The organism is Fibrobacter sp. UBA7003, from assembly GCA_002449765.1.
Classification (GTDB): Bacteria; Fibrobacterota; Fibrobacteria; order Fibrobacterales; family Fibrobacteraceae; genus Fibrobacter.
This window is the reverse complement of sequence record DJXN01000002.1, coordinates 57,672-115,342: the sequence shown is the minus strand read 5'-3', so window position 1 is coordinate 115,342 and position 57,671 is coordinate 57,672. Positions and strand designations below refer to the sequence as shown.

Below are 57,671 nucleotides of genomic sequence, written 5' to 3'. Positions count from 1 at the left end.
ACGATACGTATTCTGGAAATGCGGATCGGAACCTTGCCCGCTGTATCATGAAATAAGGGCGGATTTTTGGTGTAAAACCTTTTTGCAATTGCCAAAAAAACGGCTTTTTGGCCGTTTTTTGCGTTTTTGAGCAAAAATGAATCTGCAGTTGTGTCTACAGTTATCACAAAATGTAGACTTTTAATTGTAATTATTTTTCTTAAAAAACTAAAAATTTAAAAAATTTACAAAGTTTTGTAGACTTTTTATTTTCAAATGAATTATATTTAGGAAAGGGAAAACGGCGCGTTGTCCGTGGGCAACGGATTCATGCGCCCGAAAGCCTGTTTGTGATGCGTTTTGTATAGTTTATGTGTATGGGTGCTTTGCTTTATTTTGTTTAGAATATATATTAGGAACGGTGGGATGTGGTGTCCGGGCTGTTCCGTCTCTTAAAACTTGGAGAAAAGTATGGTGATTGGTTTCAGAACTACGGCCCTGCTTGCTTGTGCGGCAACTGTTTTCGGGCTTGCACAACCTTCCTTCGCGGCGACCCGCCAGATGGAAAAGCTTTCGCGTGGCCTTGCGGTTGCGAATACGGGTAAGGGAATGCTCGTGAGCTGGCGCCTTTTGGGTACAGATGACCCCGCGACGGAATTCAACCTCTACCGCGATGGCGAGAAGATCGCTTCCGTCGGTAAGACGGGTGGCACGAACTACCTGGACGCCGCCGGAAAGACGACTTCCAAGTATACGGTTGCCGCCGTGGTGAACGGTAAGGAAGGCAAGGCGGAAGGTGCGCTTATAGTCCTGGACCAGAACAGCAAGGGGTTTCCGTACAAGACCATCAAGGGACTCAATGTTCCCAAGGACCAGACGATGCCGGATGGTTCCACATGCAGCTACAGCCCCAACGACATGAGCGTGGGCGACCTGGATGGCGATGGCGAACTGGATTTGGTTCTCAAATGGGATCCGAACAATTCCAAGGACAATTCCCAGTCGGGTTACACGGGTACCGTGTTTATTGACGGCTTGAAGATGGACGGGACCCTCCTGTGGCGTATCGACCTGGGCAAGAATATCCGTGCCGGCGCCCATTACACGCAGTTCATGGTCTACGACCTGGATGGTGACGGTATTGCCGAAATCGTGATGAAAACCTCCGACGGCACTGTCGACGGCAAGGGCAAGGTCATTGGCGACGGTTCCAAGGATTACCGCTCCTCTTCGGGAACGATCATGACCGGTAACGAGTTCCTGACGGTGTTCAAGGGAAATACCGGCGAGGCCATCCATACGATTAACTATTGGCCTGCCCGCGGAAAGATTTCGGGTGATAACTATGGAAACCGCGATAACCGTATGCTGGCGGCGATTGCCTACCTGGACGGGGTTCACCCGAGTGTCATTATGAGCCGCGGTTACTATACCGAATTCTTTGTGGCCGCCTATGACTTTGACGGCAAGGAACTCAAGACCCGCTGGCAGCACAGTTCCGACAAGAAGGGGCAGGGACTTTACGGCGAAGGCAACCACAACCTTTCCGTTGGCGACCTGGATGGCGACGGCTTTGACGAAATCGTTATGGGGGCTGCTGCACTCAATCATGACGGAACGCTCCGATACCGTACTGGTTTTGGCCATGGCGATGCGATGCATCTTTCTGATATGGATCCTGACCATCCGGGTTTGGAAGTCTATGATGTTCACGAAGAAACCACCAACAAGTACAGCGAAGAGTTCCGGGACAAGGAAGGCAATGTGGTGTGGGGAACGTTGCAAAGTACATTGAAATGTAAGGATAAAAACGGAAACGAACATGTCGGTTGCGATAACGGTCGTGGCATGGCGGCCGATGTCGATTCCACGAATCGCGGTTTTGAAATGTGGTCGGGAACCAGCGGAGGAATCCGAACGGTAACTGGAACGACGCTTTCGGCTACGGCTCCTTCGGTCAATTTCCGCATTTACTTTGACGGTGACTTACAGGATGAATTGCTGGATGCTACAGGCAGTGGCGGCAGCGGAGGAAAGATTGAAAAGTGGAATTCCAGCAAGAAAACCGTCGATCGCTACTTCAGCTTCTATGAAGTGAATAGCTCGACTCTGAACAACTACACCAAGGCGAATCCCTGCATTGTGGCCGATTTGTTCGGCGACTGGCGCGAAGAATTCATTGCGCGTTCCAGCACGGATCCTTCGACGATCACGATTTTCCAGACTCCCGTGACGACTCCGCACAGGCTCTACACGCTGATGCATGACCCGCAATACCGCGTGAGTGTCGCCTGGCAGAACGTTGCCTATAACCAGCCGCCCCACGCGAGCTATTACCTGCCCGACATGGTGAAGAACTTGAAGAAACCCGACATTTACATGCTTGGTACCGAAGGTGTCGCGGGCCTCGCTCCTTCTATTTCGAAGGTGGGCGATGGGCTTGAAAATCAGGGAATCCTGCTGGGAAATGCAATCGAGAGCTTTGGCTACAAGTTTATCGGCTGCGACGGCGTGAAGGTGACCGGGCTTCCGAAGGGCGTGACTGCGAAGGTGGATGGTTCGACCGTGACCATTTCAGGAACCCCGACCGAAGCGGGCGTATTTGCCTACACCGTCGTGACCGAAGGTGGCGAAGGCGATGCCGCATCTGCGAAGGGCGTGCTCTCTGTTGCCGCTCCGGGAAATGCTGAAGAAGTTGCAACGAAGAAGGAGGCCTCCAAGGTTGATGCTTCTACGCCCGATGCGGGAATCGGCTGGTCCGAGACGACCAATACGGGCTTTGTCGAGAAGGGATACTTCAACTTTGACAACTCTACTGCAAGCTACGGAACATGGAACCTGTATTCCGAACATGCCGCTTCAACTACCATCAGTATCCGCTTTGCAAACGGTGGCAGTGCCGCACGCGATATGGAACTTGTGGTGAACGGAGTCAAGGTAGGGACAGTCTCTATGGATGCGACCGGCGGCTGGACGACTTGGCTTACGACCGATGTGAAGATCGACTTGGTGAAGGGCCTCAATACGATTACGCTCAAGTCGACGACTGCTGACGGCGGCGCGAATGTGGATGTGTTCTACTTCGATATCGAAGGCGTGAGCGCCTATGCGGGCCAGGTCGACGAGCAGACCACGATAAAGCCTGTTGCTACATCTGTGCATGGCGTGGTGTTCAACCCCTCGACGGGCGTGCTCTTTACCCCGAAGGCGGGCTTTGCCGAAGTGTACCTGTACGACATGTCGGGCAACATGCGCCTGGCCGTGACGACAAGTGTTTCCGCTGGCGCGAATGGTGTCTCGCTGAATAGCGAACTGCTCCCGAAGGGCTTGTACGTGGTGAAGGTGAAACTCGACGGCAAGCTTGTCGCCGCAACGAGGATGGTAAAGTAATGGGCGCGTTCTCTAAAATCTGGCAGTCTGCCGTAATCGCCTCGATGCTTGCCGCTCCTGCGGTGCTTGCGAAAGTGACCATCTACATGTGTGGCGACTCCACCATGCAGGACTGGAACGAAGGCTACTATCCCAAGCAGGGGCAGGGCCAGGATTTCCATTTCTGGTTCGACCCGACCAAGGCGGCGGTGGTGAACCGTGGCCAGGGCGGCATGTCGCTTGGTGGCGGCGGTAAGGCCAAGGATGGCAGCACTGCTGTCGGTTATTATGACATGTTCTTCAAGAAGGGCTGTTCTGCCGGTAACTGCATTGCCGAAAAGTTGCAGGCGGGCGATTACGTCGTAATCCAGTTCGGAATCAATGACGTGAACTACAGTACCGAGGATTTCTTCGCTTCCAACATGAAGAAGATGGTGAGCGATGTCCGCGCGAAGGGTGCATACCCGATTATCATGAGCCCGATTCGCCGCCTGTATTACGATTCCCCGACGCAGATTCATAACAGCTACCGCGGTTATCCGGCGCTCAACAAGAGCCTCGCCGAAGAACTCAACGTGCCGTTTATCGACATGAGCGAGATGGTCGCGAACTACATGATTTCGGTGGGCGAGCAGTATGCGGCTCAGTTCATTTTCAACTATGCAACCAAGGCTGAATACAGCAACCTGGGCAGTGACCAGACGGATCAGGTGCATTTGCAGATGAACGGTGCAAACGTTTTCGGGCGTATCATTACCGAACAGATGCGTGCGCATACGGACCCGATTGTGAAAAAGCTCGGCGACTACATGGCGCCCATGTACCAGGTCGATGTCAAGGTGAGCCCCGAGGGTGCTGCCGATGCGACGTCTCTCGGTGCGTATTACCCGCAGGGAATGACAGTGATGCTCAAGACCATGCCGAAGAGCGGAAAGAAGTTCCTCGGCTGGTACGACGGTAACGGCAACAAGGTGGGTGCCCCGAGCCGCTCCAATGTGAAGTCTCCCTACATCCATACGTTCGTGATGGGCTCTGCCGCAACGCAATATACTGCGGTTTATGAGGGCGGTACGGCGCAGAAGTATACCGGTGACGGCAAGGCTTTGACGGCGTTCCCGACGACGACACCGAAGAGCCTTGACGATGTGACCTTTGTTCCGTTTACTCCGATTGAAGGTACCGAGCAGATTGATGTCGAGGTCGACAAGAACATCAAGAAGTTCTTCGATGCCTATAGCCCCGATACGGGCGTCGGCTACAAGGAAAACAACTGGACCGGCTTTATGGGCGATGGCTTCTTCAATCTCGAAAACTCGCAGACGTCTTTCGCTTCTTACAAGGTCAAGTTCCCGGCGGCGGGTTACGTGACTCTTGCCGTGCGCTACGCCAATGGCGGAAATACGGACCGCATGTTCAATGCCTATCTGGACCACGACTACCTCGTGAGTGCGCCGCCTACGGGTGCCTGGGACAAGTGGGATACGGCCTACGTGGTGATGGATGCCCCGCAGGGTGAAACGGAACTCAAGATTATGTCGCTTACGAGCGACGGAGCTCCGAACATTGATGCCTTCGGTTTCAGCCTTGCAGGCGTGTGCCGCGTGAGCGAGGGCTGCCCCGAAGTTCAGGATTCGACTAAGGATACGACTGATACGTCGATGACGGTTCTGCGCGGCGTGGCCGCAAATGCGGGAGTACAACTCCGTGGCAGCATGCTCTCTCTGGTGCGTGATGCCGACGTGAGCGTGTTCGACATGCGTGGCCGCCTGGTAATGCGCAAGACCGCTTCTGCGGGCGAAATGAATTTGTCTGAAACGGTGCGCACGGCGGGTCTTTACCGCGTCGTTGTCCGCTCGGGTAGCGAAAAGTTTGTCGCCACGTGGGCGAAGGTGAGGTAGATATGAAGGGAGTGTTTAAATTCCTCATCGCCGCTGCCGTGTTCGCGGGTGTCGCCGTGAGCGATTCTACGAGCTTTAAGGTCCACGTGATTGGCGACTCTACGGTCTGTAACTACAAGGACAATGCCTACCCGCAAACGGGCTGGGGGCAGATCCTGGGGAGTTTCTTTGACGGTTCCCGCGTTCAGGTGGTGAACTACGCTATCGGCGGTCGCAGTTCCAAGACGTTCGTGCAGGAAGGCCGCCTAGACGAGGTCAAGAAGAATCTCCAGAAGGGCGATATCATGATGGTCCAGTTCGGGCATAACGACCGCTATTTTGGAAGTAAAGCTCGCGAGGTCCCCTTTGATTCGCTTGGCTACTGGCTACAGCAGTATGCCGATGTGGCTAAAGGTGCGGGCGTTACCCTGGTATATGTGACCCCGATGAACATGAACATGGGGGCGAATGGCCGCAATATCTTTACTGAATACAACGTTGTTGGCAAGATGGAAGAACTCGCCAAGAAAAACGGCGCTATCTATGTGAACCTGAATGCCAAATCCTACAACGCCTACAGCAAGAGCTGGGACCCGGCGTATGTTTCCCGCTACCAGTTCAAGATGTTCCTGAAGGGAGAATACCCGAATTACCCGGATGGTGTCACTAACGATGGAACGACGCACTTCCAGGAGTCGGGCTCCATTGCTCACTGCCAGTGGATTGCCGAGGAACTTGAAAGCGCCCTGAAAAATGAATCGTACATCTCTGCCGACAACAGGGCGAACCTGACGCAGCTCGTGTCTGCCCTCAAGCCGCGTTATGCCTTTACGGTCAAGGCGAATATTTCGAACAGCAAGGGCCTCATTACGCATAACCAGCAACTCCCTGGCGGCGCTCCGCTTACTTTGCATGTGAGCCCCGGTAGCTTTGGCAAGAAGTTCGTTGGCTGGTACGATGACGACTGCAATAAGCTTTCTGCCGATTCGAACTACTACGGGAAAAAGACCCTCTACCGCGCTGCGACCTATACGGCTGTCTTTGATGGTGGGCCCGCTTGCCAGCCGACTTCGCACGGCGAAGAAAATTCTCTCGATAGCCCGACCTCTTCCAGCTCCGCTGGGCCTGAATCGTCGAGTTCGTTTGACCCGAAAATTTGTTTTGACGGTGTTGCCGACGAAGCCTGGCCTTCTCCGATTGACATGGCTAACCCCGAAGTGGGTGATGGCTGGACCGAGGCGAACCACGAAGGCTATACGGGCCAGGGATTCTTCAACTTTGACAATTCCGCCTACAGCACGGCTACTTACAATGTGACATCGGACCAGTCCGCATCGAACGCGCGTGTGATGATTCGCTACTCGTTCGTCGGAAATTCTGATCGAGACATGAAGGTGACTGTCGATAACGGTGAGTACGATGTGACATTCAAGTCTACCGGAAGCTGGGACAAGTGGGATACCGCTTACGTCGAGGACGTGTGGGTGGATGCGCTTGACTTTAAGGTGAAACTTGCCTCTGCCTCGGCAGATGGCGGACCGAATATCGACATGATTGCCTTCGACATCAAGGGCGTGTACCGCACCGGATGCAGCCCTGCGAAGGTGAAGGGCGATGTAGAATCGTCTTCGAGTGGAACGGATGCGATTGTGAAACGTCCGACGGATGTTCCTGCGGTTCGCGATGGCCATCGCTTCAATGCCCTCGGGCGCGCGGTTCCCGGCGAAAAAACGCATTCGAAACTTCCGAAGGGACGCTACTTCTCCAGATAGCTTTTTTGGGGTGATTCATTCCGCGGGGGTGTGGGATAAATCACTACAAAGAAATTTTTTTTTTGAAGTGTAGACTTTTTAAATATTCGAAATGTAGACGCTTTTGTTATATTTAAGGTGAAATGATCAATCTATTTGAGTATTTGAATTATCGCGAGTTTTTGCGCGACGCCTACGAGGAACGCCATGCGGGTGACTGGCGCTTTAGCCACCGTTATATTGCCGACAAGGCTGGTTTCGATGCGTCGATGTTCAACAAGATTTTACAGGGCAAGCGCAATTTGACCGCACGCCTCGTTTCTGTTTTTGCCGATATCTTCTGCTCCGATGCGCGAGAGAAATCTTATTTTGCCGACATGGTCGCCTTCAACCAGGCGAAAAACCATTCCGAAAGCAGGCAATACCTCGAAAAGCTTGTCGCCACCAAGGAATGCAAGGTGGAGAACGTGGCGAAAGACCAGTTCGAATACTTTGACCACTGGTACCATGCGGTCGTCCGTGAACTTGTGACTTTTTACCCCTATGTGGGCGACGATGCTGCGCTTGGTCTCATGGTGCGTCCGCCGATTACGGGCTCTCAGGTGCGTTCTTCCATCGCGCTTCTCGAACGCCTCTCGATGATTAAGAAGAATCCGGAGACCGGGTTCTACGAACAGACGCAGGGCCTGATTTCGAGCGGCTCGGAATCTTACAGTACGGCGGTGAATTCGTATATTCAGCAGAACCTGAACGTGGCGCAAGATGCGATGGACCGCTTTGGCCGTGGCGAACGCAATCTTTCGACGCTCGCTTTTGCCTGCGACGAGTCGACATATAGCGAACTGGTAGAAATGGTCCGTCGCTTCCGTCGCGAAGTCTTGGCGAAGGTTGGCCAGTGCGAAAAGCCGAATCGGGTCTTCCAGCTCGGGATGCAGCTGTTCCCGCTTTCGGACCCGTATCCGCCTCCCAAGCGCAGGGGTCGCAAGCGCCGTATAGCGGGGCTCGATGCCGCTGCGGGTGAAAATGCAAAAGGGGTCGTGAAAGACGGTGATGTGGAGGGTTCGGATGAGGCTTAGTTTATCTAAAGTTTGCAAAGCGCTCTCGGCCGGACTCTCGGCCTTGCTGGGCGCGGGTCTGGTTTCGGCCTGTAGCAACGACGGGAAGGTTGCGGGCGGAACCGAGGCGGAATCTACATTCGCCCTGCAGGTGCAGCTTGCCGACGGGTCTCCTGCCCCTAAAGCGCGGATTCGCATGCTCCCCGGCGATTTCCTGAGCGATGGCGAAATTTCTGCCGAGTGGATGGAATCCGATGCGGACGGCTTCGTGGAAATGGCTGCGGAACCGGGGGCCTACGCGGTTGAAGTCAGGAACGTGCGCGATTCCAGGGCTTCGGGCGCTGTGCTCAAATTTACGCTCGATTCGAACGATTCCAGAATCGATACGGTCCGGCTCGGAGAACTTTCGAGTATCGAAGGCTTCGTTTTCCTTGGCTCGGAAGCTCCTGTGATTCGCGTGGTGGGTCTCGACCGCTTCGTTGTTCCCGACAGCAGTGGACACTTTGTCATCGACTCGCTTCCGGCGGGAATTTTCGACATCCATGTAGCCGATGCCGCCGAAAAGAATTCTGCAACGCTCAGCTTTGTTCCGGGCGATACCTTGTATGTGGATTGCACGGATCCCGAATCCGAAATAAAGGTGTTCAAGAACCGTGAGCCGGTAGCGAGCAAGTATCCCGGGAAGGACTGGAGCGAACACGATGCGCTGCTTGCCCAGATGGAGGGCTATGCTGTCGGTACTCTGGGTGCTGCGGGCATTACCGATACCCTGGGGAACATCTCTAAGGCGGAAGGCGAAATCTGCATCGTCACCACGACGGAAGACTACCTGATTGTCGAGGACACGACGGAGGTGGATTCTGCGGGCAATGCGAAGACTTCTGCCGTAATCGCTCCGGGTTCGCTTCGCGACTGTGCCTATCGCGAAGGCCCCACGTGGATTCTTTTCGAGAAGAGCGGTACATACAACTTGCAGTCTCCGCTCCGCCTCAAGAACGACAAGACGTTCGACGGCCGCGGACGCGATGTGCGCTTTGCGGGCATGGGAATCCTTACCGAAACATCGAGCAACCTGATTTTCGAAAACATCACGTTTACGGCTCCCGCGATAACCGTGCTCGATACCAGCTCGCGCAGGGCGCTCTCGATTCACAACCGCTCGCATCACGTGTGGGTGGACCACTGCACCTTCGAGGAATACCCGCTGGTGGAACTCGACGTGAAGCGCGGCTCGCACAACGTGACCATATCCTGGTCGCGCTTCGAAAATGCGCAGACGGGCGTGCTCTTTGGACTTTCGGGCGATATCATCAAGGATACCGCGCAGAGCCTGACCGTGCATCACAGCTACTTTGCGGGCCTGAGCAGAGATGGTGTTCTCTCGCATGGCGGCGTGCTCCATGCCTACAGCAACTTCTTCGATGGTGTCGAGTTGTCTGGCGTGGTCTGTTCTGATTCTGCACGCTGCCTTGTCGAATCCAACGTTTTCAATAACGAGATGGCCGTGACGCTTTACCGCTGGTATAACGAAGACGGCTCTCCGGTAGATTCGACGGTCGGCTTTGTCGCGATGAAGGATAACCTGTTCACGGCGGGCGGCAAGCCCGTTGATGGCGATGCTCTCGGCTACAAGCCCGATTACGATTACAACGTCGATTTCGCCGATGCGGATAATGCGTGGATTGTCCGGACCGATAGCGGCGCCCAATAATTTGTTATAATTGCGCATAGGATGCTCAAAAAAAGGATTTGCCATGAAAAAGGGAATTCTAGCTTTTCTTGCGCTTGCTTTTGCATTTTCCGTTTCGTATGCGGGAGAACGCTACAGGGACCGCATGTTCGATGTCTCGTTCGAGAAGGATGTCGTCTACGCATCCGATGTCCCGCACCTTAACAAGGCGACTTCCATCACGCGCTTGATGATCGCGATGAAGGGGGCCGAAAGTGCGATTTATCTTTACGAAAATGAAACGGATATGGCTCCTGTCGAATTGCACATGGACGTCTATTCTCCCAAGGACGATTCCGAGAACAAGCGGGCCGCTGTCCTTGTGATGCATGGCGGAGCTTTTGCGGCGGGAAACAAGGCCGATATGGACCAGCAGTCTGTTACCTATTGCGATTCGCTTGCGGCTCGCGGCTTTGTGGCTATTTCGGTGCAGTATCGCCTGGGCATTGCCACGAAAATCGAAAACAAGGTCCTTTCCATCGACAGTCTCGATTTTTCGAGGTCGGTCTATCGCGGAATCCAGGACGTGCGTGCGGCGGTGCGCTATGTGCGTTCCAATGCCGATAAACTTGGAATCGACAAGGACCGCATCTATCTCCTGGGCAACAGCGCGGGGGCAATTTTGGCCCTTGAAAATATCTACATGGACAAGGCTTCCGAAATTCCGCCTGTTGCGCATGACTCTCCTGACCTGGGGGGCCTTAATCCTTTTGGTGTGGCGGGTGAGGAATCCGAGGCGAACGCCGTTATTGCTTTGTGGGGCGCTGTCCATGACCCCTCTATCATCGGGAATACCGAAACCCCCGTGTTGCTCGTTCACGGTACCGCCGATAGCACGGTGCTTTTCAAGACGGGGCGGCCGCTAAGGAATATCGCCGCGACTTTGGGTGTGAACATGGTGCAGATGTCGCTGGCCGGAATAGATTCCTTTGAAATTCAGACTCCTACCTTGTATGGAAGCTTTGTTATCGATTCCGTTCTCAAGGCAAAGAAAGTTGATCACGAGACATACTTTGTCGACGACATGCCGCACGAATTTTACGACGAGGACGACTACGATACGAAAGTGAAAGAAAAAGTGTTCGGCTTTCTTTATGGACTCACGCAGAAGCCTTCGACGGTGCGCGTGGTTGGAGTGTTGGCTTCGCAGGTGTCGAAGCTCCGTATGGGCGAGGGCAACCGCAGTTTCGTATACACGGGTTCCCGCAACGTCCAGTATGCGGTCACGGATTTGCGAGGCCGCATCGTGATGGACGGCTTTGCTTCGGCTGGCGAGGTGGTTGATTTGAACCGCCTCGACCGAGGCGTGTACGTGCTCCGCGTGAAGGGCGAACGTCCGCTGCGTTTCGGCCTCGTTAAGTAAATCTGATGGGGCTATGCCCCGGCGTCTTCCAAGCGTTTTACATGGCAATAAGCCAATTCCTTGGTCTTTTGTACTTTCGCTTCGCTCAAGTACCAAATGCTAGGCTCGGTCATGACCAAGTACACTTGGTCGCGACTCTCGCCTTACGCATTTGTCATCACGCACCAGCGGCTTCGAGTCTCGCTACGTGGCAGTATGCAAGCTCTTTGGTTTTTTCATCACGTAAATGCAGGCTGGAGCCTTCGCAGTAGCGCCAGTACTTGCAGGTCTTGCAGTCGCCAATTTTTGCCCAGCTGCGGTCGCGCATTACCTGGTAGCGGTTCTGCCACACGTCCCAGAGGTCGTCCTTGTAGATGTTGCCCTGGATGTAGTCGCCGCGCAGGCTCGGGCAAGCCGAGATGCTGCCGTCGCAAAGCACTGAAGAAACGTTCACGCCGGCTCGGCAGAAGAACGGGTAGTTGCGGGCATCTTTTTCGTAGCTGCCGAGGAACCCTTCGCAGCCGTAGTTCACGTTGATGACGTTCAGCTTCTTCACTTCACGGATAAAATCGAACACCTGGCGGAATTCCTGGTTCGTGAGCTGGAACAGCGGATTGTCCTTCGCGCGGCCCTTCGGGAACACCGTCGCGATACGCCAACGCTTCACGCCGATTTTCAGGAGGATGTCGAGAATCTTCGGGAGTTCCTTCAAGTTCTGGCGGTTTACGCAGGTCATCACGTCGAAGGTGAGGCCTTGCGTGTGGGCGGCCATGTCGATGGCACGGAGCGCGTTGTCGAAACTCGTGGGGGCACCGCGGAAATGGTTGTGGCTTTCCTTGAGGCCGTCGAGGCTAATCGTGAGCGAGCGGAGGCCTGCGTTCAGCAGCTTGGTGTAGCGTTCGGGGGTCATGGCAAGGCCGTTGCTGACCATTCCCCAGGGGTATCCGCGCTTCTTGATTTCCATGCCGCATTCTTCAAGGTCCTGGCGCATCAAGGGTTCGCCGCCGGTAATCACCACGATAAAGTGTTTGGGGTCAATGTGCGGGGCGAGTTTATCCAGCACGCCCATGAAGTCTTCGCGAGGCATGTCGGGGATGGCGTCCTTCACGCAGTCGCTACCGCAGTGCAGGCAGTGCAAGTTGCAGCGCAGCGTGCATTCCCAGAAAAAGTAAGTGAGGGGGTGCGCCTTGATTTCGTTGTGGCGGTAAAGGCGATAAGCTTCGAGAGCAAGTTTTTTCTTAAGAGAGAGTTGCATAAAAAGTGTGGAGTGTGAAATGTGAGGTGCGTAATGTGAAATTTAATGGATGCGCTCACTTTCGACGTAGTATTTTGATTTAAATTCGTCTTCGGTGTAGATTGTCTTTTTATCCTTTTCGTCGCGGCAGTCGAAAGTTTTCGTTTCGTCGTTGGTCGATTGGAAACAGGTGACGTCGTCTTCACAATAGTACGTGTCCGTGCACGCCGGATACGACATGGTGCAATTCTCGAAGTTCCCGGCAATCGCATCTTCCTCGTTTTCGCAATCGTAGAAAATACCATATTCGGGGCATGTCTGTTCAAGGTCGCAGGCAATCTGCTCCTTGCTGTCGCTGGACGAATCGTCACTACAGCCGCTCCAGAGCATGGAGCACAGGCTCAATAGGATTTTTTTCCAATGCTTTTTTATCATATTTTTCGTCTTTCGTCTATTTCTCCATGCACTTGTTGATGCGTTCTTCGATTTCCTTCATCTTGTCTTCGTAGACCTTCTGGAGTTCTTCGTCCAGGGCAGGCTTGTTCGCTTCCCACTCTTCCTGCATCTTGAGGAACCTGGCGTATTCTTCGCTGGGCCTGGTAGAGCCATCGCTGCAGGATTCTACCGCATTATTGATGACGGTCGGGGCGCCGTAAAGGGCTACGAACATGTCAAGTTCCCTGCGCAAGTTCTCGAGGCACATGGGCGTTTCTGCCAGGGTCTGCTTGATGGAATCAATCTTGTCTACGGCATCGTGCTTGGCCTGTTCCTCTTTCCACATCTTTTGGGTGTTTGCGCTGTAATCTGTAGCGAAATATGCGACACTGGAATCCATGGGTACACACGTGAAGTCTACTTCTACGCCGTAGGCGGGCATGATTTGTTCGAACACGCTGCTGGAACTTTCGGGTTTGGCCGCCTCGGAACTCGACGAAGCGGTTGTTTCGCTGGAACTGGACTGCGTGCCGTTTGCGTCGCTGCTTTCGGGGGCCTCCATGCAGTGGTTCGAATCGCAGGGCGGCGCTCCGTACATGGGCGCTTCATTAGGCGAGTTGTCGCAGCTGGCCCAGAAGAAAGCGGTCAACGTAAGTGCAATTTTTTTCCAATGCTTGTAGAACATGTTTCCTCCTAAATTATGTTTTGTGATTAATCCTGCTTTTCCGGACAGTCGATGATGGGGTGACAGCCTGCAAGCGAATCCAGTTCTTCGGAAATGTTCGGGTTCCGTTCGATGCAGACGTCACCATTTTCTGTGCAGTTTATGGCTTTTCCGCTGCCGGCCTTCGGGGCGAATACCTGGACTCCTTCGGGGAGCTCGACGCCTTCCGCACCCGCAGCAGAGGGGTCCCTCAGGTACTTGTTGCCGTCGGTGCAGTCGATAATCTTGAACACCTTGCCCGAATCGTTCGTTGCGGTATCGTTGTAGCAAAGGACTCCCTGTTCGATAATGACTGGAGCCTCTACCCCATAAAGGCAAACCGCACCCCCTATAGAGTCGGATGGCATTACCTGAACGCCATATTCGGGAGCAAACATAGAAACTTCATCGCTGGAGCCGTCGTCTCCGCAGCTGGCCCAAAAGAGCCCGGCCAGCGCAAGTGCAATCTTTTTCCAATGTTCGTAGAACATGTTTCCTCCTTTCTGCCACTGAGGGCATTCCGAATACTTTAAATATATACAAAATAAAAGCCCCCCGCAACGGCAGGTGGCTTTTGCGTGATAAAAGATGCGGTTTTTTGTTTAATTCTTGAATTTTACCGCTGTCCCGTAGGCGATAATTTCGGCAGAGCCGGCCATTACGGATGCCGTAGCGAATCGCACGTTCACGATGGCGTCTGCTCCGACGGCGGCCGCTTCGCGCGTCATGCGTTCGATGGCGATGTTGCGTGCGTCGTTGAGCATTTCGGTGTAGCCGGCAATTTCGCCGCCGATAATCGTCTTGAGGCCGGCAAATACGTCGCGGACCACGTTCTTGCTGAAGACCACGCTTCCACGCACCATCTGGAGGGTTTCGAATTCTTTGCCGCTGATAAAGTCTGTCGTGTAGAGCTTCATTGTTGTCTCCTTTTTTTATCGACTAAAAAAGATGTTTGTCTCACAGCGTGTTTTGGAACTGGTGGAACTTCTCGAGGAGTTCCGCGTACGTCTTTGTGGCCTCGAGCTGCGGGAACTGCGCCACGATAGAGTCCGGCGCGCAGAAGAAGCACCCCTTGTCGGCCTGCTTGAGCATGCCCGTGTCGTTGAAGGAGTCGCCCGAAGCGAACACCTTGAAGTTCAGCTCCTGCAGGTGCTTTACGACCTTCGTCTTCTGGTCGCTCATGCGCAGGTGGTAGCCCCTGATGCGGTCGTTTTCCACCACGAGATTGTGGCAGAAGATGGTCGGAAATCCGAGGTTCTTCATGATGGGGTAGGCGAATTCCTGGAACGTGTCCGAAAGGATAATTACCTGCGTCTCGTCGCGGAGCTTGTCCATGAAGTCGCGCGCGCCGTCCAGAAGCCCGAGGTTCGCGATGACGTTCTGGATGTCCGAGAGCTTGATGCCCTCGCGGTCGAGAATGGCGATGCGGCCCTTCATGAGCACGTCGTAGTCGGGGATGTCGCGCGTGGTGAGTCGCAGGTCCGCGATACCCGTCTTCTCGGCGACGGCAATCCAGATTTCGGGGGCGAGGACACCTTCAAGGTCCAGGGTAACGACACATTGCTTCGTAAACATACGGCTATTTCTTTCTCTCGTTTATAATCTCGCGCAAGTCCGCAACCGTAATCTGGTACGGCGTGCGGCAGAAATCGCAGACGACTTCCAGCTCCTTGCCCTCGGCTTCGAGTTCCTGCAGGTCTTTGAGAGGAAGCGTTGCGAGTGTTGCCACCATGCGTTCGCGGCTGCAGGGGCAGTAGGCCTTCGGGTCGATTTCCTTCACGATGTCGATTTCGTAGGGCCCGCGCAGCTGGTCCAGCAACTCGTCCAGGTCAAAACCTTCGGGCGTGTTCATGTCCTTGAACTTCGGCAGGTTCTGCACGATGACTTCGATGAGGTTGATATCCTTGTCCTCGAGGTCGGGGAAAGCCTCGATGTAGAAACCCGCGGCGTAGTCGAGCTTGCTCGGGTCTTCGCGGTTGAATGCCGCCTCGATGCCCACGGCGGAGCGGATCTGCTCGGACTGCAGCAGGTAGGTGGCGAGGTTCTGGCCCATCGAAACGGCGGGCGCCTCGATGATGCTCTCGTGGACACGCTTGCCCTGCTCGTTCAGTTTCACGACCTGCACGCTCTGCGGGATGAGCGCGGGCTCGTTACCGCCGACGGCCTGGAGTTCGGCCTGTGGGATCATCGCGCGCACAAGCCCCATCGGCGTCGTGTCGGAAGAAACCTTCGTGATTTCACCGCCAAAGCGCGTAGTCAGCGAGACCGTGCCCGCGTACTTGAGGCTTGCGCTCAGGAAAATGCTTGCGATGGAGTTTTCGGCCAAAAGCTTGAGGGCGAACCCCTGTGCGTTGTGCTGCTTGCCGATTTCGTTCATCGTCGCGGTCAAGTCGACGACAATCAGGCGGAAGGGCGTTTTTTGGCCCGTGGCGCGGATAATGCGGTCCTTGAAATTCATGGGCACAAATGTAGTAAATTTTACCCATGTGGGGGAGGCATCCCCCTAGTTGCAGACGCCTTGTCCGCGGCACATTTCGGTTGTCATCCCCGCGCAATTCTCGTCATCCCCGCGCAGGCGGGTGGACAGCACTTAGCACTTTAGTGCTTAGTGCGCGTGGCCACCAAGGTGGGGATCTTTTCAAGCAGGTCCAGACCTGCTTTTCGTTAAAGAGTTTGCTTCGAGGTTCATTTCGCACTCCTTTACAGACCGCTCGTTCGTCGTCTCGGTTTAAGAACCTCCGGTTCCTCACTCGCTCTCGCCAACACGGCACGCTTGCGCAGTGCCGCTTTTGGCTCACAACAATCACTTTGTCACCCTGGAGGGCTGCAAGCCCGATAGGGTCCACTAGGCATGTTTTATTCGGCTTGATTTTCAACCATCACGCAGCGAACGGAGAGGCCATACAACTTAACGTCTCTTCTATCTCTATTTGGTGCAGATTCTGTCAAAGCAGACACAACACCAAAGTGAGCATGAGTAGCTTCCATTCCCTCAAATTCTTCGGGCAAATACCAATAAGCATTTTCTTTCAAGCTATCAAACCCACCCTTTTTGGTTCTCTTGCCTGCGCCAACCAAGGAGAAACCGCTGCTGTTCGTTCCGCTGAAACCATATGTGGAGCGCAACCCCTTTATGCCATCATTATTGATATCCTCATACCCTCTCACGACACAATAGTCATCATAAGTAAACAGCCTCCAGCCATCGGGGCAGATTCCCTGATGGTTTTCCTGAATCAGATCGTCACAGCTTTCGGTATTGCAGCGGCTCGGCAGCTGCATCATCTCGGCCCACTGGTAGAGGCCACCGAACTCGTCGCACTTGGTAGTATCGTTGTTGTAGCAGTAGCGCTCTATCTTGGTGTCATCATTCTGGTCGTTTTCGCCGAGCACCATATCGCCAATGTTCAAGTTCTCGGCCATTACGGTAACGGAATAACCCTTATATTCTGAATAAATCGTTATGTAGTAGTAGCTACGGCCATTACGCGGATCAGTGAATGTTTTATATCCATCATCTTCAAATTTCTGGTATCCGAGAGTTTTTGCATGGTCAAACGGCACATATTCGCTGCTGCTCGACACGCTAGAACTCGATTTCGCACTGCTGCTTGACAGATCCTCGACCGGAGCCGAGGATGACGAACGCACGGAGCTGCTGGACAGATCCTCGACCGGAGTCGAGGATGACGAACGCACGGAGCTGCTGGACAGATCCTCGACCGGAGTCGAGGATGACGAACGCACCGAGCTACTCGACTGCGGTGTGACGCTCTCACTGCTCGACGAGGTGGGTTCATCGTCACGCGGGGCGAAACTGCTTTCATCGTCTCCGCAGGCGACAACGAAAAACGCCAAGAGAAGAGCGAATAAAAAATGCATAAATCCTCCAAATCCTTTTTATCTCAAATATACTTTTTGTTAGTCGACGTTTGCTTGCCAATTGTTTCCACTATGTAAAAAAATCACGTAAACAAAAAATTTTTGGCTCATTTTGGCCGCGAAACCGTTTTATAGTATAGATAGGGTCTTCCTTATCCGCCTTTGCGGGGGCGTTCCCGCTATAAAATGGAATAAAATGACAAGAGAGGAATTCCTCGCCATGGTCAAGGATGTACACGAGCACCCCGAGCATCTGGCGAAATATCGTAAGAAGTATAAGAACGTCTACCCGTTCAGCGACGGCATTTTCAAGATGCTTATGGCGAACGAGGCAAAGCCGCAGCGCACCGTGAAATTCTTAAACGCCATGCTCGGGCTCAACGGCCGCAAGGCAATCAAGACATACACGCTGGGCGTACCCGAGAACCCGGGTGTGCTCAACGACAAGACCGCCATCTTCGACATCTACGGCACGACACAGGCGGGTGAGCCGGTGCTCATCGAGGTGCAGCAGACATTCAATAAACTGTTCGTTGACAGGCTCATCTACTACACCGGCCGAGTCGTCTCGCGCACTGTCAAGAAGTCGCAGGACTACAAGCTGCCGCACATCTACGTGCTCTCGCTTTTGACCGAGAACCAGTTCCCGAAAGAACCGAACACCTACCTGCACCATGTGCAAATAGTGCGCAATCAGTGTATTTTCTACAATAAGCTGGATATCTACCTGGTCGAGATCGAGAAGTTCTTTGCCATCGACAAGCGCACCCCGCCGAGCAAGCGTGAAACGACCGACAGGGCCGAAATGCTGCGCCTGTTCCGCGACGTGCTCGAGGAAAACGAAATCCAAGAAGAAAAGCTGAAGAAACTGCTTGACAAGGACTTTATGAAAGATGTATCTTTAGTAGGGTACACTGACGAAACACTCCTGAACGAGGTTGACGGAATGACGAACATTATTTATGAGAAGCAGGGCTCGTACCTGCAGGCTAAGGAAGATGATGCCCTCGCAATGCTTGCCCGAAATTATTCCGTTGATGATATCGTGGCAATCACCAAGCTCCCGAAGCAGGAAGTGGTCAAGCTGAAGCGGCAGGCAGCGAAAGAACTGGAGATGGCATAACTCGCACAACAGAATACTTTATGCCCGTTCCCTGAACGGGTTTTTCTGTACAACGCCTTTTTTTATTATTTTCTTGAAAAAAGAGGTTCAATATGCAGATTCTTTTCCTTATGGCCGATGGCTTTGAAGAAACCGAGTTCGTCACGCCGTTCGACTACCTGCAGCGTGCGGGTTTCGAGGTGGCGCTTGCGAGCGTCTCGGGAGATTCGTTCGTGACGGGTGCCCACGGGCTCAAGATTGCGGCCGATTTTGCGCTTTCGGGTGCCGATACCGCCAAGTTCGATGCCGTTCTCCTGCCGGGTGGCGGCCCCGGCGTGCAGCGCCTCAAGGCATCTGCCGACGTGGAACGCGTCGTTTGCGACTTCAACGACAAGAACAAGTGGATTTTCGCCATCTGCGCAGCCCCGCTCGTGCTGAGCAAGGCCGGGCTTCTTGTGGACCGCACGGCGACATGCTTCCCGGGCTGCGTGGAGGAACTGGTCTGCAACAAGTTTGTGGAAGACCGCGTGGTGGTGGACGGCAATATCGTCACGAGCCGCGGGGCCGGAACCGCCGAGGAATTCGCGTTCGAGTGCATCGCGCAGCTGGGCGGGCGCGATTTGTCCGAAAAAATCCGCAAGCAGGTCGTGGCCCGCTAGGCGTTTTTGTATATTGTTCATATAAACAACAAACGAGGAATTTATGAAGTTTACTCATGCTTTGATTCTTGCAAGTTCGCTCGCATTTTTCGCTTGCGGTGATGATGAATCCTCCACCGGTCCGAGCAATAACGATACTGCGGACTGCTCCGTGACCGACGGCGTGAAGGTCGTTTCCCCGAAGGGCGGCGAGGAATTCAAGGTGGGCGAGACCATCAAGGTCGTGTTCGGCTCCGACATGGATTTTGGCGGCTTCGGTGTTGAGCTCCGCTTCGACGAGGGCGCGAAGAAGGTGAACCTGCTCGAAGAAAGCATCGACGACGCTGTAATCGATGGCAAGACCTGCAACGAGTACAGCATCAAGCTGGATGCCGAGGGCATTGTTGCGGCAGACGACGCCTACATCTACGTCTACCCGTATTCCAAGCAGTCCAAGGCGGGCAAGTCCGGGACCTTCAAGGTCAAGGAGTAATGACCCCTCGCTTCGACGACAATAGCATCACCGTGGCCATCGTGGGCTGCGGTGGTTTTATCGGTAGCCATTTGCTCGACGCCGTGTTGGAACGTACCCGCTGGCGCGTTTTTGGCGTGGATCTCGATTTCTACAGGCTGCAACACCGCTTGAACCATGAGCGGTGCGAGTTCCTGTGTGCGGATTTGGCCGACCCTGCCGTCGTGGAGCGCATCGCGCAGTTCCCGCTGGTGGTGAACTTGGCGGCGATTTGTACGCCGAGCCGTTACATGGGGGAGGCGTGCGAGGTTATCCGGAGCAACTATGACCATCCGGCGGCTTTGGCCGAGGCGTGCGCGAAGAGCGGGGCCTGGCTCGTGCATTTTTCCACGTCTGAGATTTACGGGAAGACTGCTGCCGAATCGGGCGAGCTGGTGGAAGATTCGACGCCTGCCGTGTTCGGGCCCGTTACCGCGAGCCGCTGGAGCTACGCGACGGCGAAACTCCTGGCGGAACGGTTTATTGCGGGGCTACCGGGATTGCGCTGGACTGTGGTTCGCCCGTTCAATTTTGTCGGGCCGTACATGGACTTTATGCCGGGCGTGGACGGCGAGGGAATCCCGCGGGTGCTCGCGAATTTTTCGACGGCGCTTTTGCGAGGCGAACCCCTGAAGCTCGTGAATGGCGGTAAGGCGAAGCGCTGCTTTACCAGCGTGCACGACGCGATTGATTTCTTGTTTGCGCTGTTCGATGCTGGGCTTGGATGCGCGTTGAGTTTTGGTGTCGGTGATTCGCCGGATGCTGGTTGTAAAACCGCGGCGGGCGCTGGTCACTCGGGTCGAGATGCCGCGGGTGTATCGAAGGTAGGTTCTGCGCCTGGTGCTAGCGAATTGAAGGTAGGTGCCGCGCCGAATGCTGGTGAATTGAAGGTAGGTGCCGCGCCGGACGCTGGTGTATTCTCGCAGGCGTTCAATGTGGGGAATGCGGAGAACGAGGTTTCGATTGCGGAACTGGCGCAGAAAATGCGCGCGATTTTCGCGAAGGTGCGCGGGGTCGATGTCTCTACGCTGCCGGAACCGCAAAGCGTTTCGGGCGAGGAATACTACGGCGCGGGTTACGATGATTCGATGCGTCGCATGCCCTCGGTTGCGAAGGCCGAGCGCCTGCTCGGGTTCAGGGCGCGCATCCCGCTCGACACGGCTCTGGAAGAATCGCTTTCCTGGTTCGTGAAGCATTATTCCGTTTAACAATGATTCCCGACTACTTCATTTTTGTATCTGCATTCAACGTCGCTGCGACTCTCGCCGGCGTACTGGGGCGCATTCCTCCCGCGGTCATGGAACGCGCGCAGGTGCTCGTGATTGACGACGGCTCGAAGGACGATACGCGCGGGGCTTACGAAACGTTTGTCGGTGCAGTTTATGACGCAAACCGCGCATCTCCAAACACGAACGGCGCAGTTCCTAACACGAAATATGCTGCGCACCTTGAGTACTTGCGCTTTGAGTTCAATCGCGGTTACGGCGCTGTGGTCAAGAGAGGTATTTCCGAGGGGTTCCGCTCCGGTGCAAAATACATCGCTTGCCTGCATGGCGACGGGCAGTACCCTGCAGAACAACTTGGCGAATTCTTCGCGCATCTTGAAACAGCGGACATTTCCTCCGCGGGCAATTCTCCCGCAATCGCTCTGGTGCAAGGCTCGCGCCGCCTCGTCCCGGGGGCAGCCCGTGCCGGCAACATGCCACTCCACAAGCGTATCGGCGGCGCATTTCTCACTGCGCTCGAGAACATCGCCTTCCGGCAGAAACTTACGGACCGCCACAGCGGTTTCATTGTCTACAATGCGGAATTTTTGAAGACGCTTGACCTCGCGAAACTCAGCCCGAGCTTCGACATCGACCTGGAAATCATCTCCATCGCCGACGCCCGCGGGTGGCGACTGGCCGAACTCCCGATACCCACGCGCTATGCCGGCGAAAAATCCAACCTGAACGTCGTTACCTACGGCCTGCGCGTCTTGCGGCAAATCGCACGCCGTATTTGCATGCGGTAAGGCGACCATCGCGCATCTCGCGCTCCCTACGCCCAAATCGAGCCCCAATCGCATCAAAATCGCCCTGTTTTTCCAAACTTTCTGCCAACTGTATGTTTTTTTTACATTCTCCGACGTGACCTGCCTCGCCAAAAGGAGAAAGTATGAAAAAGCCCCTTCTTGCATTACTCGTCGCTTCTGTCGCCCTTCTTTCGGGCTGCGCAAAGACCATGCAACTGAACGATCCTGCGCTCTACGACCAGTACCTCACCAGGACCTACAACCAGCCTCACCATGTGTGCTACAACGCGGTCATCAGGACCTTTGTGGGCAGGGGAGTCGAGCTTACCAAGGCCGACCCGATGGCGGGCCGAATCGTGACGGAAAGGCACCTCGCCATGCTCTACGCCGGGTACGGGATGGTCGGCACGGTATCGCACCGTTATTACATCGACGTGACGGGCGACAAGAAGCGGTGCACCATCAAGGTCACCAAGTATAAGGCCTGGAAGGGCGACAACGAAGTTCCCTATGTGGATGTCGACCAGATTTACAACTACTACTGGGCGCCCCTGTTCGGAGGTTTCGAGAGCAACTTCGAAGAAGACGAAGACGACGCCATCCGCTCCAGCAAGGATCTCGATGCGGTCATAAACCAGCACTACCAGGAACTTGACGACATCTACAAGCAGTACAAAAAAGACACGAAAAAGAAGTTCGAGGGCCGTGTCATGCTGAAGTTCACCATCGCGGCAAGCGGGAACATCATCGACATCTCTATCGAGGGCACGACGACAGGCGAACTTGATTTTGACCAGCAAATCAAGGAGGCCGTCAGCAAATGGGACTTTGGCGAGATTCCGGGGAGCAACAACAAGACTCTGATTGTCCCGTTCGATTTCTCGGACGCTGCAGGCGATTCCGGCAAAAAAGGTGGACGTCGGGTCAAGGGCGACGGCGATAAGCTTGGCGGTTTCGCGAAGAACGGCAGCGGGGGTATCAGTGACGCGAATGTGGGCGGCCACGCGACTGCGCAGGAGAATGAAGTCAAGGCCAAGGGCCCCCGCTCGGCTGCCGACATCATGAAGGTCGTGAAGAATCGCACACCGGCGCTCAGGAACATCTACAACAGGTACAGGGAAAGCGACCCGAGTTTCGAGGGCAGAGTCGTCCTGAAGTTTACGATTGGCCCGGAAGGCAAGGTCGTTTCGATGTCGATCAAGTCTTCTACGTCGAACAACGCCAAGTTTGACGAAGAAATCAAGAAGAAAGTCAGTGAATGGAACTTTGGCGAGGCCGATGCCGGCAACACCACGGTGACAATCCCGTTTGTCTTCTCGGAATAAATTTCGCGTTATGCGTACAAAGTAAGGAGCCACAAATGCGACTTCTGGCAACGATCTTTCTTTTGCTCGTATGCGCTTCGGGTGCATTTGCGACGCATGTCGCCGTGCTCGAGACGGGCGTAGACCCTGCGGTAAAGAAGAAGGTGACGCTTTCCGACAGGCAGTACCTCACGAACGTATTGCGCGAGGAGGCGGTGAAGCAACTCCCCGCAGAAGACGGCTACACCATCATGACGCGCGATAACATCAGTGCGATGCTCCCGCCGGGGAAGGCCATCGAGGACTGCGAGGGCACATGCCTTGCGGAAACGGGCCGGAACATTTCTGCCGATTTCGTGTGCCAGGCACGCGTGAGCAGCTTCGGCTCGAAACTTGCCCTCTCGGCAGAAATCTACGAGACTGCGGGCAACAAACTTGTAGCGAGTTTCAACGGGCGCGGCAAGAATGTGGAGGCTCTCCTGAAGGTCATCAAGGAGAACGCCCCGGATTTCTTCGGCAAGGTGAAATCCAACAGGGATGCAGGTTCCGGCGGTATTGACGAGGTCGGCAGCCTTGATCCCGATGCAAATGAAGATGCGGACAAAGTAAAGGTCGCTCGCGCTAAGGACGTGCAGTTTGGCGATGATGACGACGATGACATGCCCCGGTCGAACAAGCCCATTAACGATGTCCCTGCGGTGAAAAGCACCCAGAACAGGGTATGGATCCGTTGGGGGCTTATTGGTGGCGGAAGCGTTTTGCTCACGACGGGTATAGTGCTGGCAACTATGGGGAGCACTGACACCACGACCGAATATGATTACGAGACATTTGAGGAGAAAACCGTTGATAACGGCAATGGCACAAAACTCGGCATCGGGATTGCCTTGTCCATCATCGGAGCCGCCGGTATCGTCGTCGGATTCTGCTTCTAGCCGTGGTGCTTGTCGTGGTTGGGGCAGCCGCAGCCGCCCTTGCCGTCGCAGTTTTCCTTGTGGCCTTCGCCGCCGCATTCGCACTCGTGGCCTTCCTCGCCACATTTGCATTCGCCATCGCCCTTGCCGCCACAGCAGCAGTGGTGGCCTTGCGGGTTGAGTTCCTCTTCGGTAGCCTCGCGCACGCTCACGACCTCGATGGCGAAGTTCAGGTTCTTGCCCGCGAGTTCGTGGTTCGCGTCGATGATGGCCTTGTCGCCCGCGACGGACTTCACGCGGATGGGCATCGGGCCCATGGGCGTCTGAGCATAGAACATCATGCCGGGTTCCACCTTGTCAACTCCCTGGAACACGTCGACCGGGACTTCCTGCGTCATGCGCTCGTCGTATTCGCCGTAGCCTTCGGCGGGGATGACCTTCACATCGAACTTGTCGCCGACTTCGTGACCGACCATCGCGTTCTCGAGCCCCACGACGATCATGTGTGCGCCCTGGATGTACTGGAGCGGTTCGCGGCCTTCAGAGGAATCGATGACGGCTCCTTCGTCGGAGGTGAGGGTGTAGTGCATCTGGACGACGGTCTTATCGGCGATTTTCATGGTGTTCCTTTGGCCCTGAGTCTGGGCGGTGAAAATTATAGGCGCAATATAGAAAAATTAGACCTTCTTGCGGTCGTGCCACACGCTTTCGTTGAATAGCTGGCCTTCGGAAAGCCCGTATTTTTCTTCGACGCCGGCGAGGCGGATGGCCTCGTCGATGGATATTTTCCCGCGGATGGCCTGCGTGTAGATGAGCGCCTTCTTGCGCACTGTTGCTGCGTCTTCCTGGAGCATTTCGAGGCGGAAATGGTTCACTCCGGCGGCGCGTAAATCCGGCAATAATTTCAGGGCGGATTGCGGCTTGCCTACGAACAGTGTGTTGCGGCATTCCGCGTCGCTCTGCAGAAAGTGACGTTCGCCCTTGTGGTCGAGAATTTCAACCTTGTGCTGGGTGCAAATCTTGCCGCATTCGGGGAACCGCCTGCCGGTAGTGAGCGCGCGGGCAAACGCGCAGTATTCGGAATGGAAGGCGGGCATGTACTGGTGGAGCGTGAGTTCCATGCGGCTCCCGTCGATATCGCCTAGCAGGTCGAAAAGCTGCGTGGAGTTCAGGTCCCACGAGGGGTGGAGCGTCTGCAGCCCCTGTGACAGGAGCCAGTCGTAACTCAGGCTATTTGCGGCATTTAGGCTGTAGTCGCCTGCGAGCGGAATGCCACTTTCCTTGAGGATGGAGAGCGCACCGAGGTTACGGACCAGCGCAAAGTCGGGGCAAAGCCGCAGGATGTTCTTGAGGTAGTGGCTTTCGCCCGGTTTGTGGATGCGGAGCGTGGCCATACCTGCCCTGAAACCGAGTTCGCGAATCTGTTCCTGCGGCTCGTCGTATTTTACGCCCCAGTCGAAATCCATGACAACGTTGTCTATGTCGAGGCCTTCGAGCGCAGGAATTTGCTCGGGGCTGCGGACGAGTACCGAAATAACCGGGCGCGCAGCAGTGGGCGCAACTTTCGTGCCAAACTTCACGCTGTTGAGGAGGGCACGGCCCGCATTGGCGCTCGGGTTCAGCTCGTGCCATATGCAGCGTTCGTTGTCAAGCGCTTCTATCGCCTTCTGGCGGAGCGTGCGGAGCATCTTTCCGGGGATGAAGGCTCCGCGTTCGACGTCAATTTCTAGATCCCTGAGGCTGTAGGCGGTCGCACTCAGGCCCGAAAGTTCCTTCTGTGCGAGGTCGCGCAGTTTATCGCCCATGTCACCGTTCTTCGCGGCTTCGAGCACCGTGTCACTTTCGATTTCAACGCGGTTGCGCGGTACATCGTAGACGGCGAGCTTGAGCACATTGCCGATGCTTCCCGAAAGTTCCATCTTCACGGGAATGCGCTTCGCCTGCTCGCGGTCGGTAAACGTCTTGCGCAGTTCCTTTTCCAGCGCAGGGGAATCATTCCTGTACACCTTCATCCCACGGGCGACCTGCCGCGTGTCGAAATCGCGCCCGAATTCTATTTTCAGGAGTTGCGGGCCGCAGCCGCGCGTAGATGGCTTGCCTTTGTACTCGTGCACGACTTGCGAGGCGTAGAGTCTCGCACCGGCGCTTTGAGCGAATCTCGGTTCCTCGAAGAGGATTCCGTCACCCGGCCGCGGCATCATATCCGCAAGAACATTTTCATCCAGTTCCACCACGACACACCCGCGCTCCACGCGTACGACCGTCCCGAGGAACATCCCGTGATGGTTGCTGAACGTGCCGTCCACGAGTTCCTGGTGGTTGTCCCCGTCGAGCCAGCCCGTGCGTAGTCCGCGGCTGAACAGCACTTCGAGCGGCGCCATGTCTTTGCCTTCGAGCGGGATGCGGCCAAGCGCCTTGCGGTAGGCGCTTGCGACCGCCGCTACGTATTCCGGGCTCTTGAGGCGGCCTTCCACCTTGAGCGAGCTCACGCCGATTTCTTCAAGTTCGCCGAGTCGCGGGAGGGCGCACAAATCGTGCGGACTGAACAGGTATTGCGCATCCGTATCGCGGTATTCCTTGCCGTCCACGAATATGCGATAGGGGAGCCTGCAGCTCTGGGCGCACTGCCCGCGGTTTGCGCTGCGACCGCCGAAATTCTCGCTGGTGAGGCACTGCCCCGAATAGCTCACGCATAGCGCGCCGTGAATGAACACTTCGAGCTCGAGCGGGGTCGCTTCCTTGATGCGGGCGATTTCCTTGAGCGAAAGTTCGCGGGCGAGCACGGCGCGGTTGAACCCCAGTTTTGCCGCCAGGTTCACGCTTTCGGCGCTCGCGAGCGTCATCTGCGTGCTCGCGTGAATTTCCTGCGTGGGCGCGATGGCGCGTATCAGGCGCGCAAGCCCGATATCCTGGATGATGAAGGCGTCCGGTTCCAGCGAAATCACCTTCGCGAGGAATTCCGGCAACTCTCGCAGTTCGCGCTCGAATACGAGAACGTTCATCGCAAGGAACGTGCGCACGCCGCGTACCCTCGCATACCGGATCATCTCGCCGACGTCTTCGAGCGAAAAGTCCTCGGTGCGCCCGCGCGCGTTCCAGTGCGGAACCCCGAAATAAACGGCATCGGCGCCGTTAGCGACGGCGGCCTCGAGCATCTCGCGCGTACCCACGGGCAAGAGAAGTTCCGGAGATGGCCTAGTATTCGAATTCATTTTATCAAAGATAGTTTTTTCATCTTCGCAGGGCGCTTTATGTCTACACGATATCTTCGAGCTTGTATCCGAATTTTACGACGGCTCCGGATTCGCGTACCATGAGGACCTTGCGGTGGGCGAGCCCCTCGAGGATAGCCTCGTCCAGCCGATCCTGGATGTCTTCGGGGCTGCCTTCGAACGAAATTTCCTCGATTCCGTTAGGGAAAACTTCTTCCGCCCAGTCGCGTGCTGCCTTGTTGCCCGCTTGCGTGATGACGGCCACTACGGTGTAATCCGGGTCCATCTCGTAGAGGGCTTCGTGGATGAATGTGTCGTCATCAGGTGTGTTTGCCTTGCTGGTGAACAATCTCGGCAGGCCAAAGGGGGGAACATTCGCATCTTTTACCGAAACGGAACCCTCGAAACCCTGAGCGACGAACCATGACCAGATTTTGTCAATCATAATACCCTTTTTTAAAGCTGATGGACTTTATTCTCTTTATTTATAATTAAATTTCGGCTATGAAAAAATTTTTCGCTATTTTGGCAATAACAGGTTGTTTTCTGGGACTTAGCGCTTGCGCTGATCAAGAAATGAACAATGAAATCGCACGGCTTACAGCGAACAAGGTCGAAATGGAACGCCAAATCCAGGCGATGCAGCAGGAACTTGATTCGCTGAAGCGTCAGAATGCGAAACTGGCGAGCGAACTATCCGCGCTGGACATGAACTAGCCCGGCGCAGAAGCCTTTAAGTTTTTTATTGCTCAATCCAGTTCATGCGGCCGGTAAAGCGCACTTCTTCGGGGACAACCTGGAAGGTGCAGCTGATTTCGACGGCGGCATTCTTCGGAAGCGCAGAAACACCCACGGCGGTACGCGCGTGCTTGCCGTTTTCACCGAGAATCTGGACGGCAAGTTCGCTTGCGCCGTTCAATACGGCGGGCTGTTCGTGGAAGTCGGCAGCGGACTGCACGAATCCCTGCATCTGCACTAGCTTGAGCGTTTCGCCGTGTTCGAGTTTCGTCATGGCGGCGGCGATGTTGTTGAGGAGGCAGACGCGTGCGGCCTCGGTCGCCTTTTCTGCAGAAAGTTCAGTCGGGACCGTACCCGTGTAGGCCGAAAAATCGCCCTTGACGCTCGGGAGCTGTCCTGAGACGACGATGGTGTCGCCGAAGCGAACGGCGGGAACGTATGCGGCAAGCGGTGCCGGGCATTGCGGGAGCGTAAGCGCCAGTTCTTCAATTCTCTTTTGAATATCCATTTTTTCTTCCTCTTGTCATCCCCGCAGAGGCGGAGATCTTTTTGTTAAACTTACTTCTTTTTAAACACCTTCGAGAAACAGAAGATGCATAGCCCGATGATGGCCGCCCACGAGGTGAGCATGAAAATGAGTCCGCCTGTCGTAAATTCTGCGTCCATGCTACTTCTCCTTTTTCTTCTTGTTTGCCAAGTGGTTGATGTATTCGTCCGACTTGCCGAGCGGCATCTTGTGGATGCTCGTGTCACGACCCATTTCGGCGGTGCCGCCCTTGCGCCAAGCATAGGCGATGGCGATATTCAGGAGCAGGACTATCAGGAGCATGAAGCCGCGGAAAGCCCAGGTGAAGTGGAGCTTCGAGAATTCTCCCCCGAGGAACGTCACTTTGGCATCGGCGGGAATGTTGCTCAGTGTGATGAGCGGGAGACCGTCGGTGAATGTGAACGAAACGAGCAGGATAATCAGGTAGGCCGGACAAACATACTGGATGATGGGCCTGAAGAAGCGGGGGAGCTTGAGCTGCGAGCCCTCGTTCATCAGGGCGAAAGCCACGGATTCGCCGGGCTGCACAATCTGGGACTTCTTGCGACCGAGCACGAACGAGAAGATGATGGCCTGGATGGCGCCGAATACCACCAGCAGGAACGTGCCGCCCCAGAAGTCGAGCTCGTCGACCGTCCCCGCGGCAAGGCCGAAGATGGCGGTGAGGCTGCCGATGAAGATGATGGTGCTGATGGTTGTGACGGACTTCTTGCGGCTGAACTTGAGATCGTCTTCGCAGAAACTGATGAGCGGTTGGATGATGGAAATGGCGCTGGTGATGCCTGCAAAGAACAGGAGCGCGAACCAGAGTGTCTGCAACGCACCGCCGAGCGGAAGCGTTCCGAACACGTATGGCATGGTCTGGAATCCGAGGCCGAAGGTGCCGAGCTTCGCGCATTCCTCGATGTTGGCGCCTGCGATGATGACCGCGATGGGGATGACAACCGTACCGCCGATAATGATTTCGGCAAATCCGTTCGTGGCGCTAGCGGTAAGGGAAGAGAGCACTAGGTCTTCCTTGGGCTTGAGGTAGCTCGCATAGCACCAGATAATGCCCATGCCGAGGCTCATGGTGAAGAACACCTGACCCGCCGCCGCCATCCATACCTTGGGGTTGGCGAGTTCGCTGAAGTTCGGGTTCCACATGAAGGCGAGGCCCTTGCCGATGCCCGGGAGCGTTAGCACGCGGATTACGAGGATAATGCCCAAGAAGAGCAGGATGGGCATGCAGATTTTGTTCACCCGCTCGATACCCTTGCGCACGCCCAGGGCGAGAACGGTCATGTTGCAGGCGAACGTGATGAGGAAGAAGATGATGGCAGACGGGATGGGGCCCACGCATGTCTTGAGCATGATGAAGTCGCCGAAGAACTGCGTGACTGCGGCGCTACCCTGGGACGTGACTTCCATGAGCTTGCCCGTGAGAGAGTAGTAGGCGAACGCAAGGATCCACGACTGGATGAACACGTAGTAGAAGACGATGAAAATCGGTGGCAGGAGCCCGATGGAGCCGAGGTGCTTTGCCCAGGGCTTCTTCTTGTCGAAGATGATGTGGAGCGTGCTCGGGGCGGTGCCGTAGTTGTGGCGGCCCGCGTAGCGTCCGAGTGTCCATTCCATCCAGGCGAGCGGGATGCCGAGGAAAATAAAGGCGATAAGGTAGGGGATGATGAATGCGCCACCGCCGTTGGTGGCCGCCTGTACGGGGAATCGAAGGAAGTTGCCGAGCCCGACTGCCGAACCTGCGACAGCGAGGATGACTCCTATCTTGGAGCCCCAGTTTTCACGATTGTTTTGCATGCCTTAAAATTAAGACATTCTATGCGGTATGGCAACCCGCTCTTAGCGCAAACGCAGTTTCTTTTGTGCGTAAATGCTCTTGCCGCCGTTGCACACGTAGGCTGCTGTGCAGACTACGAAGAATGCAGGGAGCAGGTCGAACCCGAAAATCTCCGCTCCGACGAGGATGGGGGCGAAGAGCGTGTTCGTGCCGGCTCCGAAAACAGCCGCGTAACCGAGGGCGGCGGCAATCGGGAGGGGGACGCCAACGATTGCGGCAAGTACCGTGCCGAGAGTCGCTCCGATGGTGAACAGCGGGGTGACTTCGCCGCCCTGGAACCCGACCGAGAGTGTGACGATGGTGAACAGCATCTTCAGAATCCAATCGTAGGCGTAGATATCGCTGGCGGCAGATGTCGGGGAACCCGAAAAAATCATGTCGGTGAGGTTCGTGCCGAGTCCGGAATAGCGGCCCTGCCAGCAGAGCAGCAAGAGAGCGCTGAGAACCACGCCCATGATGGCGACGCGCTTCACGGGGTTCGGGAACTTTTCCGCAAAGAATTTCTTGGAAAGCGGGAGGAGTCTTGCAAACCCGCCGCCGACAATCCCGAAAATGGCGCCAAGGACAGCGAGCCTCAAGATAAAGCAAATGTCGAGCCCGCTGTCGTTCCAGAGAATTCTCGAGATGTCGCTCGGGAATATGTCGTTCATGGCGATGACGGTAGTTTCTCCGAACATCTGCGAAACCTTGCAAGCGGTAAAGGCGGCAACGGCGGCGGGAAGGAGCGCCGCCATTTCGAGGTGGCCCGCCAGGAGGATTTCGAGCGAGAGCGCGATGGCCGCGAGCGGTGTCTGGAAAAGCCCCGCGAAGCCTGCCGCCATGCCTGCGACAAGCAAAATGCGGGGAGCGTTCTCCACGTGGATCTTTGAGCTGATGTTGTGCCCGAGGGTAGCGCCGATCTGCATGGCCACGCCCTCGCGGCCGGAACTTCCTCCGAAGAGGTGCGTAACCCAAGTCGTTACCATGATGAGCGGGATGAGACGGAGCGGAATTTCCCTTTCCTTGCCGTGCGCGACGTCGAAAATGATTCCCATGCCGCGTTCGGAGCCCTTGCCGATTTTCATGTAAGTGAGCACGATGGCGACGCCACCGAGGGCGAGAGCTGGAATCCAGTACAGCGGGTTTGTGTCGCGAATGGCACCGACGCGGTCGAGTACCTGGCCAAAGAATGCGGTAAGCGTTCCGACGATGGCGCCGAGCAGGAGCGCTGCAACCACAAGTATCGGCTGCGAAAACCAGCGGGCGAGCTTTTCCTTGATTTGTGCTTTGGCCATCTTCATGGCCTGCTCCTTCATCTCGGGGCTCATGTTCTTGTAGATTTCTTGCCAGTTCCTGTAATCCATCGCGTATCCTTTTTTCGCCGCCAAATTTAGAAAAAAGCCCCCGCTTTTGCGAGGGCTTATAAATGACTATTGACTTACGATTACTTGTTGTTCGCGCGAATCAGGTTGAGGGCGGAACCCGCCTTGAACCATGCCCACTGCTGTTCGTTGTAGGTGTGGCTGAGGGCGATGTTATCGACGGAGCCATCCTTGTGGTGGGCGACGAGCGTGAACTCGGAACCCGGAGCGAACTTGGTGAGGCCAACGATGTCGAACACGTCCTGTTCCTGGATCTTGTCGTAGTCGGCGGCGTTCTTGAAGGTGAGGGCGAGCATGCCCTGCTTCTTGAGGTTCGTTTCGTGGATGCGGGCGAAGCTCTTCACGATTACGGCCTTCACGCCGAGGAAGCGCGGTTCCATGGCGGCGTGTTCGCGGCTGGAACCTTCACCATAGTTTTCGTCACCGATGACGATGGAGCCCGTGCCCTTGGCCTTGTAAATCTTGGCAAGTTCAGGGACTTCCTTGTAGCTACCGCACTGGCAGAGGACCTTGTTCGTTTCGCCGTTGAAGGCGTTTACGGCGCCGATGAGCATGTTGTTCGAAATGTTTTCGAGGTGGCCGCGGTAGTTGAGCCACGGGCCGGCCATGGAGATGTGGTCGGTGGTGCACTTGCCCTTCGCCTTGATGAGGAGCGGGGCGCCCACGATGTCCTTGCCGTCCCAAGCTGCGAACGGGGCGAGAGCTTGCAGGCGCTTGCTTTCCGGGTTGATGGAAATGGTAATCTTGGAGCCGTCTTCTGCCGGGGCCTGATAGCCGGCGTCCTTGACTTCGAAGCCTTTCGGCGGGAGTTCGCACTGTTCTGGCGGGTCGAGCTTCACGGCCTTGCCTTCGTTGTTCACGAGGGTGTCGGTCATCGGGTTGAAGCGGATGTCGCCGCTGAGCGCTGCAATCACGGCCATGAGCGGGCTAGCAACAAAGGCGTGCGTGTTCGGGTTGCCGTCGGCGCGCTTTGCGAAGTTGCGGTTGAAACTGTGGACGATGGTGTTGAGTTCCTTCTTGTCGGCACCGGCGCGGTCCCAACGGCCAATGCAAGGACCGCAGGCGTTCGTCATGATCGTTGCACCGAACTGCTTGAACAAGTCGATGAGGCCGTCGCGTTCGGCGGTGTAGCGCACCTGTTCAGAACCCGGGTTGATGAGGAGCGGGCACTTCGGGGAAAGCCCCTTCGCGAGGGCCTGCTTGATCATGTTCGCGGCCATGAAGAGGTCTTCGTAGCTGGAGTTCGTGCAGCTGCCGATGAGGGCTGCGCTTACGACCGGTGTAGATTCCGGCTTGGTTTCGGTGGCCTTGAGGCTTTCTGCCATGTCGGTCACGGCAAAAGCGCGGTCCGGGCTGAACGGGCCGTTGAAGTGCGGCACGAGCGTGTTCAAGTTGATTTCCACGACGCGGTCAAAGTACTTTTCAGGATTTGCTTCGACTTCCGGGTCGGCCTTGAGGTGTTCTGCAATCTTGTCGGCGGCGGCGGCAACGTCGGCGCGGCCGGTCACCTTGAGGTAGCGGCTCATGGAGTCGTCGTAGCTGAAGGTGGAGCAGGTAGCGCCCACTTCGGCACCCATGTTCGCAATCGTTGCCTTGCCGGTAGCGGAGAGGCTGCGTGCGCCTTCGCCAAAGTATTCGATAATGGCGTTGGTGCCGCCCTTCACGGTGAGGATGCCTGCGAGCTTGAGGATGATATCCTTGGCAGTTGCAAAGCCCTGGAGCTTGCCGGTGAGCTTCACGCCGATCATTTTCGGGTACTTGAGTTCCCACGGGAGGCCGACCATGGCATCCACGGCGTCTGCACCGCCCACGCCAATCGCAAGCATGCCGAGGCCGCCAGCGTTCACGGTGTGGGAGTCAGTACCAATCATCATGCCGCCCGGGAAGGCGTAGTTTTCGAGCACCACCTGGTGGATGATGCCTGCACCCGGGAGCCAGCAGTCAATGCCATACTTGGCGGAGACTGACTGCAAGAAGTCGTAAACTTCCTTGCTTTCTTCCTTGGCACGGGGCAAGTCCTTTTCGACACCTTCGCGGGCGATAATCAGGTGGTCGCAGTGCACGGAACTCGGCACTGCCACGCGGGCCTTACCGGCGGTGGTGAACTGCAAAAGGGCCATCTGGGCGGTAGCGTCCTGCATGGCCACGCGGTCGGGGTGGAATTCGGCAAAATCCTTGCCGCGCTCGTAAGTCCTGTTCTCGGCGCCATCGATCAGGTGGCTGTAGATAATCTTTTCGGCGAGGGTGAGCGGACGGCCGAGCTGCTTGCGGGCAGCTTCAACGCGGGCGGGAATGCGGGCATAGACGCCCTGGATCATGTCGAAATTGAAAAGCATAGTCTCTTTGGGTTATAGGTTGAATTTTCGGGCGTAAAGATAGAAAATTATCGGGTCACGATGCGGTGGGCGATGTTGTTCCACAGGTTGTCGATGTGGCCTTCGCCGAGCCGCAAGCGTTGTGGGAGCGTTGGCGTGCGGTCGTAGAGCATCTGGATGTATTCGTCCTTCTGCCCGCCAAAATCAAGAATCTCGACGGTATAGACGCTCGGGATGCGCGGGCTTCGTGTATTGCGGATGGCAACGACAGTTCCCGTAACCTGCAAGGTGTACATCTTCTTCGATATGGTGAGGCTGATGGGCTCGCCTAGGTTCAGGATGTTCAGTTCGTCGGTAAAGATGTCCACTCCGTGTTCCGTCAACTTCGTGGTAATGCCCTCGATTTCGTGTCCGTCCTGCTTTTTCACCATCACGTTCTCGGCGGCAAGGACCTTCACGGGTTCGCCGTCGGAGTCGCTGCCCATCCCGAGGAACAAGCACATGGTGAGGTAGTAGGCGTTACGGAAAAGCCAGAAGAGAACGGCGAGAATTTCGATGTATCCGAGTGCGATAATCATGTAGCCCATGTGGACGATACCCGCGAGAGTGAGTACGAGCAATACGGCAAACGGGGCGATAGTCTTCCCGTCGGCCTGCGGTCGGCCTGCGCGCTTGTCTTTCTGGGTCACCTTGAACTTGGAAAGCGTCATACCCAGAGTCTCTTTGACGATGGGCAAAAGCAGGAACGGCATGACGGATGTCTCGTAGATGCCGCTCCAGCGGGCGCTAATCTTCCCGTGGCTTGTGAAGCGGAGGGCCCACATCGACATCAGGTGCATCGGGAGCCAGAAGAGGGCGAGGTCGATAAGTGTACACTTGAATATCGGTACGCAGAATACGGCGAACATCAGGGGCGAAAGCAGGTAAATCAGGTTCTTGACGGGGGAGAACCAGTAAAGTACGGAACTCAGGTAACTCAGTTTTTGCGAGATGTTCAACTTGCGGTTGAACATAAACTTGAGCTGCTTTGTGGTCGCAATGACGCCGCGTCCCCAGCGGGTGCGCTGCTGGATGTGTTCCTTGAATGTCGAGGGCGCAATGCCCGATGCGAGCGGTTGCGAAAGACCGAGGCTCACAAAGCCTGCCGATTCGATCAGCATGCCTGTCGCAAAGTCTTCCGTGATGGATTTCGTGTAGAATCCGCCGATGGCGTCAAGTGCCTTGCGCGAAATAATCGTGTTCGACCCGCCGTAAATCACGCTGTTTGTTGATGTCTTTGCCGCCTCGATGACGCAGTAGAAGTAGTCCTGCTCGTTAGGGACCTTCGTTTCGGCGTAGAGGTTGTGCTGGAACACGTCGGGCGTGTAGAAACTTTGCGGTGTCTGGATAAACCCGAGCGGGCGGCGCGTTTCTTCGGGGAGGCTTTCGTTGATGCGTTCGGCGTCTACAAAATAGGGGATAGTCTTGAGCAGGAACTTCCTCTGCGGAATCATGTCCGCGTCAAAAGTCACCACGTAGGGCGAACTCGTGCGGGCGAGTGCCGCGTTCAGGTTGCCCGCCTTCGCGCCATCGTTGTTCGGGCGGTCGAAGTAGTTTATCTCCAGTTCCTCGGCGAGTTTGCGCATTTCGCTACGGCGGTTGTCGTCGCACAGGTAGATATGCACCTTCGACCTGTCGGGGTAATCCATGTGCTTGCAGCCGATAATTGTCTTGCGCAAAAGTTCGGGCGGTTCGTTATAAGTCGAAATGAAAACATCCACGTCGGGGTAGTCCGCGTCGGCAATTTCGGGCAGGGGATGTTCCCGCAGTTTGAGAATCCCGCCGTAGTGTATGAGCGATTCGATAAAGCCGAGGACTTCTATGGCGAGCAGGATGCTGCTTCCGATGATGGCAATCCAGCCGTAGGCATACGGGATGGAACACGTAAAGCGCCAGCATAGATAAATTAATGTGAAGAAAGTGCTTAGGAAGAGAAACAGGTCGCCGAGGAACTGCTTTGCAGGCCTGGAAGTGAACTTTTTCGCATTTTCGTTCTGGCTGAATTTAAGCAGGTCGTCGTACGTGCGAACCTTGCTGTAGCGGAAACGCTTCCTGATTTTCTGGATAAGGAAAGCGACAAGGATTACGATAAAGACAGGAATGGCGAAAATCCCCCACACAATATAGGGCTTCGTGCGGGCGAGAATCTTGAAACTCGATACGGGCTCGTAGATAAGCGGAATCTGGTTCAGGTCCTTGCCCTGGAAAAGAGCCCGCGCGTAAAGCCCCGAAAGGCTCAGGTCGCTTTCGGCAAGGGAATCCACTGCACGTGAATCGGCACGCACCATGGCGGATTCCTCTTCCTTGTTCGACATGCTCCAGATGGTGTAGCTCAGGTGCAGGGAATCCAGGGTGGCGTACCATTGCTTGACGCTTTCCAGGTCAATCTTTCCGTCGCCGCTCGCTTCGCAGAGTCCGCTTTCGGTAATGAAGATGGGGGTGCCGCCGCCTACGACTTCCTTGAGGAGCGCAAGCGATTCGCCCTTGTGGGAAGTGGCATAGAAGTGGAACGAATACATCACGTTGTCGAAGGCCACCGGGTCCTTTGCCGGCTCCTGGATTTCGCGGTCGTAATTCGGGGTGCCGATGAGAATCAGGGCGTCGGGCTTGTGCCTGCGGATAACGGGAATGATGATGTTCGCGTATTCCTTGATGTCTTCCCAGGTGCAGTCGCCGTTGGGCTCGTTGCAGATTTCGAAAATCACGTTAGGGACGTTCGCGTATTCCTTTGCCATCATGTTGAAGAAGTTGATGGCTTCGGCAAGGTTCTCGTTCGGATTGTTGTCGATGAGGATATGCCAGTCCACCATCACGTACATGTCGTTCTCGATGGCGTACTGCACGCCCTTCCGCAGAATCTCGAGGTTCTTTTCGCGGTCGCCGTGCACGTAGTCGTACGAATACATGGCTAGGCGAATCAGGTTTGTGTTCCATTCCCTGCTGAGTTGGCGGAAAAGGTTGGTGTTTACGTATTGCGGGAACCAGGTGAGCCCGTGGGTACTCGCGCCCTTGATGACAACCTGGTTGCCATGTTCGTCGAAGAGGTTCGTGCCTTCTACATGGAGTTTCCCGTTTATGGAGGGTCGGGCGTTTATGACGCTGGTCGAGTCCGCGAAAGCCCATGCGGCAAGGAGAAAGACTACGGCTGTAATCAAACGTAATTTTTTTAGATAGAAGGTCATGATTAGAAATATACGAAAAGATTTTTCTTTGTTTTAAAGGGGAATATGGGAGGGGAGAGGGTTGACCGAGGGTGCTTTTTTCTATATTTATGCATAAAATTGAATAAGCGCATAAAAGAGGATGCGCTAAGAATGGCGGTTTGTGCTATGGAAAAGAAAATGACGCTACGCGAAGCTTTCGAAAGCAAGATGTTGCTGCTGGACGGCGGCATGGGTTCAGTCATCCAGACTTACGGGATCAAGGGCGCGAACAACGACATGCTCTCCATCGAGAAGCCGGAAATCATTCTCGATATCCAGCGCCGCTACGTGGATGCGGGCGTGGACTGCCTGACCACGAACACGTTCTCGAGCCAGCGCGTAAGCCAGCACGAATACCATCAGGAACACCGCATTGCCGAAATGAACCGCGCCGCCGTGAAGATTGCAAAGCAGGCCGCGGCAGAGGCCATGGAAAAGTATGGCCGTCAGGTGTACATCCTCGGTGACGTGGGCCCCACCAGCAAGATGCTCTCCATGAGCGAAGACGTGAACGACCCCGCGAGCCGTAGCATTACTTTCGACGAACTGGAAGACGCCTACCTGGAACAGATTCAGGTGCTGGTGGATGAAGGCGTCGACGCCATCTTGATTGAAACGATTTTTGACACGCTGAACGCGAAGGCCGCCGCAAGTGCATTTACCAAGGTGATGGAAAAACGCGCTGCCGACGTCGGTGACAAAGCCGCCGACCTCAAACCTGTGGAAGTTATGTTCTCGATGACGGTGAGCGACGCCTCGGGCAGAACACTTTCGGGCCAGACGGTAGAAGCATTCGCCGTGAGCGTGATGCACATGCACCCGCTTTCCATCGGCCTCAACTGCGGTCTCGGTGCCGACGGCATGGTGCCTTACCTGCGCCGCATGGGCAAGGTCGCTCCCTGCTACATTTCTTGCCACCCGAATGCGGGACTGCCAAACCAGTTCGGCGGTTACGACGACACGCCCGAAGACATGGTGCGCCTGATGGGCGTTTACCTGGACGACAAACTGGTGAACATGATTGGCGGTTGCTGCGGTACCACACCGGAACACATCGCCGCCATGCGCAAGATGCTTGACGCCCTGCCGGCCGATTACGAACGCAGAAAGCCCGCGCCCAAGTACGCCACGAGCCCGCTACTCCGCCTCGCGGGTTTGGAACCGCTGTTCAAGGAGCAGGTGCGTCCGAGCAACGGTGCCGACAGCTGCAACGCCGAAGACTTTGTGAAGGTGGGCGAACGCTGCAACGTCGCTGGCTCCAAGAAGTTCCTGCGGCTCATCAACGAAAAGAATTACGATGAGGCGCTCGACATTGCCCGCAAACAGGTCGAAGACGGTGCCGACGTGATTGACGTGAACATGGACGATGGCCTCTTGGACGCCACCGCCGAAATGCAGACCTTCCTGAACCTGATTGCATCGGACCCGGCTGTGAGCCGCGTGCCTATCATGGTGGACTCTTCCCGATTCGAAGTCATCGAGGCTGGCCTCAAATGCATCCAGGGCAAGAGCATCGTGAACTCCATCTCCCTCAAGATGGGCGAACAGGCGTTTATCGAGCACGCGCTCACCATCAAGCGCCTGGGGGCCGCCGTCATCGTGATGCTCTTCGACGAAGAAGGCCAGGCCACCAACTACGAGCGTCGCGTGAATATTGCCGCCCGCGCCTACGACATTCTGGTGAAGCAACTGAATTTCGCGCCATCGGACATCATCTTTGACCCGAACGTTTTGACAGTCGCAACCGGCATGGCGGAACACAACGCCTACGCCATCGACTTTATCCGCGCAGTCCGCTGGATTATGGACAACCTTCCCGGCGTGCGCATCTCGGGCGGTCTTTCGAACCTTTCCTTCGCCTTCCGCGGCAACAACTACCTGCGCGAAGCGATGCATACCACCTTCTTGCATTACGCGATTCCCAACGGCATGGGCATGGCCATCATGAACCCCAGCGCGATTATCGAATACAAGACGATTCCGCTGGAACTCCGCATGGCCATCACCGAAGTGCTGTTGAACACGGAGCCGGACGCGAGCGAAGCGCTCATCGAAATTGCAAGCCGCATGACCGCAGCCGCCGCTGCCGCCAAGGAAGCGGGCACCAAGTACGACCCGAAGGCGATTTTCGCCATGAGCACGGGCGCGGGCAGTTCCGACGCGGGTAGCAACAGCGTCGCCGACTCCGCGCAGGCAAAAACCACGCCCGAAGAACGCTTGCAAGAAGCACTCCTCAAGGGAACTTCTACAACGCTCCAGCCCGATTTGATGGAACTCATCAACCGTGGCGATAGCTCGGTCGGCATTATTTCTGGCCCGCTCATGGATGGCATGAACGAAGTCGGTCGTCGTTTCGGCGAAGGCAAGATGTTCTTGCCGCAGGTGGTGAAGACTGCCCGCACCATGAAGAAGGCGGTAGAAATCTTGCAGCCCTACATCGAGGCGGGCAAGGACGCCAACGCTTCTAGCCGCGGAAAAATCGTAATCGCCACCGTGAAGGGCGACGTGCACGATATCGGCAAGAATATTGTCTCCGTGATTATGGCCTGTAACGGCTACGAGATGGTGGACCTCGGCGTGATGGTTCCCGAAGATGTCATCGTGAAGGCGGTCATCGAGAACAAAGCCGACATCTTGAGCCTTTCCGGGCTGATTACGCCTTCGCTGGAAGAAATGTGTACCGTGGCTAAAGCCATGCAAGACGCTGGCCAGCGCATTCCGATTATCGTCGGCGGCGCAACGACCTCGCCCACGCACACGGCCGTAAAGATTGCCCCGTGCTACGAAGGCCCCGTATTCCACGTGCGCGACGCCGCCAGTAATCCGGGCCTCGCGCAAAAGCTCCTGGACCCGGCGACTCGCGAACAAACGATTCAGGAAAACCGGGTCGAGCAGCAGCGCATTCGCGACAAGCAAAACGGCATCCAGACCGAAGCCGCAAGCGCCATGGCCGCAGCAGAGAAGACGCCCCTCGAACGCCGCTACCTTTGCGACTGGAGCAAGTACCAGCCGGTGGAGCCTCCGTTCATGGGCGAAAGCAAGCTCCCGCCGATTCCGCTGGAAAAAGTCATCCCGCTTATCAGCTGGGAATACTTCTTCTTCACCTGGAAAGTCAAGGCCGACCAGGAAGAAGCAAAGAAACTCAAGGCCGACGCAGAAGAACTTATCAAGAGTCTCGCAAAGCCCGAGTATGCGCTGCGTGCCGTGCAGGCGTTCTACCCTGCCGCCGGTACGGAAAATTCCATCAGGTTCAACACGGGCCGTACCGGCACCGACTCCGACTTTGTCGAAGTCGTGACGGCACGCCAGCAGAACCCGGAAGGCACTTGCCTCGCCCTCTGCGACTACGTAGCCCCTGCCAACGCAACGACAGCAAGCGTCTTTAACGCTCCCGCCGGCAAAGATGTTTTCCGCGACATCGTGGGCGCCTTCGCCGTCACCGTGAGCGACGCCTTCGTCAAACGCCTCGAAAAGCTCAAGGCCGAGCAGGGCGGCAGCGACTACGACGTTCTCTTGATGCAGACCGTCGCCGACCGCCTCGCCGAAGCAGGCGCCGAATACCTGAGCCAGGAACTCGCACGCGTAAGCAACTGGAAGGGCATCCGTCCGGCCGTCGGTTACCCCGTGCTCCCGAACATCAAGGAAATCTTCAACATCGCAAAGCTCATCGACTTTGGCAGCGTGGGCATCACCCTCACCGAGAACGGCGCCATGTACCCGCAAGCCTCCGTGAGCGGCCTCTACATCAGTCACCCCGACGTTGACTATTTCCATGTAAAGGTTTAGATTAGAAAATTCTATATTTGTAGCAATGAAAGCCATCCTGATTATTGCTCATCATTGCATTTTGCCCGGGGCCTACAAGGGCTTCGAAGGTATTTTGGACAAACTTCATCATGATTTGCCCGGCACGCGAGTGGCAAGTACGAGCCTGTTGGATTTGGAAAACGACCTGCGCACGCTCCTCCGCGAGGATGTGGAATCGGTGACGCTCCTGCCTTTTTTGCTTTTGAACGGCCAGCATACGAAAAACGATGTTCCCCGTGTGGTCGCGAAATTGCAGGCGGAATACCCGCAGATTCCTATAACGCTTATGCCCTGCCTTGGTGACTGGAAGGAATTTGCAAGCATGGTCGTGGACGGCATCCGCAATGTCCAAAATGATTTTGCTCAAAGTGCCGCAGGTACGACCTCATACCCCAACGCTCCGCAGGAGCGCGCCCATAGCTCAAGCCTCTTCTCCATCGAACTGAATCTCGAAGGCAGGAACGTTCTTGTCGTGGGTGGGGGCCGCATCGCGCTGCGCAAGGTCAAGACGCTCCTCCCGACGGGAGCCCACATTACCGTGGTTGCCCCGCAGCTCGACCCCGAATTTACAACGATATCGTCTATCGTCTTGAAAAGCCGTCCCTATGAGCCGCTCGACCTTCGCGGGATCTTTATGGTCTTTATCTGCACCGACAAGCCCGCCGTCAACGCCCAGGTCTCTAACGACGCCCGTGCCCGCCGCATTCTGGTGAATAATGCCTGTGATTACCTCGACGGCGATTTCATCGTGCCCGCCCGCATGGATTTCGGCGAAAACATCGCCGTGACAGTTTCCACGCAGGGTCGTGCCCCCTCGCTTGCCAAGAAACTCAAGCAGAAAATCCAGGAGGATTGGGGCGAAAGCTTAGTGCAAGTCGAACGGGATTTTTTACATTAAACAATAATCATTCCACATCTAACATTCCACATTTTACACTTGATATGATTATCCGTCCTCGTCGCTTACGCAAGAATGAAACTATCCGCAACATGGTTGCGGAAACCGCAGTGAACCCCGATTCCCTCGTGTACCCGATGTTCGTGGTAGAGGGGGAGGGCATCAAGGAAGAAATCCCCTCGATGCCCGGCCAGTTCCGGTTCTCTATCGATGAAATTCTCCAGGAACTTGAATCCTGCGTCATTGCGGGCATCAAGTCCATCCTCCTGTTCGGAATCCCCAATATCAAGGATGAGATGGCGACTTCGGCCTACGATGACGATGGCATCGTGCAGCGAGCGGTGCGCTCCATCAAGGCGAAGTTCCCCGACCTCTTCGTAATTACGGACGTATGTCTCTGCGAATATATGAGCCACGGCCATTGCGGAATCATCAAGGACGGCGACGTGGATAACGACCCGACGCTCGAACTCCTGGCGAAAACCGCTGTTTCGCATGCGCGCGCGGGGGCGAACATGGTTGCTCCTTCCGACATGATGGACGGGCGTGTGGCGGCAATCCGCGCAAAGCTTGATGAGAATGGCTATGCGGATACTCCCATCATGGCCTACAGCGCGAAGTTTGCGAGCGCCTACTACGGCCCGTTCCGCGATGCTGCCGATTCCGCTCCGCATTTCGGGAACCGCAAGAGCTACCAGATGGACGTGCGCAACGGTCGCGAGGCCCAGCGCGAAGTGGAACTCGACATCGAAGAAGGTGCCGACATCGTGATGGTGAAGCCCGGGCTTGCCTTCCTCGACATCTTGCGCCAGACTGCTGAAATCAGTACTGTCCCCGTGGCCGTCTACAATGTGAGCGGCGAGTACTCGATGGTGAAGGCTGCCGCGAAGATGGGCTGGATTGACGAGAATGCGATTATCCGCGAGAACCTGCTTGCGATGAAGCGCGCCGGTGCCGATATCATCATCACCTACCATGCGAAGGAAGCGCTCGAGAAGGGCTTGCTGTAATTAATCCTTTGACAGGCTCTATGGCTTACCAAGTCCATTGAGCTTGTCGAAATGATCGTTTGAATCAATATGCAACATTCGATAAGCGTGGTTCGGCAGGCTCACCAACCGAGATATGAAAGATGAAACATACAGTAAGCGAAAAACTTTTTGCCGAAGCTAAGAACCTGATGCCGGGTGGCGTGAACAGCCCTGTTCGCGCATTCAGTAATGTAGGTGCGACGCCTCCGTTTATTGCCCGCGCGAAGGGCAGCCACATTTATGATGTGGACGGCAACGATTACATCGACTACGTGGGCAGCTGGGGCCCGATGCTCCTGGGGCATGCGCACGATGCGGTTATCAGTGCGGTTGCAGAAACGGCGAAGAACGGCCTCAGTTTCGGGGCACCGTGCGGGCTCGAATCCGAACTTGCGAAGCTCGTGATGAGCCTTGTGCCGAGTGTCGAGATGATTCGCATGGTGAACAGCGGGACCGAGGCGACGATGAGTGCCATCCGTGCGGCCCGCGGTTTTACCGGCCGCGACAAGATCGTGAAGTTTGAGGGCTGTTACCACGGCCATAGCGATAGCCTCTTGATCAAGGCGGGTTCGGGCATGCTCACGACGGGCAAGCCAAGCAGCAAGGGAGTTCCGGCGGATCTCGCGAAGTACACGCTCACGCTCCAGTACAATGATGTGGCAGGCGTTAAGGAACTCTTCGACAAGATTGGCGACGAGATTGCGGGTGTCATCGTGGAGCCTGTGGCAGGGAATATGGGTGTCGTGCCCGCGAAGCCCGAGTTTCTGCAGACGCTTTCCGCAGAAACCAAGAAGCACGGTGCGCTCCTGATTGTGGACGAGGTCATGACGGGTTTCCGCGTGGGCATCCACTGTGCGCAAGGGCTTTATGGCATTAAGCCCGACCTCACGACATTTGGAAAAATCATCGGCGGCGGTATGCCCGTCGGTGCATACGGCGGCCGGCTCGACGTGATGCAGCAGATTGCGCCGCTCGGCGGAATCTACCAGGCGGGTACGCTTTCGGGGAACCCGGTCGCGATGGCGGCGGGGCTTTCCACTATGCGTGAACTGCATACTCACCCGGAGTACTACGTTCACGCCGAAGCGATGACGAAGCGCCTGATTGCGGGCCTCCAGGATGCGGCAAAGACTGCAGGAATCCCGCTTGCTGCAAACCAGGTGGGTTCCATGGGCTGCATCTTCTTTACGGAAGGTCCGGTCACATGCTTTGCCGACGTACAGAAGTCCGATTTGGAACTCTTCCGCAGGTATTTCCTCGGAATGCTTGAAGAAGGATTCTACTTTGCTCCAAGCCAGTTCGAAGCGATTTTTGTGAGTGCTGCGCATACCGAAGACGAAATCGACCGCACAGTCGAGGCTGCGCACAAGGTTTTCAAGTCCCTCTAAAATTCTATATTTGGCGAAAAAGGTGGAATTTATGCAAATCGTAAAAGTTACTCCGAAATCTGCTGAAATTGAACGCATTTGCGGGCGCGAAGTCGCCCCGAGCAAGGAAATTCACGACAAGGTGATGCAGATCCTTGCCGACATCAAGAAGGGTGGCATCGCGAAGGCGACGGAATACGCCCAGAAGTTCGACGGCCTAAAGGGCAAGAACATCCGCGTGCCGGTTTCGGCCATCGCGAAGTCTGCCGCCAAGTGCCCGAAGGAACTGCAGAAGGCCCTGAAGCAGGCCATCAAGAACGTGCGCGATTTCCACCAGAACCAGATGGAAGAATCCTGGCTCATGCAGGGTGCCGACGGCGTCGTGCTCGGCCAGCGCATCCGCCCGATGAAGCGCGTGGGCCTCTATGTGCCTGGCGGTGCGGGAATCTACCCGAGCACCGTCATCATGAACGCTGTCCCGGCTCTCGTGGCTGGCGTGGAAGACATCGTGGTCGTGACCCCCATCAAGGGCGAAATCAACCGTGCTGTGGCATTCGTGCTGCAGGAACTCGGCATTGAAGAAGTCTACCACATCGGCGGCGCTCAGGCTATCGGCTTGCTCGCTTATGGTGCGAAGGATGCCAAGGGCAAGACCGTCGTGGAGCGCGTCGACAAGATTGTGGGACCGGGCAACGTTTTTGCGGCCATCGCCAAGAAGGAAGTCTTTGGTGTCGTGGACATCGACATGGTGGCTGGCCCCAGCGAAGTGCTCGTGATGGCCGACAACACCTGCGATCCGGACTTCGTGGCGGCAGACCTTTTGAGCCAGGCGGAACACGGTTCCGGCTTCGAGGCGGCCATCTGCATTACCGACAACATGGAAACCGCCCAGATGATTAGCGCCTGCGTGGATATCCAGGTGGAAAATTCCCCGAAGAAGGAACTCCTCGAGAAGGTGCTCGGCAACTTCGGGCGCATCCTCGTGGTGAAGGACTGGTTCGACGGAGTGGAAATAGCGAACCGCATCGCTCCGGAACACCTCGAAGTTATGACCAGCGAAGCGGAATCTATGGCGGCGCAAATCGAAAATGCGGGTGCGGTGTTTATCGGCCCGTGGTCCTCTGAGCCGGTGGGCGACTACTTCGCGGGCCCGAACCACGTGTTGCCTACCAACGGCACGGGCCGCTTCTTCAGCCCGCTCGGTGTGTACGACTTCTTAAAGCGCATGAGCATCATCCGCTACAGCGAGAAGGCCATCAAGAAGAACGCGAAGGCGATTGCCGCCGTCGCGACCGAAGAGGGCTTTATCCACCACGCTGCCGCAGTTCTCAAGAGGCTGTAGAGTCTGTTTCGATAGAAATATGTAAAAGCAAAAAAGCCGGCATTGCCGGCTTTCTTTGTCTCTGTAGGAACCTTATTCGCCGAGGCAGTTGTCCATCGCGGCGATAATCTTCTTCTTGTCCATGTGCTGGCCGATGAACACGAGGCGGATGATGCGGTCACCGTACTTTTCGTCCCACACCTTTACGAGGTCCGGATTCTCGCGCAGCAGGCGCTTCTGCTCTTCTTCGCTCTCGCTGGCGAACCAGGGCCCGAAATTCTGTGCGGAAGCCTGCTTGCCGGCCTGCTCGAACAGGTAGCTGTTGTTGCGTTCGTCCTCGAACCACACGAGGCCCTTGGTGCGGATGATGCTCGTGGGGTAGTTGTCGAGGATCGTCTCGAACTTGTCGCGGACAAGCGGGCGGCGGCGTTCGTACACGAACGTGCTGATGCCGTATTCGTCGCCATGCGGATGGTCCTTGTCGTGGTGGTGGCCGCAATGGCACACGCCGTGCTCGTGGTCGCAGTGGCTGTGATCTTCGTGGTCGTGCTCATCGTCATGGTCGTGATGGTGGTGATGCTCGTGCTCGTCGTGGTCGTCATCATGGTCGTGGTGGTGATGCTCGTGTTCGTCGTGGCCATCATCGTCGTCTTCGGGCTTCGTCTCTTTCATGAGTTCCTTGGCCCAGGCGGCGGAGTTCCCGACCTTCTCGAAGTCGAACTGCTTGGTATCGAGGATGTCCTTCATCTCGACCTTGCCGTAGTTCGTCTCGATCATCTTGGCTTCGGGCTGGAGCGCGCGGACAACCGCCTTCACGTGTTCGAGGTCGTTCTTGCTGATGGAATCGACCTTGTTCATTACGATGGTGTTGCAGAACTCAATCTGCTGGATAAGGAGGTTCGCGATGTCCTCTTCTTCGAGGTCGTTCGAAAGCAACTTCTGGCCGCCCGCGAATTCGTCGGCGAGGCGTGCGACGTCCACCACGGATACGACGTTGTCGAGGTGGCAGGCGAGGGGGCGTCCGTCGCGGCTCTGCAGCTGGCTGCCCGCCATGCAGATGGTCTGCGCGATAGGCACGGGCTCGCAGATGCCGCTCGCTTCGATGAGGATGTAGTCGAACTTGTTCATCTCGAGGAGTTCGGCAATCTGTTCCAGGAGGTCGGTCTTGAGGCTGCAGCAGATGCAGCCGTTGCTGAGCGGCACCACCTTTCCGGAATCTTCCTTCGTGATGTTACCGCCCTTCTCGATGAGCGTCTGGTCGATGTTCACTTCGCCGATGTCGTTCACAATGACGGCGACGTGGTAACCCTGCTGGTTGTTGAGGACAAAGTTCAGGAGGGTCGTCTTTCCGGCTCCGAGGTAACCGGTGAGCAGCGTAATAGGTACAGATTTCATTTTCATATCCTTCGGATGAAAGTTTTTTTTCTAAAAAACGCAGACTGTTCAGCCTGCGTAGTTCAATCGGAATGTCACCCTGGAGCCGTAGGCGATAGGGTCCAGAATGACTTTTTCCAGTTACAATTCCGGCTGCTTGCCGGTGAGGCGCACGAAGATTTCTTCGTACTTCGCGAGCGTGTTCTTCACGACGTCTGCCGGGATTTCCGGACCCGGGTAGGTCTTGCCCCAGTCGAGAGTTTCGAGCCAGTCACGCACGTACTGCTTGTCGAAGCTTTCCTGGTTCTTGCCCACCTGGTACTTGTCAGCCGGCCAGTAGCGGCTGGAGTCCGGCGTGAGCACTTCATCGATGAGCACGGTTTCGCCGTCGATTTCACCGAATTCGAACTTGGTGTCGGCGAGGATGATTCCCTTGCTGGCAGCGTAGTCGCGTGCCTTCGTGTAGATGTCGAGGGACATGCTCTTGAGTTCGGTGGCGACCTTTTCGCCCACGATGTCGAAGGTCTGTTCGAAGCTGATGTTCTCGTCGTGGCCGACGTCGGGCTTGGTGCTCGGCGTGTAGAGCGGAGTCTCGAGCTTCTGGCAGAGCTGCAGGTTGGAGGGGAGCACGTGACCGCAGATGCGGCCCGTCTTCTGGTAGTCCTTCCAGCCGGAACCCACGATGTAGCCGCGCACGATGCATTCCACGGAGTGGCGCTTGGCCTTCTTCACGATCATGGAACGGCCGCGCAGGTAGTCGGCGTGCTTCTTGAGCACTTCGGGGTATTCGTTCACATCGGCGGTGATAAGGTGGTTCTTCATGCCGAGGTGCTTGAACCAGAACAGCGAAAGCTGGTTGAGGATTTTGCCCTTACCAGGGATCGGGGTGGGGAGCACCACGTCAAAAGCGGAAAGACGGTCGCTGGCGACCATCAGGAAGCTGTCGCCCAGGTCGTACATGTCGCGTACTTTGCCCTGGTGGAACAGCGGAACTTCGGTAATGGGGGTATCAAATTTTAGACTCATAGTGTCCCCAAATATAGCAATTTACTCGACTTGCTATTCGACTTTTTCGGGCCAGGGGTGCTTGGGGTAGCGGCCTCGGAGTTCCTTCCGGACTTCGGCGTAGGTATTCTGCCAGAATCCGGTCAGGTCCCAGGTTTTCTGGATGGTGCGGAAATTCGGGGCGAGGATGTCGTAGCGGACTTTTAGCTTGCCATCGGCGATTCGGTGTTCGCCGCGGAGCTGCATCAGGTCTTCGATTCGGGCGGATATTTCGACCAGTACGCCGTCTACGCTCTGGACAGACTTCCCGTCTTCGCTATTGTTGACGGGCTGGTAGCTATAGCGTGCGCGTTTGCCGTTCGGGAGCATGTAGTGGTCAGGGAAGGTCTTGTTGAGCCAAGGCAACATGGATTTGCCGAAATAATCTTCCACGATACCCCGGTAGCGGTCCTCGTTGATATCGCGCAGCAGGAATTTCCCGCTGGTAAGTTCGTCGAATATCAGTTCCATGTCCTCGTCGTTGAATTCGGGAAGCCCGTATTCGGGGTATAGCTTCGCGGCGAGTCGCATCTTGGTGAGGAGAGTCTGGACATCCTCGGTGAGGTAGCGTCCGCTCCAATTTTCCTTTTCGATTTTTTCGCTCCAGGCGACGGCTGTAAGTTTTTTCAGTTCGTCGAGAACTTTCGGCGATGCTTCCTGCGTGAGGATTTCCTTGCGTGAAAGTTCGGTGCGGTCTCCGTCTGCGTTTGCCGTTTCGCGGATCTCGATACCGATGAACCGTTCCTGCCCGTTTCTCCAAAGGAGCTCGTAGCGGGTGGAGGCGCTTTCGCCTTCGAGCATCTCCTTTGCGATGGGGGCGTAGAGGTTGACCTTGAGTTCGGACTTGGTGGTCCCGGTACGGAGCATGCAGAGGGCAAGGATCGCATAGGGCGGTTCTGCAACCTGTAAACGGATGACGCTCTGGTTTGCGAGTTTGTATGCACTTCCGCTTGGGGTGGCAAGTCTGTCGGGAAAGGCTTTCAGAAGCTGCTTGCAGACAAAGGAATGGTTCCCGTCTGCCGATTCCGACGGGGCTAAGGTGTCCCTGTAATCGCGCAACTGACGGAGCGTAAACATGACTTCGCGAGGTGCTGCCGCTGTCTTTGATAGCGTATCGGCTGCGAGCGTCAGAATGTCGTAGGCGATTTTGCTTTTTTGCAAAAATTCGGTGCCGGAATGAATCCAGGCTAGAGCGGCAAGCAACAAGTCGGGAAGTTCGCTCTTGCTTTTTGCGGAAGCGAGGAGCAATGCGAGCGGGATGTTTGAAACAGGAGTGCGGATGGCCTTGAGACCTAGTTCGGTAATGGCGCCGTCCTTGAGCATTCCGAAACCTTCGAGGAGCTTGGTCGCCGCAATTTCTCGGGCTTCTGGAATTGCCGTCGGGAGCGTTATTCCTGTCCCTGCGGAGGAGGAAATCTCACGTTCTAGCGCCGCTTTTTGCAGCAACAGTTCCGAGGGCTCTATCTGAGTGACTTCGGGGACGATTCCGCGCGGCATGCGCTTTTCGCTTTCCTCGCTCCACAGGCGTATGGCGCATCCGTTCTGCGTGCGTCCGCTACGGCCGCTTCTCTGGATGGCGTTCTGCATCGAGATGGGTAGCGTGCGGAGAACATTTACCTTTTCGCTGTCGTCGTAGAGGCTCACTCGTTCGATACCGCTATCCACGACGCCCGATACGTTCGGGACGGTGATGGATGTTTCCGCGATGTTCGTTGTGAATATGACCCGCGGGCGTTCGGTCGTTTCGAAAATGCGGTCTTGCGTTTCGCGGTCCTGTCCGCCGTAGAGTTCCAGGAATTCGGCGCTGTTTTGTCCGAGCGCTTCTGCGGCGGCGCTGTGGCAGCGGGCGATTTCGGCCTTGCCCGGCAAGAACACCAGGGTGGTCTGCCAGATATGGTTGTGGTAAAGTGTCTTGAGCGCCCGCACCACTTCGGCGTCGATGCCCACGCCCGATGTAAGCGACGTTCCCGTGGCGGGGGCCTGGTGGATAATTTGCACGGGGTAGAGCGGGTGGCCGAGCGTGAGGCATTTGACGCCGAGAACCGCTTCGAGTTCCTCGCGGTTCAGCGCCGCCGACATCACTGCAATCCTTGGCGCAGCCTTCTCCGGCTCTTGCTCTCGATTGACGGGGTTGGCCGGGGTCTTTCGATTGAAAAACGCGAACAGCAGGTCCATGTCGGCCTTGCGCTCGTGGTATTCGTCGAATACGATCCAGTCTGCATCCATTTTCCCGTGCAGGAGTTCCTGCAAGAAATTTCCGTAGGTCTGGAAGAGGATTCGCGTCCCCGCGCTCTTGCAGCTATCCTGCCTGAACTGGTAGCCGACGGTCTTTCCGCAGGGTTCTCCGTGCAGCTTCGCCGAAAATTGCGCCAAAGCTAACGCCGCAATCCTGCGCGGTTGCAAAACGACAACGCGTCCTGTGCAGTGCTTGCTTAAAAAGTAGGGGATGAATAGCGATTTTCCCGATCCCGTGGGAGCTTCGACAAGCAGGTTGCGCGACTCCAGGAGGGCCGCTTCCAGCTTGCCTTTTTCTTCGGCGAGGGCGAGGTCTTTGTAGGTCATTCAGCTCTAGTCGAGAGAAATGGACCCATTACCTCGGGTACTTGAGCTTTTCGCCGGTGGCAACGTCCATGTAGGGCGGTTTGCCTTCGCGGAACTTCTGGTTGATGACCAGGTTTTCGATGCGGCGGCGCAGTCCCTGTTCCGTCTTGCAGAAGAAGTACACGACCTTGTTGGTGCCCGGCACGAGGAACATGGCGAGCTTGTACTTCTGCTTCACCGCACGGCGGAAGAACATCATGTCTTCCTTTTTCGGCATCACGAGGTTGCTTCCTTCCTTCGTTTCGCAAATCATGTCGGCATCGGCGAGGAGGGCCTTCGACTTTTGCTTCAGGGCCGCGAAGTTCGGTGCGGTGTTTTTCTGGATGGTTTCAAGGTTGAATGCGCCGCCGCCTTCCTTGAGGGCCTTGCGGAGTCCGCGGAAAGCAAAAATGGCAAGAACGATGACAACGACTGCGATGAGCCAGGGCCAGTAGTTTGCAAGAAAATCAAGCATGGAAACCTCGGTGCTTCTCAAATTTTTGACGCTCCAAATATAGAAAAGGATAAGGCGTTTGGTGTGGGTTGCGGGCTTCGGAGAGGCGAATTTCTATATTTTGTAAGGTGAACCGAATTCGTAAAGTCGTATACATGGTCCTTTTCGCGCTTGTCTCGGCTGCATTTGCGGCTGCGGATTCGGCGTCTGCCGGTTGCGCGGATGGCCTGGTGGTCGCTTCGATCAACTTCGAAGGGCTCGTGCATACGAACTCCCGCGTGGTGGAGCGCGAACTCGTGAACCGCGTAGGGGAGCCTTTTGCTGCCGAAAAGTTCGAGGCTGAAAAGCTCCGCCTGCAGGACCTCGACCTGTTCACCGAGATTTCCGTTTCTTGCGAAAAGGCCGGTGAGCCTGCCGAACCGGGTCTTGTAAAACTCACATATTCCTTCAAGGAAATCTTCCGCTGGATTCCGGCACCCGCGGGCAAGAAGACCGACCGCGACGGTCTGATGCTCGGAGCCGCGCTTGCGAACATCAATGTGGCGGGCGAAGATATTCGGCTTGAGGTGCAGTACCGCACGACGGTGGACCCGTTCTTCGACAAGAACGAGGCCGCCTTCTATGCGAGTTCCCCCTACCTGTTCGGGCTTCCGCTCGGGTGGAACTTCGAATTCCTCTTGACCGACAGCTACGACAACATCCGGGGTTTCCAGGAAAAAAGCGTCTTGCTCGACCTGGATCTGGAATACAAGTTCTTGCCGCACCTGTCGATGCTGGGGACTGCCGCCTACCGCCGGTTGAGGGACTTTGCGAATCTTCCAGAATTTGGACTTGGCTTTGCTTTCGATTATCGTGACAGCAAGCTTGATACGCGCGATGGCGTGTATTTCGAATATATGCTTACGCATGTGGGTGCGGGTGAAGAATATGTTGCGTGTAGCGCCAATATCGAATCGGACGAATCAGGTGGACCGGTCGAAACGGAATCGCGCTTTTGCAACAGGGATAACGGCGAGAACTACTGGGAACTCCTGGCCGATGCGCGTGCCTACAAGACCTTCGGGCGCTTTGTAACAGGTGCGACGGCGCTCGTGCGTTACCGTCCGGGCGAGGTGAAGTTCTATGATTATTACTACCATGGCGGTGCCAATACGTTCCGCGGGCACGAGGCCGACTCGGGCTCTCTCGGCGTCCACGAGGCACTCCTTACGTTCGAAGAAAGGTTCGTGCTTTTGGAACGCCGTTCCGCAAGTATTGCCGGCGTGAACTTCTTCTATGGGGTGCAACTTGTGGCCGGTCTCGACGGAAGCCTGCTCTGGGACAGGGGCCGCCCCGGCTGGGACGATTACGAGGGCGCCGTCTATGGCGGTGTGCATCTCGTGATTCCGGCACTCGACCGCATCCGCTTCGAGGTCGGCTACAGTCCCGACAGGGGAGAACCGGTGTTCTATTTCGGGCTGTTCGACAAGGTGACATCATCCAGGTGGCGCAGTCGGTAAATGGTTTTCTGCGAGCCGGAACACTTGACTATTTCATACATAAATGTTAAATTTGCGTTACTTTTTGAAGAATAAATAGAGAGTAAATAAAATCGGGCTCGACGTGGGCCCCTGGAGTATAAATGGCTATTAACTATCTCGATCTCCCTATCGGACGCAAGTATCCCTATGAAGTGGATTGCGTCGTGGAAATCGGCAAGGACACGAACCTCAAGTACGAGTACGATGAACGTCTGCATGTGTTCCGCCTGGACCGTTGCCTGCTCAGTTCGATGAGCTATCCTTGCACCTACGGATTTATCCCGAGCACCAAGGCAGACGACGGCGATGCGCTCGATATGCTCATCTACAGCCCTGCTTCCATGATGACGGGTTCCGTCTGCACCTGTCGCGTGATTGGCGCTCTCGACATGACCGATGGCGGCAAGAAGGACTACAAGGTGCTGGGCGTGCCGACATTCAACCCGCGCCCCATCAAGGATATCGGCGACGTGGACCAGATGTTCCTGCGCATTACGAAAAACTTCTTCCAGAACTACAAGGAACTGGAAGGCAAGGACGTGCAGATTGGGGAGTGGCAGGATGCCGCGTTCGCCCGTGAACGCGTGATTGCCGCGCACAGGGCCTATTTCCAGAATCAGGTCCAGATTCCCGAGACCTTCTACCAGGAACCGGAAAGCGCGGAACACCTCCCGCCCGACGAACTGATCTGATTGCGTTTGTATAGAAAAATCGCCGGATTATTCCGGCGTTTTTTTGAGGTGTTTTTTTTTGGATGCCTGGAGTGGGGCTTCGGTTGCATGTTGCTTTTTTCGGGTGTTTCTAGTCAAAAAAAATGGCGTTTTATCTAGTTTTTTTTCTATAGCCGTGCTTTTCGATGAAAAAAAAGTATATTTAGGCCATAGTTAATCAGTAAACATAAACTCTTATGAAAGGAGAACAAATGAAAAAGTCCCTTCTTGCAGTTATCGCTGCAACGCTTGTGCTTTCGTCTGGTGCCTGGGCAGGATTCTCTGTCCATGTGGATAACAGGAAGTCTGAACGCCGTAGCGATCCTCCTCCTCCGCCGCCGCGCGAACGCCTGGAATGCCGTTTCGAGAAGCCGGACTGCCGTCCCCGTGACCGCAGTTTCCGACTCGATTACCGCAACCGCCGTGTTCAGGTTGAAGGCCGCTGCGAACGTGGCGATGCCGAAGGCCGTTTCGATTACTACTGCAATGACGGTACCCGCTGGATGATCGTTGACTTCCACCGCAACCGTCCGGAACGCGTCGACTGCCTCGATCCGCGCCGTGGCCGTATGTTCGCCGCACGCAACGTGCGTGAATGCGTCGACATCCACGACCGCTAGTCTATCCTAAATTTTATAGACGGCCCCTCCCGTACGGAGGGGCTTATTTTATTCAAAATGAAGGGACGGCTACGGTGAAAAGGAGAAGGCCCCCGCGGTTGGCGGGAGCCTTCAAGTCGGGTATCTATAAGCCGGGTTCTGTACCCCTTGCGGGGCGATGACCATCTCTCTGGGCCAGTCGTTACCGACCGCCTCAAGCGACCTACCCGGATATCCAACAGCCGCGGGCCGCAGCCGGTCCTTGCGGACGGATTCCTGCTTGGTCTTGCACCGGATGAGGTTTACCGTGCCGTCCCTGTCACCAGGAACGCGGTGAGCTCTTACCTCGCCATTTCACCCTTACCTTGCTCAGGCTTGCGCCCGAACCTGGCGGTTTGCTTTCTGTTGCACTGTCTGTCGCGTTTCCGCGCCTGGACGTTATCCAGCATCCTGCCCTGTGGTGCCCGGACTTTCCTCCAGCATTGCTGCCGGCGGCCATCCGCTACCCGCAGGCAAATTTAGAAAAATGGCATGGTTCGTGCAAGATGCGTATTTTCTATATTGTGCGTGTGCGTTTCTTGATTGCTTTTTCATTTCTTTTACTGCTTGTGGCTTTTCCCGTGGCGGCCGAATTGCCGGTTGCGGATTCTACTTCCCTTTTTCATGTGGATAGCATCGTCTACGATATCGGCGATGCGTTCGACGATTCCAAGGTGCATACCAAGTACGATGCGCTTGCCTATCGCTTCTTGAACTGGATCCATATCGAGACCCGCGAGCACACGGTCCGCAAGCTCCTCCTTTTTAATCAGGGCGATTTGGCGAATCTCGACCTGATGCTTGAATCGGAACGCTTCCTGCGCGAGCAGCGTTTCTTGAGCGACGCCTCCATTACGGTCTCCGAGGATGGCGGGAAAAACATCGTGAATGTGCATACGAGCGACAACTGGACGCTGACGATTCCGGTTAGTTTCGGGTTCAGCGGCAGCGAATGGAGCTACGACAATTTCAACTGGGGTGTCGGCGTGCAGGAAAGCAACTTCCTCGGCCTCGGCCAGTTGCTCGGGTTCTATTTCGGGCATAACGAGTTTCGCGACATGTGGCAGGTGGAATACGGCGACCCGCATTTCATTTTCCGCTACAACCATCTCGATTTTCTCTACAGCTACAATACCGACGGCTACCTCGCGAGCTGGCAGATGTATGTGCCGTTCCTCAGCCGGAGCGTGAACCAGTGGGCCTACACGCTTGCAGGCCTCAAGAACGAGAGCTATTACTACGTTTATGGCAGTGGCGACATGCCTGCCGGGGCAGTTGAGTACCCGACGGACAAACCCCTGGATTCCTTGCAGAAATATAACGGCAAGAAAACGGTCGAACTCATGCAGGTAAAGAAGTTCGTGAGCGACTCGCTGAGCTTCAGGATTAGCCGTTCCTTTGGCGGAACGCAGCGTAAGATTTACCTCGGTGCGACTTACGACTACCGCAGGCTTACCGCGAGCAAGGGAGAACTTTCGCGGTACTTGTTCACCGATGGCGAAAAGTCCTATGCCATCGATTCGGCCTCGGCATGGAACGAATGGCTTCCGGAACGCAAGGATTCGAGGCTCGGCGCTTACGTTATGTATTCGAACCTGCGCTACGAGAAGATCCGCAACTTCCACAATGCGAAGTGGACCGAGGACGTGGATCGTGGCTGGACGGCGAAGGTGCAGGTTTCCAAGAACTACGAGCAGATCGGGGCTGCCGATAACGACATCCGGTTCGATTTCTGGATGAATCTCTACCTCGGTTTCGGCATGCACCACCTGACTCTTTCGTCGAATGCGCATTTTTACCTGGACCATGGCGAAAAGCACGACTTTTTCGGCCGGCTCAAGGGAGAATACATTTTCCACCCGAATGACCGGTTCTCGACGGTGCTGACCGGGCTTGCCGACTTCTATGACGATGCGCGCCTTGGCTACCAGCTTTCGCTGGGCGGCTCCGACGGCTTTGTTGGTTTCCCGACCGGATATTACACGGGACAGGCGAGGGTCTACGGCAGCCTTGAACAGCGCTGGTTCCCGCGATTCGAAATTCTCACGCTGGTTCCCGTTTTTGTCGGGTATGGAAGCATCGGCGAAACGGCGTGGAACTTCTCGGATATCAACCGCGACGACCTGGTCTATGTGCTTGGGCTAGGCGTTCGATTTGTACAGACTAAGTCCATCTCCAGGCTGGTGAACAAGGTCGACGTGAGTGTGCCCCTGAACGGGGAGCGCAAGGGGGATCTGCATTACTCCATTACGACGAGCTACTCGTTGTAGCGTCTCCCATCCTTTTGTATATTTTCGATTATGGATGAACAAAAACAAAACGAGGTCCGTTCCCTAGCGCGCAAGATAAAGTCCATGTTCCTGCGTGTAGAGGTCATCATCGGCTTTTTTGCGATGGTGGCGGGCATTGTCGTTACGGTGATGGTCTGGAACGAGGGCTACTTCGCGGGTGCGCTGATGATGGTGCTTACGGGCATCCTCAACATGTTCCTCGCTGTCAAGGAACTGGTTGCGCCGACGGACGGCATCCTGCATTGGCAGGCGGTGTTCTTCATGATAGTGCGCCGCGCCATGTTCTTCTTGAATATCGCGCTCCTTGCGCTTGTGCTCGGCACGTTCACCAATTTGATTTAATTGCTGCTCGAAACGCGCATGCCTAGTGCACGCCGTCTTCGTTTGCGAATTCCTTTTCGCCGTACCAGGCCTGGATTTTCATGCGGGCGCTTTCGTCGAATGAACCCGAATCCTTCAGGATGTGTTCTGCCGTTTCGAGCGTCTGGCTGATGAGTTCCTGGTCGGCGATCCAGTCGAACCAGCGGAACACCCATGCGCCGCTCTGTTCGTTGCCTTCGAGGTTGCCTGCGCCGCGGTTTTGCAGGTCGAGTTCGGCAATCTCGAAGCCGTCTTCGGTTTGCGAGAACTGCGATAGCCGTTCTATGCTGGAATCCGCCGCGTCGCCCTCGGGAATCATCAGGAAGCACCATGCCTGGGCATCGCCCCGGCCTACACGGCCGCGCAGCTGGTGCAGCTGCGCCAGACCGAATCGGTCTGGCTGGTCGATGACCATGAGGTTCGCGGCGGGCACGTTCACGCCGACTTCGATGACGGTCGTCGCTACGAGAATGTGGATTTCGCCTTTCGCGAATCTTGCGATGATGGCGTCGCGCTGCGCCTCGTCCATCTGGCCGTGGACTCCCGCGACCTTGAGCGTTGCTCCTCCCGGAATGGCGCGGCCCGGCCCCGCGATGTAGTTCCTCAGTTCATCGACAATTTCGTCGACGCTCCGGGCGCTACCTTCCTCGTCCGTGCCGACGCGGCTCGCAATCCAGTAGCAGAGGTTCCCGCCGGCGGCTTCCGTGCAAATGAATTTCTTCATGTCGTCGCGCTTGCTTGCGTTTACGAGGCGCGTCTTGATGGGCTTCCGGCCTGCGGGCTTTTCCTTGATGCTTATGACCTTCAGGTCGCCATAGAGCGTCATCGCGAGACTTCGGGGAATGGGGGTGGCGCTCATCACGAGCATGTCGGGGTAGTCTCCCTTGGCAAGAAGCGCTTCGCGCTGGCCTACGCCGAAGCGGTGCTGTTCGTCGATGATGACGAACCCGAGCTTCGCGAATGTGACATCCTTGCTGAACAGCGCGTGCGTGCCGATGACGACGTTTGCAAGTCCCATCTGCAGTTCGCCGAGGATTGTCTTCTTTTCTGCGGCGGGGGTGGCGCCTACCAGCAGGCGCACGCTGAGCCCTGCCGCGTCAAAAAACGGCTTGAGGCTCTTGAAGTGCTGCCGCGCGAGGATGTCGGTCGGGACCATGAGGGCGCATTGTTCGCCCGCGCCGCATA

General features: G+C 55.9%; 46 protein-coding genes and 1 other RNA gene (2 of these 47 cut by a window edge). 25 read left to right on the top strand and 22 right to left on the bottom strand.

All coding sequences use genetic code 11. The features are described 5' to 3' along the window. The 7 genes from B2952_RS00975 to B2952_RS00945 all read left to right on the top strand — a co-directional run. A protein-coding gene (locus B2952_RS00975; RefSeq protein WP_290736164.1) for an FISUMP domain-containing protein crosses the window boundary here: on the top strand, positions 1-56 show its final stretch. Its footprint begins 3,583 nt before the window's first position; 56 of the gene's 3,639 nt are visible here — the last part of the coding sequence; its start codon lies off the left edge, out of view; its stop codon occupies positions 54-56. A gap of 394 nt (positions 57-450) precedes the next feature. Further along, on the top strand, positions 451-3,369 hold the full coding sequence (locus tag B2952_RS00970; RefSeq protein ID WP_290736162.1) for a carbohydrate-binding protein: 2,919 nt from the start codon (positions 451-453) through the stop codon (positions 3,367-3,369). After that, positions 3,369-5,246, top strand: coding sequence for a GDSL-type esterase/lipase family protein (locus B2952_RS00965; protein WP_290736159.1), 1,878 nt, complete (start codon positions 3,369-3,371; stop codon positions 5,244-5,246). The genes B2952_RS00970 and B2952_RS00965 overlap by 1 nt, the downstream gene beginning before the upstream one ends. A gap of 2 nt (positions 5,247-5,248) precedes the next feature. Then, positions 5,249-6,997, top strand: coding sequence for an SGNH/GDSL hydrolase family protein (locus tag B2952_RS00960; protein WP_290736156.1), 1,749 nt, complete (start codon positions 5,249-5,251; stop codon positions 6,995-6,997). 122 nt (positions 6,998-7,119) lie between these two features. Beyond that, on the top strand, positions 7,120-8,052 hold the full coding sequence (locus B2952_RS00955; RefSeq protein WP_290736153.1) for a TIGR02147 family protein: 933 nt from the start codon (positions 7,120-7,122) through the stop codon (positions 8,050-8,052). Beyond that, complete coding sequence (locus B2952_RS00950) at positions 8,042-9,742, top strand: right-handed parallel beta-helix repeat-containing protein (RefSeq protein WP_290728235.1); 1,701 nt, start codon at positions 8,042-8,044, stop codon at positions 9,740-9,742. Before B2952_RS00955 ends, B2952_RS00950 begins: the two co-directional genes overlap by 11 nt. A 43-nt stretch (positions 9,743-9,785) precedes the next feature. Further along, positions 9,786-11,123, top strand: coding sequence for a carboxylesterase family protein (locus B2952_RS00945; protein WP_290736150.1), 1,338 nt, complete (start codon positions 9,786-9,788; stop codon positions 11,121-11,123). 157 nt (positions 11,124-11,280) lie between these two features. Here the strand turns inward: B2952_RS00945 and B2952_RS00940 are convergent, their stop codons facing one another. The 8 genes from B2952_RS00940 to B2952_RS00905 all read right to left on the bottom strand — a co-directional run bounded on the left by B2952_RS00940 (position 11,281) and on the right by B2952_RS00905 (position 17,356). Next, positions 11,281-12,357 carry a TIGR04133 family radical SAM/SPASM protein gene (locus B2952_RS00940; RefSeq protein WP_290736148.1) on the bottom strand — a complete coding sequence of 359 codons (1,077 nt, stop codon included), beginning with the start codon at positions 12,355-12,357 and terminating at the stop codon, positions 11,281-11,283. 42 nt (positions 12,358-12,399) lie between these two features. After that, positions 12,400-12,771, bottom strand: coding sequence for a hypothetical protein (locus B2952_RS00935; protein WP_290736145.1), 372 nt, complete (start codon positions 12,769-12,771; stop codon positions 12,400-12,402). A gap of 16 nt (positions 12,772-12,787) precedes the next feature. Next, positions 12,788-13,456: a hypothetical protein gene (locus B2952_RS00930; protein WP_290736142.1), complete on the bottom strand. Its 669-nt coding sequence runs from the start codon at positions 13,454-13,456 to the stop codon at positions 12,788-12,790. 26 nt (positions 13,457-13,482) lie between these two features. Then, positions 13,483-13,965 (bottom strand): hypothetical protein, encoded by a 483-nt coding sequence (locus B2952_RS00925; RefSeq protein ID WP_173381537.1) that lies wholly within the window; start codon positions 13,963-13,965, stop codon positions 13,483-13,485. 111 nt (positions 13,966-14,076) lie between these two features. Next, positions 14,077-14,391: a YbjQ family protein gene (locus B2952_RS00920; protein ID WP_173381538.1), complete on the bottom strand. Its 315-nt coding sequence runs from the start codon at positions 14,389-14,391 to the stop codon at positions 14,077-14,079. Between the two features lie 40 nt (positions 14,392-14,431). Further along, positions 14,432-15,049: a bifunctional phosphoserine phosphatase/homoserine phosphotransferase ThrH gene (thrH, locus tag B2952_RS00915; RefSeq protein WP_290727093.1), complete on the bottom strand. Its 618-nt coding sequence runs from the start codon at positions 15,047-15,049 to the stop codon at positions 14,432-14,434. 4 nt (positions 15,050-15,053) lie between these two features. Next, complete coding sequence (locus B2952_RS00910) at positions 15,054-15,932, bottom strand: Hsp33 family molecular chaperone HslO (RefSeq protein WP_290736139.1); 879 nt, start codon at positions 15,930-15,932, stop codon at positions 15,054-15,056. Between the two features lie 398 nt (positions 15,933-16,330). After that, positions 16,331-17,356 carry an FISUMP domain-containing protein gene (locus B2952_RS00905; RefSeq protein WP_290781458.1) on the bottom strand — a complete coding sequence of 342 codons (1,026 nt, stop codon included), beginning with the start codon at positions 17,354-17,356 and terminating at the stop codon, positions 16,331-16,333. A gap of 196 nt (positions 17,357-17,552) precedes the next feature. Here B2952_RS00905 and B2952_RS00900 point away from each other — a divergent pair, with 196 nt between their 5' ends. From B2952_RS00900 to B2952_RS00870, 7 genes are all read left to right on the top strand, one after another. Beyond that, the gene (locus tag B2952_RS00900; RefSeq protein WP_290736131.1) at positions 17,553-18,479 is read left to right on the top strand and encodes a PD-(D/E)XK nuclease family transposase; all 927 of its coding nucleotides are present in this window, start codon (positions 17,553-17,555) and stop codon (positions 18,477-18,479) included. Between the two features lie 92 nt (positions 18,480-18,571). Then, positions 18,572-19,117 carry a DJ-1 family glyoxalase III gene (locus B2952_RS00895; RefSeq protein ID WP_290728227.1) on the top strand — a complete coding sequence of 182 codons (546 nt, stop codon included), beginning with the start codon at positions 18,572-18,574 and terminating at the stop codon, positions 19,115-19,117. 43 nt (positions 19,118-19,160) lie between these two features. Then, a complete protein-coding gene (locus B2952_RS00890; protein WP_097035422.1) occupies positions 19,161-19,589 on the top strand; it encodes a hypothetical protein in 429 nt (142 codons plus the stop codon). Beyond that, the gene (locus B2952_RS00885; RefSeq protein WP_290736128.1) at positions 19,589-20,815 is read left to right on the top strand and encodes an NAD-dependent epimerase/dehydratase family protein; all 1,227 of its coding nucleotides are present in this window, start codon (positions 19,589-19,591) and stop codon (positions 20,813-20,815) included. The genes B2952_RS00890 and B2952_RS00885 overlap by 1 nt, the downstream gene beginning before the upstream one ends. Before the next feature lie 2 nt (positions 20,816-20,817). Continuing rightward, on the top strand, positions 20,818-21,621 hold the full coding sequence (locus B2952_RS00880; RefSeq protein ID WP_290736125.1) for a glycosyltransferase family 2 protein: 804 nt from the start codon (positions 20,818-20,820) through the stop codon (positions 21,619-21,621). A 143-nt stretch (positions 21,622-21,764) separates the two neighbouring features. After that, a complete protein-coding gene (locus B2952_RS00875; RefSeq protein WP_173381546.1) occupies positions 21,765-22,946 on the top strand; it encodes a TonB family protein in 1,182 nt (393 codons plus the stop codon). A 35-nt stretch (positions 22,947-22,981) separates the two neighbouring features. Beyond that, positions 22,982-23,860, top strand: a complete 879-nt coding sequence (locus B2952_RS00870; protein WP_290736122.1) for a hypothetical protein — start codon at positions 22,982-22,984, stop codon at positions 23,858-23,860. On the opposite strand, the gene B2952_RS00865 is transcribed toward B2952_RS00870, so the two are convergent. From B2952_RS00865 to B2952_RS00855, 3 genes are read right to left on the bottom strand one after another with little or no spacing between them, the layout of a single operon-like run. Beyond that, a complete protein-coding gene (locus B2952_RS00865; protein WP_290736120.1) occupies positions 23,857-24,459 on the bottom strand; it encodes an FKBP-type peptidyl-prolyl cis-trans isomerase in 603 nt (200 codons plus the stop codon). The two genes, B2952_RS00870 and B2952_RS00865, sit on opposite strands and share 4 nt — an antisense overlap. Positions 24,460-24,516: 57 nt before the next feature. After that, the gene (locus B2952_RS00860; RefSeq protein ID WP_290736117.1) at positions 24,517-27,051 is read right to left on the bottom strand and encodes a U32 family peptidase; all 2,535 of its coding nucleotides are present in this window, start codon (positions 27,049-27,051) and stop codon (positions 24,517-24,519) included. Between the two features lie 43 nt (positions 27,052-27,094). Further along, positions 27,095-27,496, bottom strand: coding sequence for a hypothetical protein (locus tag B2952_RS00855; protein WP_173381550.1), 402 nt, complete (start codon positions 27,494-27,496; stop codon positions 27,095-27,097). 131 nt (positions 27,497-27,627) lie between these two features. Between B2952_RS00855 and B2952_RS00850 the strand changes: the two genes are divergently transcribed. Further along, positions 27,628-27,768, top strand: coding sequence for a hypothetical protein (locus B2952_RS00850; protein WP_173366671.1), 141 nt, complete (start codon positions 27,628-27,630; stop codon positions 27,766-27,768). 25 nt (positions 27,769-27,793) lie between these two features. On the opposite strand, the gene B2952_RS00845 is transcribed toward B2952_RS00850, so the two are convergent. The 5 genes from B2952_RS00845 to B2952_RS00825 all read right to left on the bottom strand — a co-directional run bounded on the left by B2952_RS00845 (position 27,794) and on the right by B2952_RS00825 (position 37,070). Further along, entirely contained in the window at positions 27,794-28,297 is a 504-nt protein-coding gene (locus B2952_RS00845; RefSeq protein WP_173366670.1) for a RidA family protein, read from the bottom strand. Positions 28,298-28,456: 159 nt separating this feature from the next. Next, positions 28,457-30,133, bottom strand: a complete 1,677-nt coding sequence (locus B2952_RS00840) for a sodium-dependent transporter (protein WP_290727107.1) — start codon at positions 30,131-30,133, stop codon at positions 28,457-28,459. A 42-nt stretch (positions 30,134-30,175) separates the two neighbouring features. Continuing rightward, positions 30,176-31,453 carry a chloride channel protein gene (locus B2952_RS00835; protein ID WP_414655029.1) on the bottom strand — a complete coding sequence of 426 codons (1,278 nt, stop codon included), beginning with the start codon at positions 31,451-31,453 and terminating at the stop codon, positions 30,176-30,178. A 143-nt stretch (positions 31,454-31,596) separates the two neighbouring features. Next, positions 31,597-33,870, bottom strand: a complete 2,274-nt coding sequence (locus tag B2952_RS00830) for an aconitate hydratase (RefSeq protein WP_290736115.1) — start codon at positions 33,868-33,870, stop codon at positions 31,597-31,599. Between the two features lie 47 nt (positions 33,871-33,917). Beyond that, on the bottom strand, positions 33,918-37,070 hold the full coding sequence (locus B2952_RS00825) for a cellulase family glycosylhydrolase (protein ID WP_290736112.1): 3,153 nt from the start codon (positions 37,068-37,070) through the stop codon (positions 33,918-33,920). 147 nt (positions 37,071-37,217) lie between these two features. On the opposite strand from B2952_RS00825, the gene metH reads away from it, so the two are divergent. From metH to hisD, 5 genes are all read left to right on the top strand, one after another. Next, complete coding sequence (gene metH / locus B2952_RS00820; RefSeq protein WP_290736110.1) at positions 37,218-40,877, top strand: methionine synthase; 3,660 nt, start codon at positions 37,218-37,220, stop codon at positions 40,875-40,877. Positions 40,878-40,902: 25 nt separating this feature from the next. Further along, positions 40,903-41,796 (top strand): NAD(P)-dependent oxidoreductase, encoded by an 894-nt coding sequence (locus B2952_RS00815; protein ID WP_290728202.1) that lies wholly within the window; start codon positions 40,903-40,905, stop codon positions 41,794-41,796. A 44-nt stretch (positions 41,797-41,840) separates the two neighbouring features. Next, on the top strand, positions 41,841-42,806 hold the full coding sequence (gene hemB, locus B2952_RS00810; protein WP_290736108.1) for a porphobilinogen synthase: 966 nt from the start codon (positions 41,841-41,843) through the stop codon (positions 42,804-42,806). 122 nt (positions 42,807-42,928) lie between these two features. Continuing rightward, positions 42,929-44,215: a glutamate-1-semialdehyde 2,1-aminomutase gene (hemL, locus tag B2952_RS00805; RefSeq protein WP_290736105.1), complete on the top strand. Its 1,287-nt coding sequence runs from the start codon at positions 42,929-42,931 to the stop codon at positions 44,213-44,215. Positions 44,216-44,246: 31 nt separating this feature from the next. Continuing rightward, positions 44,247-45,536, top strand: coding sequence for a histidinol dehydrogenase (hisD, locus tag B2952_RS00800; RefSeq protein WP_290736103.1), 1,290 nt, complete (start codon positions 44,247-44,249; stop codon positions 45,534-45,536). A gap of 72 nt (positions 45,537-45,608) precedes the next feature. Here the strand turns inward: hisD and B2952_RS00795 are convergent, their stop codons facing one another. The 4 genes from B2952_RS00795 to B2952_RS00780 all read right to left on the bottom strand — a co-directional run bounded on the left by B2952_RS00795 (position 45,609) and on the right by B2952_RS00780 (position 50,988). Then, positions 45,609-46,910, bottom strand: coding sequence for a CobW family GTP-binding protein (locus tag B2952_RS00795; protein ID WP_290736101.1), 1,302 nt, complete (start codon positions 46,908-46,910; stop codon positions 45,609-45,611). Positions 46,911-47,030: 120 nt separating this feature from the next. Further along, the gene (locus B2952_RS00790) at positions 47,031-47,915 is read right to left on the bottom strand and encodes a phosphoribosylaminoimidazolesuccinocarboxamide synthase (protein ID WP_290727118.1); all 885 of its coding nucleotides are present in this window, start codon (positions 47,913-47,915) and stop codon (positions 47,031-47,033) included. A gap of 33 nt (positions 47,916-47,948) precedes the next feature. Further along, the gene (locus tag B2952_RS00785) at positions 47,949-50,495 is read right to left on the bottom strand and encodes an ATP-dependent helicase C-terminal domain-containing protein (RefSeq protein ID WP_290736098.1); all 2,547 of its coding nucleotides are present in this window, start codon (positions 50,493-50,495) and stop codon (positions 47,949-47,951) included. 28 nt (positions 50,496-50,523) lie between these two features. Continuing rightward, positions 50,524-50,988: a hypothetical protein gene (locus tag B2952_RS00780; RefSeq protein WP_173366802.1), complete on the bottom strand. Its 465-nt coding sequence runs from the start codon at positions 50,986-50,988 to the stop codon at positions 50,524-50,526. A gap of 107 nt (positions 50,989-51,095) precedes the next feature. On the opposite strand from B2952_RS00780, the gene B2952_RS00775 reads away from it, so the two are divergent. The 3 genes from B2952_RS00775 (at position 51,096) to B2952_RS00765 (ending at position 53,817) form a co-directional block, all read left to right on the top strand. Further along, positions 51,096-52,466: a BamA/TamA family outer membrane protein gene (locus tag B2952_RS00775; protein WP_290736095.1), complete on the top strand. Its 1,371-nt coding sequence runs from the start codon at positions 51,096-51,098 to the stop codon at positions 52,464-52,466. A 122-nt stretch (positions 52,467-52,588) separates the two neighbouring features. Next, positions 52,589-53,179, top strand: a complete 591-nt coding sequence (locus B2952_RS00770) for an inorganic diphosphatase (RefSeq protein WP_173366102.1) — start codon at positions 52,589-52,591, stop codon at positions 53,177-53,179. 230 nt (positions 53,180-53,409) lie between these two features. After that, positions 53,410-53,817, top strand: a complete 408-nt coding sequence (locus B2952_RS00765; RefSeq protein ID WP_173366103.1) for a hypothetical protein — start codon at positions 53,410-53,412, stop codon at positions 53,815-53,817. Positions 53,818-53,930: 113 nt separating this feature from the next. Here B2952_RS00765 and rnpB read toward each other — a convergent pair. Next, an RNA gene (gene rnpB / locus B2952_RS00760) (RNase P RNA component class A) lies at positions 53,931-54,305 on the bottom strand. 60 nt (positions 54,306-54,365) lie between these two features. Here rnpB and B2952_RS00755 point away from each other — a divergent pair. Both B2952_RS00755 and B2952_RS00750 read left to right on the top strand, forming a co-directional pair. Then, positions 54,366-56,105 carry a hypothetical protein gene (locus tag B2952_RS00755; RefSeq protein WP_290727123.1) on the top strand — a complete coding sequence of 580 codons (1,740 nt, stop codon included), beginning with the start codon at positions 54,366-54,368 and terminating at the stop codon, positions 56,103-56,105. A 30-nt stretch (positions 56,106-56,135) separates the two neighbouring features. After that, the gene (locus B2952_RS00750) at positions 56,136-56,468 is read left to right on the top strand and encodes a hypothetical protein (protein WP_173366105.1); all 333 of its coding nucleotides are present in this window, start codon (positions 56,136-56,138) and stop codon (positions 56,466-56,468) included. Positions 56,469-56,490: 22 nt separating this feature from the next. Here the strand turns inward: B2952_RS00750 and B2952_RS00745 are convergent, their stop codons facing one another. Continuing rightward, on the bottom strand, positions 56,491-57,671 hold the 3' portion of the coding sequence (locus B2952_RS00745) for an ATP-dependent DNA helicase RecG (protein WP_290728186.1). The gene runs 898 nt beyond the window's last position; 1,181 of the gene's 2,079 nt are visible here — the last part of the coding sequence; the start codon falls outside the window, past its right edge — the gene reads right to left on this strand; the stop codon is at positions 56,491-56,493.

What these genes read in the sequence shown, in the direction of transcription:
- B2952_RS00935 (WP_290736145.1), bottom strand. Translation starts at nt 12,771, where the DNA reads ATGATAAAAAAGCATTGGAAAAAAATCCTATTGAGCCTGTGCTCCATG.
- hisD (WP_290736103.1), top strand. Translation starts at nt 44,247, where the DNA reads ATGCAAATCGTAAAAGTTACTCCGAAATCTGCTGAAATTGAACGCATT.
- B2952_RS00920 (WP_173381538.1), bottom strand. Translation starts at nt 14,391, where the DNA reads ATGAAGCTCTACACGACAGACTTTATCAGCGGCAAAGAATTCGAAACC.
- B2952_RS00770 (WP_173366102.1), top strand. Translation starts at nt 52,589, where the DNA reads ATGGCTATTAACTATCTCGATCTCCCTATCGGACGCAAGTATCCCTAT.
- B2952_RS00765 (WP_173366103.1), top strand. Translation starts at nt 53,410, where the DNA reads ATGAAAAAGTCCCTTCTTGCAGTTATCGCTGCAACGCTTGTGCTTTCG.
- B2952_RS00790 (WP_290727118.1), bottom strand. Translation starts at nt 47,915, where the DNA reads ATGAGTCTAAAATTTGATACCCCCATTACCGAAGTTCCGCTGTTCCAC.
- B2952_RS00905 (WP_290781458.1), bottom strand. Translation starts at nt 17,356, where the DNA reads ATGCATTTTTTATTCGCTCTTCTCTTGGCGTTTTTCGTTGTCGCCTGC.
- hemB (WP_290736108.1), top strand. Translation starts at nt 41,841, where the DNA reads ATGATTATCCGTCCTCGTCGCTTACGCAAGAATGAAACTATCCGCAAC.
- B2952_RS00840 (WP_290727107.1), bottom strand. Translation starts at nt 30,133, where the DNA reads ATGCAAAACAATCGTGAAAACTGGGGCTCCAAGATAGGAGTCATCCTC.
- B2952_RS00930 (WP_290736142.1), bottom strand. Translation starts at nt 13,456, where the DNA reads ATGTTCTACAAGCATTGGAAAAAAATTGCACTTACGTTGACCGCTTTC.
- B2952_RS00900 (WP_290736131.1), top strand. Translation starts at nt 17,553, where the DNA reads ATGACAAGAGAGGAATTCCTCGCCATGGTCAAGGATGTACACGAGCAC.
- B2952_RS00885 (WP_290736128.1), top strand. Translation starts at nt 19,589, where the DNA reads ATGACCCCTCGCTTCGACGACAATAGCATCACCGTGGCCATCGTGGGC.
- B2952_RS00880 (WP_290736125.1), top strand. Translation starts at nt 20,818, where the DNA reads ATGATTCCCGACTACTTCATTTTTGTATCTGCATTCAACGTCGCTGCG.
- B2952_RS00865 (WP_290736120.1), bottom strand. Translation starts at nt 24,459, where the DNA reads ATGAAAATCGCCGATAAGACCGTCGTCCAGATGCACTACACCCTCACC.
- B2952_RS00940 (WP_290736148.1), bottom strand. Translation starts at nt 12,357, where the DNA reads ATGCAACTCTCTCTTAAGAAAAAACTTGCTCTCGAAGCTTATCGCCTT.
- B2952_RS00960 (WP_290736156.1), top strand. Translation starts at nt 5,249, where the DNA reads ATGAAGGGAGTGTTTAAATTCCTCATCGCCGCTGCCGTGTTCGCGGGT.
- B2952_RS00895 (WP_290728227.1), top strand. Translation starts at nt 18,572, where the DNA reads ATGCAGATTCTTTTCCTTATGGCCGATGGCTTTGAAGAAACCGAGTTC.
- B2952_RS00795 (WP_290736101.1), bottom strand. Translation starts at nt 46,910, where the DNA reads ATGAAATCTGTACCTATTACGCTGCTCACCGGTTACCTCGGAGCCGGA.
- B2952_RS00750 (WP_173366105.1), top strand. Translation starts at nt 56,136, where the DNA reads ATGGATGAACAAAAACAAAACGAGGTCCGTTCCCTAGCGCGCAAGATA.
- B2952_RS00925 (WP_173381537.1), bottom strand. Translation starts at nt 13,965, where the DNA reads ATGTTCTACGAACATTGGAAAAAGATTGCACTTGCGCTGGCCGGGCTC.
- B2952_RS00875 (WP_173381546.1), top strand. Translation starts at nt 21,765, where the DNA reads ATGAAAAAGCCCCTTCTTGCATTACTCGTCGCTTCTGTCGCCCTTCTT.
- hemL (WP_290736105.1), top strand. Translation starts at nt 42,929, where the DNA reads ATGAAACATACAGTAAGCGAAAAACTTTTTGCCGAAGCTAAGAACCTG.
- B2952_RS00850 (WP_173366671.1), top strand. Translation starts at nt 27,628, where the DNA reads ATGAACAATGAAATCGCACGGCTTACAGCGAACAAGGTCGAAATGGAA.
- B2952_RS00860 (WP_290736117.1), bottom strand. Translation starts at nt 27,051, where the DNA reads ATGAATTCGAATACTAGGCCATCTCCGGAACTTCTCTTGCCCGTGGGT.
- B2952_RS00815 (WP_290728202.1), top strand. Translation starts at nt 40,903, where the DNA reads ATGAAAGCCATCCTGATTATTGCTCATCATTGCATTTTGCCCGGGGCC.
- B2952_RS00870 (WP_290736122.1), top strand. Translation starts at nt 22,982, where the DNA reads ATGCGACTTCTGGCAACGATCTTTCTTTTGCTCGTATGCGCTTCGGGT.
- B2952_RS00910 (WP_290736139.1), bottom strand. Translation starts at nt 15,932, where the DNA reads ATGAATTTCAAGGACCGCATTATCCGCGCCACGGGCCAAAAAACGCCC.
- B2952_RS00830 (WP_290736115.1), bottom strand. Translation starts at nt 33,870, where the DNA reads ATGCTTTTCAATTTCGACATGATCCAGGGCGTCTATGCCCGCATTCCC.
- B2952_RS00780 (WP_173366802.1), bottom strand. Translation starts at nt 50,988, where the DNA reads ATGCTTGATTTTCTTGCAAACTACTGGCCCTGGCTCATCGCAGTCGTT.
- B2952_RS00950 (WP_290728235.1), top strand. Translation starts at nt 8,042, where the DNA reads ATGAGGCTTAGTTTATCTAAAGTTTGCAAAGCGCTCTCGGCCGGACTC.
- B2952_RS00890 (WP_097035422.1), top strand. Translation starts at nt 19,161, where the DNA reads ATGAAGTTTACTCATGCTTTGATTCTTGCAAGTTCGCTCGCATTTTTC.
- metH (WP_290736110.1), top strand. Translation starts at nt 37,218, where the DNA reads ATGGAAAAGAAAATGACGCTACGCGAAGCTTTCGAAAGCAAGATGTTG.
- thrH (WP_290727093.1), bottom strand. Translation starts at nt 15,049, where the DNA reads ATGTTTACGAAGCAATGTGTCGTTACCCTGGACCTTGAAGGTGTCCTC.
- B2952_RS00825 (WP_290736112.1), bottom strand. Translation starts at nt 37,070, where the DNA reads ATGACCTTCTATCTAAAAAAATTACGTTTGATTACAGCCGTAGTCTTT.
- B2952_RS00945 (WP_290736150.1), top strand. Translation starts at nt 9,786, where the DNA reads ATGAAAAAGGGAATTCTAGCTTTTCTTGCGCTTGCTTTTGCATTTTCC.
- B2952_RS00835 (WP_414655029.1), bottom strand. Translation starts at nt 31,453, where the DNA reads ATGAAGATGGCCAAAGCACAAATCAAGGAAAAGCTCGCCCGCTGGTTT.
- B2952_RS00970 (WP_290736162.1), top strand. Translation starts at nt 451, where the DNA reads ATGGTGATTGGTTTCAGAACTACGGCCCTGCTTGCTTGTGCGGCAACT.
- B2952_RS00855 (WP_173381550.1), bottom strand. Translation starts at nt 27,496, where the DNA reads ATGATTGACAAAATCTGGTCATGGTTCGTCGCTCAGGGTTTCGAGGGT.
- B2952_RS00845 (WP_173366670.1), bottom strand. Translation starts at nt 28,297, where the DNA reads ATGGATATTCAAAAGAGAATTGAAGAACTGGCGCTTACGCTCCCGCAA.
- B2952_RS00955 (WP_290736153.1), top strand. Translation starts at nt 7,120, where the DNA reads ATGATCAATCTATTTGAGTATTTGAATTATCGCGAGTTTTTGCGCGAC.
- B2952_RS00785 (WP_290736098.1), bottom strand. Translation starts at nt 50,495, where the DNA reads ATGACCTACAAAGACCTCGCCCTCGCCGAAGAAAAAGGCAAGCTGGAA.
- B2952_RS00965 (WP_290736159.1), top strand. Translation starts at nt 3,369, where the DNA reads ATGGGCGCGTTCTCTAAAATCTGGCAGTCTGCCGTAATCGCCTCGATG.